Source organism: Collinsella sp. AM18-10, assembly GCF_003471585.1.
Taxonomy (GTDB): Bacteria; Actinomycetota; Coriobacteriia; order Coriobacteriales; family Coriobacteriaceae; genus Collinsella.
Genome location: NZ_QRJO01000013.1, coordinates 1 through 55,475, shown reverse-complemented (window position 1 = coordinate 55,475; position 55,475 = coordinate 1). Strand labels below are relative to the sequence as shown.

Sequence of the window (55,475 nt, the reverse complement as noted above, 5' to 3'; positions counted from 1 at the left end):
AGATATATTGCCAGACCGGAGGGCCCCCGGGGGCGGGAATCTGGGCGTACACATTTCCTACACAATTTGGGATCCGACTAACGTTTGCCAGCCGTTAACTACCGCTCGCCGAGCATCTCTTTATATAAGGCAGTCTCATGGTTAAAGCGGATACGTTCCCCTAGCTAAAGCACAGCCAGCATCGAGCAACTCATCACGCTCTTCCACCGAGAACCCCTCGGCGTAGACGCGCACCACTGGTTCGGTCCCGCTAGGACGGACCAGCAGCCACGTGTCATCCTCGAATGCTAAACGCAAGCCATCCATATGACTAACGTTTTGCGGCACCTTGCCACAAATCGACTTGGGGTTTACGCCCGGCAGCAGGGTTCGTAACGTTTCGGCATCTTCGGCCTCAAGGCGCAAATCGCGTCGACCGTAACTCGTCTTACCAAAACTGTCCTCGAGTTGGTCGACCAGAACGCCCAAAGGCGCGTCCGTCTTTGCCATAAGCTCACACAGAATCAGACAGGCGAGGATTCCATCGCGCTCGGGCATATGCGCGGCGATGCCGATACCACCGGCTTCTTCGCCGCCTATGAGGACGCCACCCTTCTTCATCTCTGCCGCTATATATTTGAAACCGACTGGTTTGACGGTCACGCGGCAGCCAAGCGCCTCGGCAATGCGACGCACGAGCGTCGAGCACGAAAGATTGACGACGACGCGCCCCTCCAAATTACGAAATTGAACCAAGTCGCCCAAAACGAGCGCCATGATCTGATGCGGATGTATATATCTGCCGCGCTCGTCAACCGCGCCGATACGGTCGGCGTCGCCGTCGGTCACCAGGCCAGCGCAAGCTCCGTCCTCGATAACCGTATGCTCGCAAGCGTCCACCCACGGCTCAACGGGGTCGGGGCAGATATCCTCTTGGTCAGGCGCCTGCCCGGCGTGAATCTCGTGCACCTCAACGCCAAGCTCGCGCAGCAAGTCGGCTAGATAGCCCTGGGCTGCGCCGCCCATGGGGTCAACAACCACGCGCAGGTGCGCGGCGCGGATGGCTTCGGCATCGACAAACGATGCCACCGCTTGCATATAGTCAGGAATGATATCCGCGGTGCGATATTGCCCCTCGATCCCCATTGGCTCGGGAGCCATGGTCTCTTCGAGCTCTTCGATGACATCCTGGTTGGCGGTCGAGCCGTCACCCATGCGAATCTTGAGACACAGATAACCCTGCGGATGATGGGACCCCGTCACCATGAGCGCGCCGCACGCCTCACCGTCATAAGCCGCCGCCCACGTAAGAGCAGGGGTCGGAACAGGTCGCGAAGCGAGCACGGCGTCTAGCCCGTGCGCTGCTAGCACACCCGCCGCAAGCTCAGCGAACTCGCGCGCCAGGGGCCGAGTGTCGAACCCTATATATACCGTTTTGCCCGGATTGGTCTTTTGCCACAACTCGCCGACGGCATCGGCGATACGGGCAACGTTATCGGCAGTGAAGTCCTCATCGACGCGAGCGCGCCAACCGTCAGTTCCAAAATGAATTATCGCGCACACGCGCAGACACCTCACAGTGTTTGGATCATGGTACGCATGAGGTATACCCGCGATACACACTCGGCAACCTGCCGGCACCAGCATTCACCATTTGGGCAAATGCTGCCGAGGACATGCAAGCAATAAAAAACCGCCCCGTATGGAGCGGTTTTGCCCTTTATATATCGAGCGCCTCGGCCATCGCTGCCGTAGTGATTGCCGTGGTTCCACAGCAACTGCCCACCATTGCGGCACCGGCATGTCTCCATTCGATGCATGCGCGCGCGAAAGCTTCGGGGTTCTCGTGCCATACGGGGCCATCCTGAGTCTGGACCGGATCGCCCACGTTGGGACGCACCGTGACGGGAGTAGTCGCCGATGCAACCATCCTGGGCACCGCCGCGTTCGCGGCCGCAAGCGAACAGCAATTAACACCAACCGAGTTTGCGCCGTGTTTTTCGGCGTACAAAACGGCTGCCTCGATATTGAGGCCATCGCCCAACAGGTCGCCTTTGTCATCAACGACAAAACTCACCAGGACAGGCATGCCGTCAGCGGCATCTCGAGCGCCGGCAAGCATGGGCTGCAAATTACGGATAGACGTCACCGTCTCGATCAGCAGACCATCAACACCAGCATTGAGTAAGGCGTGCGCCTGTTCGCGCGCAATGCCTCGGATCTCACGAAACTCGGCAGAGTCCTCGGCAAACCACTCAATACCGATCGGACCCATCGAGCCCAGCAGCAGCTGAGGGTGCGCCTGGCGGGCATCGTCGACGGCCCCGCGATTGACCTCCGCCACGGACGGCGCAATCTGGTCGTGCGTGAGGGCATAGCTTGATGCCTGAAAGGTATTGGTAATGAGTACCTGCGCGCCGGCGGCGACATACAAGCGATGGATACGAGAAACGGTCTGCGGCTCTGCCAGATTCCAAAACGCCGGTGGAATATCGGCGGCATCGTACTCACTCAACAGAACACTGCCCATGGGGCCCTGCGCCAACAAGGTCTCGCTCGACAAGCGGCGCGTAAGTTCCTCGGCACCAAAGCGGTTGTAATAACTCGTATCCATATATATCCCGCTATTCCTCGACGCTGATTCCCTGCTTTTCGAGATAGGCGAGCCAGCGGCTCATCGTGTCCTCGGATAGCGCATGCTCCATCATGCAGGCCTCGGAATCGGCTCGCTCAAATTCGACACCGAGCTCCTGAACCAAAAACGTGCGGATGAGGCGATGACGGTACCAGATAGCCGTGCCAACCTCGCGGCCACGATCGGTCAGGATTACCTTGCCATAGTGCGATTGCTCGACAAGCTCGGATGCCTTGAGCGCCGAAACCGCTTTATTGACCGATGCCTTGGAGACGCCAAGGCGCTGCGCGATGTCGACCGATCGCACGCCGTTGGTTTCCCCCTCTTCGCTTTCAATGCGAACCATGCACTCCAAGTAGTCTTCGTTCGCCACCGTCAGATGTAGTTCGCGCGAGCTATTTGTCGTATCCATGATCTTCCGTCCCTTCTGCATTCAATGGCTGATTCTACCCCATCCAAGCGTCGCGGTATGCCGTGGCATACCGTGCTAGAGTTCTTGTTGCACACGACGACCAAGATTGGAGCGGTCTTTATGGAAAACACCACCACGAACCCCGATGTTCTCGAGCGCTTTTTGCGCTACGTCCAGATCAACACGCAGTCCGAGGATGCAAACTGCGACCAGGTACCCTCGAGCGCCGTTCAGTTTGACCTTGCCAACGTGCTGGCTGAAGAGCTGCGCGAGCTTGGTGCGGAAGATGCCCACGTGACCGAGCACGCCTATGTCTGTGCGCATATCCCCGCAAGTGCGGGCGCTGAGGACAAGCCCGCCCTGGGCCTGATCGCCCATCTCGACACCACCGAAGTTGCACCGGGCGCCGGCGTGAAGCCGCACATCGTACACTACGAAGGCGGCGACCTGGTCTGCGGCACGGTTGACGGTAAGCCCGTTGCCATGAGTACCGCCAAGCTTCCCGCCCTGAATGACCTCGCGGGTGAGGACCTGGTCTGCAGCGATGGCACCACGCTGCTGGGCGCGGACGACAAGGCAGGCGTCGCCGAGATCATGTCACTTGTCGCGCGTATCGCTCAGGACCCTTCTCTGCCCCATCCCGCACTCGGCATTTGCTTCTGCCCTGACGAGGAGATCGGCCACGGAGCCGAGCTGCTGGATATCGATACCTTTGGCTGCAAGTACGCCTACACGGTCGACGGCGGCCCCATCGGCGAGCTGGAGTGGGAGTGCTTTAACGCCGCCGAGGCGACTGTCTGCTTTGAGGGCCAGTCCATCCACCCGGGCGACGCTAAGGGCCGTATGGTCAACGCAGGCAATCTGTTCTGCGACTTCAACGCGTTGCTCCCCTACGTGCAGCGCCCGGAGTATACGGAAGGCTACGAGGGCTTTTATCACCTTGAGGGTGTATCTGCAACCGTCGACCACGCCACGGCGCGCTACATCGTCCGCGACCATGACGCCGCCAAGTTCCAGCAGAAACTCGACCTTATTGATGCCGCCGCCTCGATGCTCAACCAGCGTCTGGGTGAGGAGCGCGTGACGGTCGAGATTAAGCAGCAATATCGAAATATGGCCGAGATCGTTTGTGACTTTCCCGAGCTTATTGATGTTGCCAAGGAAGCCTACCTTGCCTGCGGCGTTGAGCCCCAAGTGCTGCCGATTCGTGGCGGCACCGACGGCGCTCAGCTGTCGTTCCGCGGTCTGCCCTGCCCCAACCTTTCCACCGGCGGCTATTGCTACCACGGCGTCAACGAATTCGTCCCGGTCAGTTCGCTCGTCAAGATGACCGACGTGCTCCAGGAGCTCGTCTCCCGCTTTGCATAAGCCTGGCTGCACAAGTCCAAAAGACGAATCGCCCCGTCCTCAACCGAGAACGGGGCGATTTTTTGCCGCAATGAGAACAGGTTGACGCACGCCAGCCTCTTAACGCAAGGAGTGTCCCAAACTGCCGGCACAAAAGGAACGTCCCCAAGTGCCAAGTGCATCAAGAGTGTCCCCTTTGCCCAGTCGTTTAAGAACGTCCCCAATGACTAACGTCGCAGGTTGAGGACGGGCAGCGAGCGGGTCGCATTTGAGACAAGGTGACGTGAAACGAAAGGGCGCTGACCTTCTGGTCGCGCCCTTGAAGTTGAACGTCAGATTGTCCAAATGCGGCCCGCGCAGCGTCAAGCGGTTACGCGGGCTGGTAAGCCCGCGTAACCCTAATAGTTGGCCTCGTAACCGTTGCCGTCACCGGTGGGCTCTTCGTAGTAGTCCGAATCGCTCGAATCGCTTGAGTCATCAGAATCGTCAGAGCTGACCGATGAGGTTGCGGTACCGTTTGCGTAGTCGTCAGACGTGTTGTTGTTCAGGTCACCGATCGTAGAGCTGGAACCGTCGGAAAGACCCATGGTGTTGGGACCCTTGGGATCCTTGCCGGCGTCGACACGGGCCATCATTTCCTTGAGCTCGTCCTCGTAGACAAAGACGTAGCTCACACCGTCGATCATGGTGCTGTCGTCGGCGTACGAGGGCAGGTTGGCCGAGTAGATACCGTCGACATCCATACCGCGCATGGCATTGACCGTAGCCACGATATCCTGAACGCTCATATCGGTTACGAGCATATCGGACAGCGAATTAACCAGGCCAAAGATCTTCGTGGCATCGAAGTTATTGAGAATCTGGTTGGCAAGGGCGCCAAGCACCTGACGCTGGTGGCGCATGCGCGTGTAATCACCGTCGGCATAGGTGTAGCGGCAGCGGGCATAGGTAAGGGCGGTGGCACCGTCCATATGCTGCTGGCCAGCGGTAATCTTAATATCCAGGTGCTCGGGGTCGTCAACATCATCGGTTGCGTTAATGTCGATACCGCCAACCGAATCAATCAGCGCCTGCATACCGTCGAAGCTGACCTCGGCATAGTGGGAAATCTGAACACCGCACAGCTCGTTGACCGCCTCGACCATGGCCTCGGCGCCGCCAACGGTATGGCAGGCGTTGATCTTCATGGTCTCGCCCTTGTACTCGACCTTGGTGTCGCGCGGAACGGAAATGAGCGTCGCCTGCTTTTGCGTGGGGTCGATGCGTGCCAGGATAATCGAGTCGGCACGATACGTATCCTCGCCCGGACGGCCGTCGGTGCCAAGAAGCAGCACGTAGAACGGATCCTTTGCCTCATCGGTGTCAACCAGAACCCGACGCAGATTGTCGGTAATGACATTAGAATCGCCGAGCTTGCCCATAATGGTGGCAAACCACAGGCCGGCAGCGGTAGTGGCACTCAGCAACACGCCAAGCACGACAATGAGCGCGACGTGACGAATCGTGTGGCTACGACGACGTTGGCGAGCTCGCTCGGAATAACGAGCCACGTTATCGCGACTGTAGATCTTGGCCTGCGCACCAGTTGAGGGTCTTCGAGTGGTGGTATCCGCGAGGGGCTTTTTATTAAACATAGGCAACCTGTATTAGTAGATGACGGGATCGGGGACGGTAGCATGCTCGACATGCGCGCCAAGCGCCTGCAGCTTTTCGACAAAATGCTCGTAGCCGCGCTTGATGTGATGGATAGCCGAAACCTCGGTCGTCCCGTCGGCAATCAAGCCCGCTACGACGAGGGCCGCTCCGCCGCGCAGATCGGGCGAGGTAACCTGTGCACCCGAGAAGCCCTTGACGCCATGAATCATGGCATGATGGCTCTCGATACGAATGTCGGCACCCATGCGCACCAGCTCAGAGGCAAACATAAAGCGATTCTCGAAGATGTTTTCGGTAATAACGGAACTGCCGTCGGCAAGGGCGGAGAGCACCATAATCTGCGCCTGCATGTCGGTCGGGAAACCGGGGAACGGAAGCGTCTGGATGTCGACCGGCTTGATACGCTCGGCACGGTTCACATGGACGCCATCCTCGACGCGCTCGCAGTCGATACCCATGAACTCCATCTTCTTGAGCACCATGCCCAAGTGAATGGGGCAAAAGCCCGTGACATCGACACCGCGATCGTCGGCCATCAACGCACCGGCAACGATAAAGGTACCGGCCTCGATGCGGTCGCCTACTACGCGATGGGTAACAGGATGGAGCTCTTCCACGCCTTCGATAGTCACGACGGGAGTGCCGGCGCCAACAATCTTGGCGCCCATCTCGTTGAGCATGTTGGCGAGATCGACGATCTCGGGCTCGCGGGCGGCATTGTCGATAACCGTGGTACCCTGCGCGCGCACGGATGCCATAATGAGGTTCTCGGTCGCACCGACACTGGCGAACTCGAGCGTGACGGTGGTGCCGCGCAGGCCCTGAGGCGCGCTGGCGTTGATATAGCCGTGGGCGGTATCAAACTCGACGCCCAGGGCCTCAAGACCAAGAATGTGCATATCGATCTTGCGAGCACCCAGGTTGCAGCCGCCCGGCATGGCAATTTTGGCGCGATGGAAGCGGCCCAGCAGGGGTCCCATGACGGCGGTGGAAGCGCGCATCTTGGCAACGAGCTCGTAGGGGGCCTCCCATGAATCGACCTGAGAGGTATCAATCTCGAGCGTGTGCTCGTCGAGAACATCGATCGTAGCGCCCATGCCCTTGAGCACCTTGCCCATCACGTGGACATCGGAAATATCGGGCACGTTCTGCAGCGTCGTCTTGCCCGGCGCCAGAAGCGTTGCCGCCATGAGTTTGAGCGCGGAGTTCTTGGCACCCGAGACGGGCACGGAGCCTCCGATGGCGTGGCCACCCTCAACGCGGATAATATCCAAGGTCTACCCTTTCAAAAAGCATGCCCGGGGTGGCTGGGCCATCCCGGGCATGATGTGTTCGCAAATGGTCGAACGCTAAATCGTTTGACTATTGGGCAAGCTTGAGCTTACACCATGCGATTTCATTATAGAGGTAGGCGCGGCGTGCATCATCCTCCGACAAATTACCCAGCTTCTCTTCAAAACCTTGAATATCAGCTTTAAGCTTGTCGGCATCGACGGTCGCCAAATCGCAAGCGCGCTCGGCGAGAACGGTCACGACATCGTCCGCAACCTGGGCATAGCCGCCGGCCACGGCAAACGTGTGGTCGACAGTGCCCATGGCCTTATCGGAAACGCGAACGTAACCGCGGTCGATCGTGCAGATCTCGCTGGAGTGAGCAGGCAGGACGCCAAACTCGCCATCCGTGGACGGAATCGACACAAACGCAGCGTCGCCCTCATAGGCGCAGCTCACGGGGCACACGATGCGGATACGCATAACCTACTTCTCCCCCATCTTGCGGGCGCGCTCGCGCACGTCCTCAATCGTGGAAGCATAGCGGAAAGCCTGCTCGGGCAGGTCATCGGCCTTGCCGTCGACAATCTCGGCAAAAGAGCGGACGGTATCCTCGACGCGGACGTAGACACCGGGGTTGCCGGTGAACTTCTCGGCGACGTGGAAGGACTGCGAGAGGAACTGCTGAATCTTACGGGCACGGTTGACCGTAAGGCGCTGCTCCTCGGACAGCTCGTCCATACCCAGAATGGCGATGATGTCCTGAAGGTCGGAGTACTCCTGCAGGAGCTCCTGGACCTTGACGGCGACACGGTAGTGCTCCTCGCCAACGATCGAGGGATCGAGAGCGTCGGAGGAAGATGCGAGCGGGTCGATAGCCGGGAACAGGCCGAGCGACGAAATGCTACGCGAAAGAACCGTGGTGGCGTCGAGGTGCGTAAACGTCGTGGCAGGCGCCGGGTCGGTCAGGTCGTCTGCGGGGACGTAGACAGCCTGGACGGAGGTAATGGATCCCGTCTTGGTCGAGGTAATGCGCTCCTGGAGGTCACCCATCTCGGTAGCCAGTGTGGGCTGGTAACCAACGGCGGACGGCATACGGCCCAGCAGTGCGGAAACCTCGGAACCCGCTTGGGAGAAGCGGAAGATGTTGTCGATGAACAGCAGGACGTCCTGACCACGATCGCGGAAGTACTCAGCGGTGGTAAGGCCGGCCAGACCGATGCGCAGACGCGCTCCAGGCGGCTCGTTCATCTGACCATAAACCAAGCAGGTCTTGTCGATAACGCCAGACTCGCTCATCTCGAGGAACAGGTCGGTGCCCTCGCGGGTACGCTCGCCGACACCGGTGAACACCGAGGTGCCGCCGTGCTCCTGGGCGAGGTTGTTGATAAGCTCCTGAATCAGAACGGTCTTGCCGACGCCGGCGCCGCCGAACAGGCCCGTCTTGCCGCCACGGATGTAGGGCTCGAGCAGGTCGACGGCCTTGATGCCGGTCTCGAAGATCTCGGTCTTGGTGGTGAGCTCGTCAAAGCGGGGCGCTGCATGGTGGATGGGGTAGAACTCCTCCACCTCGGGCATGGGCTTGCCGTCGACGGGCTTGCCCATGACGTTCCAAATTCGGCCGAGCGTCTTGGGGCCAACGGGCATCTTCATGGGCTCACCGGTATCGGTGGCGATGAGGCCGCGCTGCAGGCCGTCGGTCGAGGACATGGCGACCGTGCGGACGACGCCGCCCGGAAGCTGGCTCTCGACCTCGAGGATCGTGCTCAGATGACCGATCGGGGTCTCGGCCTCGACCGTGAGCGCGTTGTAGATCGGGGGCACCGCGCCGTCAAACTTGACGTCAACGACAGGGCCGATGATTCGCACGATGCGACCATCACCGGCAGTCGTCTTCTTGGTGGCTTCCTCGACCGCAAGCTTTACGGTGTTATTAGCCATTACTGTTCCTCCAATGCTGAGGCTCCGCCGACGATCTCGTTAATCTCGGTCGTGATCGAAGCCTGGCGCACGCGACTATACGTGCGGGTAAGGGTCGAGATGATCGCGGTGGCGTTTTCCGTCGCGGAGTGCATGGCCTTGCGGCGTGCACCCTGCTCGGCAGCCGCCGAATCGATCAGGGCCTGGTAGATGACCGTCAGGATATAAGACGGCACAAGCTTGCCGAGAACATGCTCGGGAGAGGGCACGAACTCGAACGTGGACGAGATGCGCTTAGGGGCGTCGGTCTCGTTCTTACGCGGACCGTGGGCCATAGCGATCATCTCGGGGTCGAGCGGCAACAGATGCTCGACGCGAAGCTCCTGATCCACGCGGTTCTTGGCGTGGTGGTAGACAAGCTCGACACGGTCAAGCTCACCGGCACGATACGCATCGCAGATATGAGAGGAGATCATGCGGGCCTGATTGAAATCGGGCTCAGAGGAGTTGCCCTCAAAGTGCATGACAACGTTTGCGCGGTCACGGAAATACGTGGCCGGCTTACGCCCGCACGCGATGATCTCGCACTCGATGCCGTCGTTCGCCCAAGAAGCGGCGAGCTTTTCGGCCGTGCGCTCCACCGTCGTATTGAAACCGCCGGCAAGGCCGCGGTCCGAGGCAATAACGACAATCAGGCCATGCTTGACGCTCTCATGCTTCTGCAGCATGGGATCGGTGCCCGAACAGGAGGCGTCGCCGGCGACCGTCAACATGACGTCGGTCAGCGCCTCCTTATAGGGCTCGGCCTGCTTGGAGCGATCGAGGGCACGACGGATCTTGGCCGTAGAGACCATCTCCATCGTGCGCGTGATCTGCTTGGTCGTGGTAACCGAGGAGATTCGCTTCTTAATGTCGCGAAGGTTGGCCATGGGGCTTAGTTCTCCTCTGATCCAGAAACATCCGAATGGTGCTTGGCCATGAACTGCTGCTTGAAGTCGCCGATAACACGCAAGAGCTCAGCCTTGGTGTCATCATCGATCTTCTTGGCGCGAACCTTGTCGAGCAGCAAGCCAAAGCCATTGTCCATGTACTCGATGAGCTCGGCACGGAAAGGCAGCACGTCGGCGATCTCCAGGTCATCCAGGAAGCCCTCGTTGCCAGCGAACAGCGTAACGATCTGCTCGCCAACCTCAAACGGCTTGTAGCGCGGCTGCTTCAGGAGCTCGGTCATGCGAGCGCCATGGGTAAGCTGCTTCTGAGTAGCCTCGTCGAGGTCGGAGCCGAACTGCGTAAAGCCGGCGAGCTCCTGGTACGAAGCGAGGTCCAGACGGAGGTTGCCGGCGACCTGCTTCATGGCCTTGGTCTGCGCATCGCCACCGACGCGGGACACGGAGATGCCCACGTCGACTGCCGGGCGCTGACCCTGGAAGAAGAGCTCGGACTGCAGGTAGATCTGACCATCGGTAATGGAAATGACGTTGGTCGGAATGTAGGCCGAGACGTCGCCGTCCTGGGTCTCGATGATCGGCAGTGCCGTCATGGAGCCGTAACCGTTCTTCTTGGACATCTTGACGGCACGCTCGAGCAGACGAGAGTGCAGGTAGAAGATGTCGCCAGGATAGGCCTCGCGTCCGGGCGGACGATGCAGCGTCAGCGACATCTGACGGTAGGCCACAGCCTGCTTGGACAGGTCGTCGTAGATGACGAGCACGTGGCCGCCGGGGTTGGTCTCGCTGGCGGGCTTGCCGTCCTCGCCGTTGCACATGAAGAACTCGCCGATAGCGGCACCGGCCATAGGCGCGATGTACTGCATAGGGGCGGAATCGGCAGCGGTGGCCGAAACGATGATGGTGTAGTCGAGCGCACCGTGCTGAGCGAGGGTCTCGCGGATGTTGGCAACCGTGGAGGCCTTCTGGCCGATGGCGACATAGATGCAGACCATGCCCTTGCCGCGCTGGTTGAGGATAGCGTCGATGGCGATGGCGGTCTTACCGGTCTTACGGTCGCCGATGATGAGCTCACGCTGACCGCGGCCAATAGGCACCATGGAGTCGATAGCGAGCAGACCGGTCTGAACCGGCTCGCACACCGGGGTACGATCGATGACGCCGGGAGCCTTGAACTCGATGGGGCGACGGTGCGTGGCGACGATGTCGCCCAGGCCGTCGATGGGCTGGCCGAGCGGATTGACGACGCGGCCGAGCATGGCACGGCTCACGGGGATATCCATAATGCGGCCAGTGGTGCGGCACTCGTCGCCTTCCTTGATGGAGTCGACGGCACCGAACAGAACGGCGCCGACCTCGTCACGGTCAAGGTTCTGGGCAAGGCCGAAGACGGTCTCACCGGTATCGGAGCTCTTGAACTCCAGAAGCTCGCCTGCCATGGCGCTCTTGAGGCCGGAGACGCGCGCGATGCCGTCGCCTACCTCGTCGACCGTTGAAACCTCATGCGTATCGACCGTCGCGGAGAGGCTCGTGAGCTGCTCCTGCAGTTTCTTGGCGATATCCTGGGCATTGAGGGTTTCGGACATTAGGCTTCACCTCCGTACGAATTAGCAGAGTTTGCGAGGGTCTCCTGCGCGATGCGCAGCTGCGTCTTGACGGAAATGTCACGACGCTCGCCGCGGGCCTCGAGCACCAGGCCGCCCACGATAGACGGGTCAACCTGCTCGATAAGGAATACCTTGCGGCCGAAGTCCTGCTCGCATTTCTTAGTGATGGTTTGACGCAGCTCGTCGTCGAGCGGGATCGCCGTGGTGACGGTCACGCCCACTACATCCTCGTCTTCCTCGGCAACATACTTAAAGGCAGCTGCCACCTTGGGAAGAAGGTCGAGCTGGTCGCGCTTGGACATGGTGTCGAGCACGGCGATGATCTCGGGGCTGGCAGAAGCCAAGCGCTCGATCATCTCGAGGTCCTCGAACACATGGTTCTCGGCCTTAGCGGCTTCCAGAAGGGAGCGCGCGTAGGTCTCGAGCACCTTGTCCTGATAGCGGCTAGTCGGCATTCAGGCTACCTGCTTCCTGGATGTAGCGCTCGATGAGCTTCTTCTGCTCGGCATCGTCCTCGAGTGCCTCGCCCACGATCTTGGTGGCGACGGCAACGGACAGGTCGGCGATGGAGCTCGCGGCACCGGCGTAAATGGACTTGCGCTCGTCCTCGACGGTCGTATGGGCCTTGGCGATGATCTCCTCGGCCTCCTTGTGAGCAGCCTCGATGATACGGGCGCGCTCGGACTCGGCGTCCTTACGGGCCTCGAGAACGATGTCGGCAGCCTGACGACGAGCGTCGGTGACGATCGAGTCGGACTCAGCGCGCTTGGCGATAGCCTCCTGCTTGGTCTTCTCGGCCTCGTCGAGGCTCTCCTCGATCTTCTTGCCGCGCTCCTCCATGGTTTTCATGATGCCCGGCAGGGCGACCTTGGCCAGCACGATCCAGATAATCAGGAAGGCGATAAGCGCCGGGATGAACTCCGCCATCTTAGGGATGAGGATGTCCGCACCGGCAGCGCCGTCCTCGGCGAACGCGGAAACCGGCATGAGCAGCGCGGCCGCGGACGCGGAGAGTGCGATCGCGCTCTTCTGGGATGAAAGATTCATACTTGACGCTCCGTGCTATTTAACGATCAGCGCGACAACGAAGCCGATCAGAGCCAGAGCCTCGCCGAAGGCGGAGCCCATAATGAAGACGGTGAACACGCGGCCCTGGACCTCAGGCTGACGGGCCATAGCACCCGTAGCACCCAGAGCAGACAGGCCGATAGCAAGACCAGCGCCGATAACACCGAGACCGTAACCGATAACTCCCACGATTCCTCCTTTGTCGTGCGTGTCTTATTTCACGCAGGATAACCTTTTTATAACTGCCGGGCTCCATGGGTACGGGCACCGGCGGTTTAACGAATTACCTTACCTTTAAGGCGCGAACGGAAGACTACTCCTCCTCCGCGACCTCCTCTGCCTCGGAGACATACACGGCGGTAAGGACCGTGAAGACGTAAGCCTGGATGGCGCCGACCACAAGCTCGATCGCATAGATCAGGATGAGGATGGCAAGCCAGGCCAGCGAAGGCAGGGCGCCAACGGCGTGGGCCGCGGAAACCTGCTGAAGCAGCGGCTGCATGAACATGCTCGCCATGATGGCGAACGAGCCCATGACCACGTGTCCTGCGAACATGTTGCAGAACAGACGGACGGCGAGCGTGATGAGGCGCAGGAAGGTCGAGAAAAGCTCGACGACCCACACGAGCACGTTCATCGGGAAGCTCACGCCCTGCGGGGCGAGGCTCTTGATGTAGCCGATCACGCCGTGAGCCTTGCATCCGTAGTAGATGAAGTACACGAAGGCGAAAATGGCGAGTGCGGCGGTGGAGCCGATTGCGCCGGTGCCGGGCTTCATTCCCGGAATCAGGCCGATCATGTTATTGATCAGGATGAACAGGAAAAGCGAGCACAGGAACGGGAAGTGCTTCTTCCAGTTCTCACCCACGACACCCTTGCCGATATCGTTCTCGACGTACTCGATGATGTACTCGAAACCGTTGACGAAGAAGCCCTTGGGAACCAGGGTCTGCTTCTTCTTGAACACGGCCAGGACGATCAGGAGCACGATCGTGGAGACGATCAGCCAAAACGAGTACTGCGTGATGCCGCAGCTCAGATCGCCCACGACAGGGGTGGAGCTGAACTCGCTGACCAGATGATTAATCTCATCAGGCAGCTTTTCAAAAATTTCCACGACTTACCTTTCGACCTCATGAGGATCTCGCAGCGCCTTGGCGACACGAACCGCGCAGGCGGCCATAAAGGCCACGAAGCCGATCGCCTCGCCCAGGAGGAACATGCGAAATGCCTCTCCGAACAACACAAACACAACCAAGGTAAAGACGAGCAGGGCGATTGCCGAGACCGCCAGACTCACCATACCCTTGAGCATGTCCGCATTCTGTTTATCGTCAAGAACCGGCTTGAGCGTAAAGACAAAGGGAAGGAAGGCAATTGCGCCCGCGATGGCGCCTGCAACGATAGCGAGCAGATCGGCTATCTGAAACACTGGCGTCCTCACTTTCCTTTTTAACGCTTCACAGAACAGTTCCCGCCAAACATTGGTGACTATTGTACGAGCCAATCGCTAAAGTACAACCGAAAAAGCATCGGTTAATACGCACCTGTTCGTTTTCTTAAGACCTTCTTTATGCCGCAGGTACGGTAATACGTTTTTCTCGAACCCTGCAGGGCAAAACGTCCGTTAACAGGAGTGCGCGCGGTCGCCTTTTGTTCGTCCGCGCGCACCGTTTCTTCGTATTTGCAGCCGCGGCCGTTTAGCCCAGCGACTAGAGCGTGCCGTAGATGCGGTCGCCGGCGTCGCCGAGGCCGGGAACGATGTAGGCAGCCTCGTTGAGATGGTCGTCGATGGCGCAGGTATAGATATGCACATCTGGGTCCTTCTCGGTCAGCGACTTGAGGCCCTCGGGGGCCGCGACGATGCACAGCATGCGGATGTCCTTGACACCGCGCTCGCGCAGGTAGCTGATGGCCATCTCGGCCGAACCGCCCGTGGCAAGCATGGGGTCGACGACCAGGCAGATGCGCTGGTCGATATCCTTGGGCATCTTGCAGTAATACTCGTGCGGCTCGTGGGTGACCTCGTCGCGCTCCATGCCGATGTGACCCACGCGAGCGGAGGGCACCAGGTCGAGGATGCCGTCGACCATGCCAAGGCCCGCACGCAGGATGGGCACGATGGCGAGTTTCTTGCCGGCAAGCTGTTTGAACGTGGCGGTAGTGATGGGGGTCTCGACCTCGACGTCTTCCATAGGCAGGTCGCGCATGGCCTCGTAGCCGTCAAAAAGCGCGAGTTCGCGCACGAGCTGGCGGAACTGGTTGGTGCCGGTGTTTTTGTCGCGCAGGATCGACAGCTTGTGCTGGACGAGCGGGTGATCGACAAGCGTCACACGGGACGCATCGTAGGTGACGGTCATGGATTGATTGCCCCTTTCGTTGCGGCCGCAAAACGGCCTTGCTGACAAGGCGCGCAGCAATGTTGCCGCCGCACGCCATGCATTAGTTTAGCGGTTTGTTGTATCGAGCAGCCCATCGCAGCCCTACTGTGAGGTGCTGAGCGAGCGCCTGACTGCATCACGCCAGCCCGCAAGGTTTTGCTCGCGGCGCTCGGCGGACATGTGGGGAAGGAAGGTCCTAACGATCTGGGCATTTTGCTCCAGCTCTTCCAGGTCTTCCCAATAGCCGACGGCAAGACCCGCCAAGTACGCGGCACCGATTGCCGTGGTCTCCACCGTCTCGCATTGCAGCACGGGGATATCCAGCAGGTCGGCCTGGAATTGCATGATGAACTCGTTGCGCGAGGCACCGCCATCGACAGACAGGCGCTCAATCGAAAGCCCCACGTCCTGCTCCATGGCGCGCAGCACGTCGTAGCTCTGATATGCCATGGATTCGCAGGCGGCACGTACGATGGTCGCACGGCTCGAGGCGCCGGTCAGACCGCACACGATACCGCGAGCATGCGGGTCCCACCAGGGAGCACCCAAACCCGCAAAGGCGGGAACGAAGTAGCAGCCCTCGTTGTCGCTAATCGAAGCAGCGAGTTGTGCCGACTCGCTCACGCTCGAGATGATGCCCATGTTGTTGCGAAGCCAGTTCATCGTTGAGCCGGCGGCAAAAATAGAGCCCTCGAGCGCATAGCTGACTTTGCCGTCCGCAGCGATACCGATGGTGGAGACCAGGCCATTCTTGGATTCGACGATCTCGTCGCCGGTGTTCATGAGCATAAAGCAACCCGTGCCATAGGTGTTTTTGGTCTGGCCGGGACGGAAACAGCAGTGGCCGAACAGCGACGCCTGTTGGTCACCCGCCACGCCCATGATGGGCGGCATGTTGGTCATGATGTCGCTCGCGACGCGGCCGTAGTCGCCCGAGCTCCAGCGAACCTCGGGCATCATGGAACGTGGAACGTCAAAGAGTGCCAGCAGGTCGTCGTCCCAATCGAGCGTATGGATATTAAAGAGTGCCGTGCGGCTGGCATTGGTGTAGTCGGTGGCAAAGACCTGGCCGCCGGTGAGGTTGTAGATGAGCCAGGTGTCGATGGTGCCAAACATGAGGTCGCCCGCCGCCGCGCTTTCGCGTGCGCCGTCGACGTTGTCGAGAATCCACTGCACCTTGGAGGCCGAGAAATACGGGTCGAGCGTGAGTCCCGTGCGGGAGCGCACCAGCCCTTCTGCGCCCTGCTCGACAAGCTCGTCGATCAGAGGTGCGGTACGGCGGCACTGCCATACGATAGCGTTATAGATCGGCTGACCGCTCACGCGATCCCAGACCACCGTGGTCTCGCGCTGGTTGGAGATGCCGATGGCGGCAATGCGGTCGGAGTGGATACCGCTCTTAAACTGGACTTCCATCATGACGGCGATCTGGCTAGCAAGGACCGCCATGGGGTCTTGCTCCACCCAGCCGGGACGCGGAAAGCTGGTTTTGACGCTGCGACGTGCCTGCGCGACGATGCAGCCGTACTCGTCGACGATGGTCGCAAGTACCGAGGTGGTGCCGCAGTCGAGCGCCATGATGTAGGAACCGCCAAAGTCAAACGAGGCATCTTCCATGCCCAGGCTGCCCAGATTCAACGACATCGCTTAAACCTTTCTATTGCATCGGGTCGGACAGGACCCGTTCGATCTCTGATGCGGGAAGTGCGCCTTGGCGCAGGATCTGGAGCTCGCCGTGCTGAAACGACACGATGGTCGAGGCGTCGCGACACGGGGTCTCACCGGCGTCGACGGCAACATCGACCCCCTCCAGGATGCGACCCTCCACCGTGATAAAACTTGCCGGCGCGGGCGCGCCATGCGTGTTGGCGCTGGTGCAGGCAAGGGGGCTGCCACAGGCGCGAATGAGCGCCTGCACCACGGGCGAGGCCGAAGCGCGAAGTGCCACCGTGTCGTCGGCAGCGCGCATAAAGGTCGGCACGCAGGGAGCTGCCTTGACCACGATAGTCAGGGCTCCCGGCCAGCATCGTCGCGCGAGTATGCGGGCATCTTCCGGGATATCCACGCCATAGCGGTCGAGTGCTTCGACGCCATCGACCAGCCAAGCGACGGTTTGCGTGAGTTCACGTTGCTTGAGAGTGAAGATACGGCGATAGCCGGTGCCGAGCGCAGGAACTGCGGCGCCATTGACGGCAGCCTGCGGATCGCGCGGCCACGATGGGAATTCGCTTGTATCTTGGGGCACGGCGTCCGAGAAGGCGTTGACTGCCACGGCGACACCGTAGACGGTCTCGGTCGGGATCAAAGCCAGGCCGCCGCGGCCGAGCACCTCGGCCGTGCGCTCGACGGCAAGCCGATGCGGCTCGCGCGTTCCCTCGTATACCCGATAGACCGTCTGCATGTGTATGCCAGCCCCTTACGCTCTGGTGCAAGTTTGTTTACTGTGGGGCATTCTCGCACGAAACGTTCAACCTATTTGCCCAGAGCGCATGTTGGTTTGGTGAGCGGCTCTAGTAGTCGGTGAAAGTGAGGGGGTTATTGGACTGCGACGAACTTCTTTGGCCTGCCGGCGTGACGTTCTTGGGCGGCGTAACGCTCGATGCTGTCTATCGTTATCATCCGACGGCCGTCGACGAGTTCAACATCGAGCTTTCCGGCTTTGACCAGCGCGGTAATCCGCGGAGCGGAGACTTTGAGGTCCAGCGCTGCGTCTTTAAATGTTCGGCACGCCGCTTCCCGAGCGTCCTCGTGGTCGATTTCGACTGAAAGGGCCACGACCTCGGCCGAGCGTTCGTACCCTGCCGGAGTCAAACCGTTGTTGAGGTCGTCGGCCAAAAACGCCATCAGTGCCTCGGTGGCATGGGCAATCGCTTCTTCGCGCGTATCGCCATCGGCAAAGGCGCCGGGAATCTGCGGGAAGCTGGCGCAGTAACCGTCGTCTTCTTTTATGAGAACGCAGTCATAGGTAAATCGCTGCCTCATTTTGCCTCCAACTACCGTCCAGCTTGGCGACGAATACTTGCCCACGTGCCCTTCTTTGGTCGATCACCACCAGAGCCGTTCACGGTGACAACACGATCGCTAGAAACATACTTAGCATGACTACCGACTTGCGCGACCTTCACGAATCCATCGTGCTTGAGTAGGGCAATGATTTCCCGAAAGGTAAGAGGTTGCATGGACCGACCTCTTTCAGCCGTCCTAATTATAAACTAATTAATAATTTTTGTTAACCAGTTAATAAATATTACTGGCGCTGCTTGGGCTCGGTGACGATGGCTCGGACGATGCGGGGGCGATCGGTAAGGTCATGGACGATACGTACGTCCGAAAGGCCTGCCTGGCGACAGAGCTCGGCCGCGGCATCGAGGGTACCCTCGTAGAGCTCACAGGCAAACAGGCCGCCGGCGCGCAGCATGTAAGGCGCCGCGTTGAGCAGGCGGCGGAAGATATCGAGGCCGTCGGCGCCGCCCTCGAGCGCCAGGTCGGGCTCAAAGTCCTTGACCTCGTGCGGCAGCGAGCGCATGACGTCGGTCGGGATGTAAGGTGGGTTGGAGACGAGCACATCAAAGGTGCCCCACTCTTCGCGGGGAATGGAACTCACCAGGTTGGTGAGGCTAAAGGCAACCTCATCTGCCGTGAGGCCGAGGGCGTCGCGGTTTTTGGTGGCCAGATCGATGGCGCGCGACTCGATATCGGTGGCGGTGCAGGTAACGTGGCCGCGGCGCTCCCAGGCAAGGGAGAGCGAAATGCAGCCCGTGCCGCAGCCGACCTCGAGAACGCGGGCAGTGCAGGGCCCGGCTGGGGCAGGCGCAGCGGTATCCTGAGCTAAAGCCGTCTCCTGGTCGGCACCCTCGATGGCGATGTCGTATTCGTCGAGCTCGGGCTCGGCGGCTTTTGCGGCTTCGGCTTCTGCTGCTTGCGCGGCGGCTTCCTCGGCCTCGCGATCGGCAAGCTCCTCGGCATAGGCGCGGCTACCGAGCACGTCGCTACCCAGCGCAGCCTCATCGGCGGCCGTCAGGTTGGCAGCACGGCGCTCGGCGGTCGCGCGTTCGTCGGCCAGCGCCGCCTCAGCTTTGCGGGCCTGCTCGACCTCATCGTTCCAAGGCAGCTCAACACGCTGACGGGCAGCGGCCTCGGGGCTCAGTACCTCGGCATCCAGATAATTGAGGACTTCCTCGACGAGCATCTCGGTCTCGGGGCGCGGGATGAGCACGCCGGGGGCGCACGCGACGTCGATCATGCGAAACTGCGTGCTGCCCGTGATGTACTGCAGCGGCTCGCCTTTGGCGCGACGAACGACGGCCGCGTGCATGGTCTCGAGCTGGGCTGCGTTAAGCGTCTCGTCCATGCGCATATACAAGTCGATACGCGCCAGGCCCGTGGCCGCGCACAGCAGCCACTCGGCAGAAAGACGGGGATGCTCCTCGCCGCGCTCGGCCAGGTACTCCTTGGTCCACTCGAGACAACGCTTGATGGTCCAAATCTCGTTTGCCATGGGGCCCTCCCCTCTTAAGCGCCGGACGGCGCGCGAATGTCGGAGCAGATTGTAAGCGAGGCCAGCGCTTGGCAAGGGGCGATTAAAGGCGATTATCGAGAATCAGCCCAGAATTTTGCACCAGGCTCGCTCAAAGTGTTCATTCGTCGACGTCTAGATTTGCATTCGTCAAGCTTTTGGCAAGGTTGCCCGTAAGCTGACCAATATCTAACCAAATACTTGCCACATCGCTTGACGAGCGACGCGCCAAAAAGGGCCCCGCGACTTCTTGGACGATTTTTCGAGCAATATTTTCGGCGACAGACGCATGCCGATCATTGCTTTGCGCAGGTGAACGGCTCAATAACTATCAAAGCCGATTGAATAACATCTCAAGGCAATGTGCCCAACCTAGTCATTGGGGACGTTCTTAAACGACTAGTCATTCAAGAACGTCCCCAACGACTACTCATTTAAGTCTGTCCCCAATGAGTGCTCCGCCGCAGGTTGAGCATAAGTCAGCGAAAACGCCCCTAAGCGAGCAAGGTGACGTGAAATGAAAGGGCGCTGACCTTCTGGTCGCGCCCTTGAAATTGAACGTCAGATTGCCGCTTAGGGGCGTTTGCAGCGTCGAGCCGTTACGGCGTTTGGTAAAACGCCGTAACTTAAACTGCCTGTGCCAGCTTCTCGGCACGCTCGGCGGCGGCGAGCGCCTCGATGACGGTGCCGAGCTGATCGCCCAGAAGGACGCCGTTGTAGGTGGAGTTGAAACCGATGCGGTGATCGGTCACGCGGTCCTGGGGCTGGTTGTAGGTACGGATCTTCTCGGAACGGTTGCCGTGACCGATCTGGCTCTGGCGCTCGGCACCGAGCTCTGCCTGCTGCTTCTCGAGCTCCATCTCGTACAGACGGGCACGCAGCATCTGCATGCAGACCTCGCGGTTCTGGATCTGGGAACGCTGCTCCTGCGACTGCACCACGGTGTTGGTGGGCAGGTGGGTGATGCGCACGGCGGAGTAGGTAGTGTTAACGCACTGACCGCCAGGGCCGGAGGCGCAGTAGGTGTCGATGCGCAGGTCGGACTGGTTGATCTGGACGTCAATCTCCTCGGCCTCGGGAAGTACGGCGACGGTTGCCGTGGAGGTCTGGATGCGGCCCTGGGACTCGGTCTTGGGAACGCGCTGGACACGGTGCACGCCGGACTCGAACTTCATGACGGAGTAGACGCGGTCGCCCTCGACCTTGAACTCGATGGACTTAAAGCCGCCGGCCTCGCTGGGGCTGGAATCGAGCACGGTGGTCTTCCAGCCACGCGACTCGCAGAAGCGCTGATACATCTTGTACAGGTCGCCGGCGAAGATGGCCGCCTCGTCGCCACCGGCGGCGGAGCGGATCTCGACGATGGTGTTCTTGTCGTCGTTGGGGTCGCTCGGGATGAGCATGTACTTGATATCTTCCTCGAGCTGGGGAAGCTTGGCCTCGTTTTCGGAGATGTCCATCTGGAGCATCTCCTTCTCATCGGCATCGGTGGTATCGTGGAGCATTTCCTTAGCAGCCTCGATGTCGTCGAGCGCGCCGATGTACTCGCGCGAGGCAGCAATGAGGTCGGACTGGTGCGCGTACTCCTTGTTGAGACGCGTGAACTCCTTGATGTCGGAGGCGACGGCCGGGTCGGAAAGCTTCTTCTCGAGCTCCTCGTAGGCCTTAATGATCTTTTCGAGCTTGTCGCGCATGGCGGGACTCCTTTATATGCGTGAAGATGAAAATCGGCAGAGTTGATGGGGCGCATGGCGCCACTGCGGGGGTAAGCCCAGCTAGAACATGTCGATCTTCAGATACATGCGCATCCCTTCGCGTATGAGGTACATAGTTGCGGTCTAACCCATACATGATAGCGTGCGCAGACAAACCTGCATATAACCCGCACGGAATGAGCGGACGTAGCCGTTAGGGACGTTCCTTTACGACTAGTCGTTTAAGAACGTCCCCAACGGCTAACAAAGGGACTGTCGCTTTGTCACATTCTAGAGCGTTTGAAGCAGAGCGATGAAAAAGCGAACGCCCTGGAGGTAGGCACGGCGGGTAATGCGCTCGTTGGTGCCGTGGACGCCGCGGTCGCACTCGTCATCGTCGACCACAAACGCCGAAAAACGAATGCATTCAGAGCAAATGCGCTGGTAGTTGGCAGCATCGGTGGCACCAATCACGGTCGAGGGAACAATGCCGATAGGAGCTCCGCCCGCCGCTGATGATCCATTTTCCTCCGTCCCCTTTGGATCACGGAAATAGTGGGCGGCGATGGCACGGACGGCCTCGAGCCCCGGCCCGCCGACACGCGGAGACGGCGAAGGCTCGGAGCTGCCGGGGCCGAGTTCGACCTCCACGCGCCCGGCAAGGCCCGCCGCGGCAACGGCCTCGCGGCAGCGAGTAGCGACATCGGCCACGCCCGTGCCCTCGAGCATGCGGAAGTTGATATTGACCCACATGTCCTGTGGCATCACGTTGGCACCGGTGCTGCCGCCCTCGATCTGCGTGGGCGCGCAGGTAGTCGTCACCAGCGGATAGAGCTTTTTGCTGGCGAGGCAATCACGGACAATGGCGTCCCCGTTGGCGGCAATTTCATCGGCCGTGTAGAGCCCCAACTCGACAAGTTGGGCGGCAAGCGGATCGGTCACGCGCGTCGGCCACTCGATATCGCAGATTGCGGTGATGGCACGGCTGAGCACCTCGAGCGACGTGCCGCCGTAGGGGTTGGAAGAATGTCCGCCCGCGCTCTTTGTCTTGAGCACAATGTCGGCATAACCTTTCTCAGCCAGGTCGGCGTGCATGAGCCAACCCTCGCCCGCGCTGTACTCGGCAGCCGGAACGATGCGGTAGTCGCCCTCGTCGATCAGGTACTCAAGCTCAATGCCGCGCCCCTTGAGCGCACGGCCAATGGCGCCTGCTCCGTACTGCGTAGTCTCCTCGTCCTGGCCAAAGGCCAGGAGCAGCGTGCGCTCGTGCTGCCAACCGTGCGCCAGCGCATACTCGACAGCCTCGAGAATGCCTGCGACCTGGTCTTTCATGTCGATCGCGCCGCGGCCCCAGATGTAGGTGTCGTCCACGTGCCCGCTAAAGGGGGCATGTGTCCAGTCGGCCTCGGTATCCGGCACCACGGGGACCACGTCCATGTGGCCCATGAGCATGACGGGTTTGAGGGCGGGGTCGGAACCGCCAAGCGTCACCAGCAGCGAATGATCGATAAGCTCGACCTCGCCCGCCGCAAACACGCGCGGCCAGGCCTGCTGCATATACGCGCGCAGGTCGTCAAAGGGCTGCCAATCCACCGCCTCGGCATCCATGCTCGAGATGGTCGGAAACGACAGCACGCGGCCCAAGCGCTCGCACGCGCCGGCCTCGTCTATATCGGCAAAATCGTCCTCATGCGCAAAGAAGCGCCAAACCTCGGCCATGACATCCTTTCGATTGTGACGACAAAGGCCGCCCCACGGGAGCGGCCCTGCAACGTAAGCGTTTGCGGTCGGTTATTTGTCCTCGAGATAGCGAGAGAGGAACTCACGAGTGCGCTGGTGTTTGGGGTTGCCAAAGAGCTCGGCCGGCGCGGCGTCCTCGAGTACCACGCCCTTGTCCATAAAGACCACGCGGTCGGATACGGTTCGGGCAAAGGCCATCTCATGCGTGACGACGACCATGGTCATGCCGTCGGCAGCGAGCTTGCGCATGACCTCGAGCACCTCGCCCACGATCTCGGGGTCGAGTGCCGAAGTCGGCTCGTCGAACAGCATGATCTGCGGATTCATGCACAGGGCGCGCGCGATGGCCACGCGCTGCTTTTGGCCACCGGACAGGCGACCCACGGCGGCGTGCGCGAACTTTTCGAGCCCCACACTCGTCAGATGCTCCATTGCGACCTTCTCGGCCTCGGCCTTGCTCATCTTTTTGAGCGTGACGGGCGCAAGCGTGCAGTTGTCGAGCACATCCATGTTGTTGAACAGGTTAAAGCCCTGGAACACCATGCCGATGTCCTCACGCAGCTTGTTAATGTTGCAGCGCTCGGCCGTAAGGTCCTGGCCGTGGAACCAGATGTGGCCCGCGTCCGGGGTCTCGAGCAGGTTGAGGCAGCGCAGGAAGGTCGACTTGCCCGAGCCCGAGGCGCCGATGATGGTGACGACCTCGCCGGGGTTAACGGACAGGTCGATGCCCTTGAGCACCTCGAGCGAGCCGAAGCTCTTGCGCAGGCCCTCGACGCGGATGAGCGGGCCATTGGTCTGTGCGGCGGCCGTGGTGCTGGTAGTGGCGGTATCTGCCATGATGATTCTCCTCGTCTTGAGCCTAATTGGAGCTGGGCAGCGTTGCCGGGGCCTCGGCGCCGAGCTTTTTGCCAAAGGCTTCGAGCAGGCGGCTCGCCACGAGCGTCAGGATCAGGTAGACCACGAGCGCCACGCAGTAGACCTCCATCTGGCGGTAGTACACGCCGGCGACGGTGGTGGTGGCGTACATGAGGTCGAACACGCCGATGACCGAGAGCACCGACGAGTCCTTGATGTTGATGATGAGCTCGTTGGTGAGCGCCGGGATCGCGTTTTTAATACCCTGAGGGAACACGACCTTGCGCATAGCCTGCCACTGCGACAGGCCCAGCGAGCGCGCTGCCTCGGCCTGGCCGGGGTCGATGGACTCGATGCCGCCACGCAAAACTTCCATCATGTAGGCGGTGGAGTTGAGCGAGATGGTGACAAGGCCGGCGGTGAAGGTACTCCAGATCTGGTTGGCCTGGGCGGTTTCGAAGCCCATGCCGCGCAAAACGGTGAAGCCCGCGTAATAGATGAGCAGGCCCTGGACCATCATGGGCGTGCCGCGCACGATGGTGGAGTAGATGGTCGCAAAGCCGCGGCCGATGCTCTTGAAGAAGCGCGTGAGATCGTTGTCCACACGGTCGAAGGTCTGAATGCGCAGGAACACAAAGAGCAGCGCCAGGAAAAAGGCGATGACGGTGCCGAAGGTCGCAAGCGCGATGGTGATCTCGATACCGCGGATAAAGAAGTCCCCGCTCTTGTAGGTCATGTAGACCAGACTCGACAAAAAGTCGCTGGGGTTGGAGTCCGAGACAATGCTCACCCGCACCAGGTCGATAAACGACATGACGCAACGGTCGATAAAGAAGATCGCCGCAATGGCGACCACGACATAGCTGCCCTGGCGCGCGCTGCGACGAAAGCGCTCGGAAGCAAACGGCGACGTTTCGCGATAGTCATTCCAGTGCATGAGTTTGGTGACGAGCGCCGCCGCCGACACGACGAGCCAGGCCCAAAGGATTGCCCAGAGGCAGTCTTGGAACACGCCCGTAGGCGCCAAGAAGCTCAGCGGCGTGGGGTTGCGCTGGCTAAACGCCAGGCCGAGTGCCGCGATAACGCTCGTGCCCAGGTATACATAACGGTGGTCGGCCTTGATAAAGGAGGCCAGGCGATTAATGGTTTTCATGCTGCCTCCCTATGCCGGCTGACGGTCGAGGCACGCGTCCCACATTTGGTCGCGCTCCTCTTGGCTAATGCCCTTGAGCGTCTTGTCGATGAGCTTAAGCAGTTTGTCCGATCCCTTGCGGCAACCGACATTCGCCGTGACCTCCTGCTTAAAGCCCTCGCCCTCCGCAAAGCGAATGGGCACGATGCCCGGGTTTTGGGCCATATAGCCCTTCTCGTTTTCGGTGTTGTAGGTCACGGCGTCACAAGTGCCCTGCAGCAGGTTCGAGAACACCGTGGGCACCGAATCGACCGGATTTTTGTGAACGACGCCCGGGATCTCGTCGATGACGGTATCGAGCATCGTATCCTTTTGGCCGAGCACCGTGGCGCCGCTAAAGTCACTGAGCTTGGTCGCGTTTTGGTAGGGCGAGCCCTCTTTTACGAACAGGCCAAAGTAGCCGATAAAGTACGGATCGGAAAAGCCGACGGACTCCTCGCGCTCGGGCGTGGCGCTCATGCCGGCGATGATAAGGTCGATCTGGCCGTTGTTGAGCGAATCAATGAGGCCCGAGAAGCTCTGCTTGACGGCAACGGGCTCGCCGCCGAGGGCCTTGCAGACAATCTTGGCGATCTGCACGTCGTAGCCGTCGGCGTAAGCGCCCTGCACGTTGTCGATGGGGATGGTGTACTCGCTGGCCTCGGAGACCTGCCAGTTGTATGGGGCGTAGGCCGCCTCCATGCCAATACGGATCTTGTCCTTGCCGATCACGGAATCGGATAGGTCGTCGCGACCGCCGCCCGTGGTGGTCTGGACCACCTTGAGCGTGGACGGGCGCTGGCAGCCGGCAAGCGCGCCGGCGACGACAGAAGCGCTCGCAGCGAGAGCGCTACCCAAAAAGATGCGACGGCTGCATACCGGCTGTGGATGCGCGTCGCGCTGTTGTCGAGATTGCATCTGGTGCCTTCCCAATTTCGTTTTGCTGACAATAAGACAGGATATACGCCCGCAACCAGCAGCGCGGCATGTGCGCGAAAAATTAATAGACACACGAGGACGATTGGCGCAAAGCAGCCTGCCCCATGTACCACTTGGCATGAAAAAGGCAAGGCATAGACCTTCTGGTCATGCCCTGCCTTTTGAATGACAAATTGTCGCCCTGGGCGACGCGCAACGTCGACCGATCCGCCGTTCGTTAGAACGGCGGAACCTCTAGAGCAAGGTTACGCTAAAGCTACGTTTATCGGTAGCGCCGGGGGCCAGCGTAATGGTGTTGACCTTGTGCTCAAAGACATCGTCCTCGGTGTCCATGGTGGTATGACCGGTCCAGGGCTCGAGCGCCACAAACGGAGCGTCGTTGGCGGCAGACCACACGCCAATGTACTTAAAGCCCTCAAAGTCGATCTTGACGCCGTGGCCCGACTTGCGACCGCGCAGCGTGAGCGTTGAGCCCGGAGTATCGGTGAACATGATGGCGTCGTTATCGAAGCTGCGGTGCGTGATGGGCAGCACGTCCGAGTTATCGGGCGCCTTGTAGCTGCCCTCGAACGTCATGAGGCCATCGGGCGTGATGATGGGGGCCTCGTTGGTCCAAGCCTCGGTAAATGCCAGCTCGTAATCCTCGAACGTCTCGTCCTCGGCACCGGGGGCGGGCACGTTAAATGCAGGGTGGCCGCCCACCGAGAACGGCAGGTCCACGTCGCCGGTGTTGGTGACGGCAAAGGTCTGCGTGAGCGTGGCGTCGCCGGTTAGGGCATAGGTCATGTTGAGCTTAAAGTGGAAGGGGAAAGCCTTGAGCGACTCGGGCGTGTCGGTGATCTCGTAGGTGACAGACGAGCCGTCCTCGGAGACCTCGACCAGCTTGTGCTCGACAATGCGCGCGAGTCCGTGGCGCGGCATCTCGCAGGTGCCGGCCGCAGACGCTGCCGTGTTGTTGCGCAGCGATCCCACGATGGGGAACAGAATCGGCGCATGCTTGCCCCAAAAGGCAGGGTCACCCTGCCACAGATACTCGTTGCCGTCGAGGGCAAGGCTCGTGAGCTGGGCACCCATGGAATCGATGGCCGCGGTGAGGCCACCGCGCTTGATGGTAGTGACGGTGGACATGCTACTTCCTCCAAAAGTAAACAACAGTATCGAGGGCTATTGTCCCACTCTTGGCGGCGGGGTTGAGCGTCAGGCGCAGTTATTGAGCAATAGCGTAAAGGTCAAACCCGCCCTGCGGCGTGCTATCGACCGTATCGGGCGCCCGTGAATTAAAACTCACCGGAACCATGCGCTTTGAGGCGCGGTAACGCGTGCCGTCGGTGGCGACGGGCGGCTCATCAACCGTGAGCTCGTAGTCGCCGGGCTTGAGCTCGATACCGTCACCTTCGGAATTGACGTATTGATACTCGTCGATTGCTTGTCCCCTGAGCGTGCGGCCCACGATATGGACGAGCATTTGGCTATCGCCGCGCGCGGTATCCCACGTCGCGCCGTCCTTAACCTCGACCGACACATGCACCGAGCGCGTGCGGCTGAGCGATTGCTCGACGGACATCTCGACCTTGGCGGCGTCTTTGCGCTGTTGTTCAACATGGCTCCAGACGTTTCCAATTGCCGAGCAAGCGATGACGCCGGCCATGAAGGCGATGAGGATGGGGCCGAGTGGTGAGCGGCGGGCCGCGTCTTCCTCGCGAGCCAGGTTGGGGCGATGCGTGGGGGCGGGCGCCTGGGCACCCTGCGCGGGCACGTCGAGTATGCTGAAGGATGCCGTGCTGCCGGGGTCGATGTTATGGCGCGGCTGCGGGGTCTTGGCCGGCGAGATGGACATGTCCGCCGGCTCACCGAGTGTGGCCGTGGCATCGGCCTTAGCCTCATCGGCCTCGGCTTGGGCCCAAGCCTGCTCAAAGGTCAGGGGCTCGGCGGCATCGGAGGCGGCTTCAGGCTCGACAGCGGTATCGTTGCCGGTCTCGTCCTCGTCGCTCGACACGTCACGCGGCGCGGGCTCGTCCCACTCCTCGTCCGGAGCCTCGCCCTCGCTATACCACCATTCAAAGTTATCGATATCCATACGGGGCGCCCCTTAAGCCTCGCAAATTAACACTTGCCAGCCTTATACCCCCAGATGGCACGGCGGCTCGCATGGAATGTAACAAAGGGACTATCCCTTTGTCACATTTTGCGTTTAGCCGTGGGCGATCTTGTTTCTCAGCAAGAAGTCGACCGCCCCTACGATTCTGATGCCGTCGATGTCTGTTGGATGCTCACCATCCCTGACGATCAGGATCTTCTCGTACGAATCAGGGATTTTTCCCAGCGTGTTTAGTTTGAGCGGTCGCAGCTCGCGCTCTCTGGTCGCCTCGGCATCGATCCGTTCGGTAACCTGGATATATTTACGGTCCGATCCCTCGCCGATTGCGACAAAGTCAATTTCCCCCGCGCGCAGATGGCCGCAAAACACTTCGTATCCTTCAAAGACAAGCTGGTTGTAGATAACGTTCTCGAGCATCCTTCCGCTATCGCTGCCTCTATATCCGTCAAGATAGCTGCGGATTCCCGTATCGGCTATGTAATATTTACCGCCTGTCTTGAGAAGCTCCCGCCCCTTGACGTCATACCTTTTTACCTTGGTAAACAGGTACGTCTCTTCCAGAGCGTCAATATACGCCGACACCGTCGATGCGTTGGTCTTACCGCCCGCCGATTCGTTGAGCGTCCCTACGATTTTGTTGACCGAGGTTCGATTGGAGATGTTGTCTGCCAGATACGCACAAAGCCGCTCGAGAACGTCGCGCTTGGTGATAGCTCCGCGACCTCTACGCGTCGCGCGCAATAGGATATCGCGCGCGACAATCGTCTGATAGAGGCTGCGGATGTAGTCGCGGCACGCCTCGCGTCTCGGCTCGTCATGAGCCAGAAACGGCATGCCGCCATAGGTTATGTACTGCTCGAGCACGGTGTTTGAATTAAGGCGATCGCCCGTCTTGGAAACGAGCTCGGCCCTCTCGCTAAGCCCTTCGGCGACGACCGCATCAATCGAGCGAAAATCAAGATACTCGCCAAACGTGAGCGGCTGCATCTTGACCTCGATATACCGGCCCGAGATAAGCGTTGCAAGCTCGCTCGATAGCAAAAAGGCATTGGAGCCCGTGACATAGATATCGCACGGCAAATCGATTCGGAGCGAGTTAACCGCCTTTTCCCAGCCCTCGACATTCTGGAGCTCGTCAAAGAACAGATAGGGGCGATCGACACCGTCAACGCGCTCCCGAACCATGCGATAAAACGTCAGGTAATCTGTAATCCCCGCATACTCTAGAGATTCCATCTTAAAGGTCAGCAAACGCTCGGCCGGCACCCCCTGTTGCGCCAGGTGCTCCCTCATCATGTCCAATAACGTGGATTTGCCGCAACGGCGTATACCCGTCACGATTTTGATGAGGTCGGTATCCTGAAAAGCAATGAGTCGATCAAGATAGCGGCTTCGGCGAACGATGTTCATAGAGTCTCCCTAGCGCCCGTCCAGACATGAAAACTTATAAACTTGCATTATTTGCAAGTTTATAAGATGCCACCTTAGAAACTTGCAAATAATGCAAGTTTATAAGAAATGGGCGTGGATGTGACAAAGGGACTGTCCCCTTGTCACATCTGAAGGGCGACGGGGATTTGGATGCAGCAGAAGTCCTCTTGGTGGGACTCGTCATAGCTCGTGGTATCGAGGTAGCAAAAGTCGAAGGCGTTGCCAACGGGCTGGAGCGCGTGCTCGTCCATGCAGGCCACAATGGCGCGGATGCCTTCGGGCTCGTACGGCATGCCCCAGCGGCTGATGCACAGGTATGTGCCCTCGGGCAGCACTTCGATGCCGATCTCTGCCAGCTCGGCAGCGTCGCTCGGCAGCAGCTCCTCGGCACCGCGCGGCAGCACGGCAAAGGAGCCAGCGCCGGCGATGGGATCGTCGGAATGCAGCGCCTCGCGACGCAGCATGGCGCCCCAACCGCGCATGGGGCGCGTGCCCGTCAACGTGCGCATGCGCAGGATTGCCCGCATGAGCGTGGGGTGCAGCATCGAGCGGCCACGCTCGATATCGGCCGGGAACTCCTCAAAGACCACGAAGCGGCGCTCGAACTGCTTGAGCTCCGGCTTGTCCTCGCGCTCGCGCCAGTAAACCGCCTCGTCGTAAAAGCTCAGGCGCTCCTGCACACTCGCGCGCTCGGCTCTGAGCCCGGCAATCTGCTCATCGAGCGCCTGCACCCGCGAGCGCAGGTGGTCGGTCATCTCACCAATGTCGAACGTTGAGGTCAGACGGTCAATCTCGTCGAGCTCGAGCCCCAGGTCGCGCAGCATGCAAATCAGACGCATGAGCGGGATCTGCGTGGGCGAATAGAAACGGTAACCCTTTTCGTTAACCACCGCGGGCTTAAACAGGCCGATCTTGTCGTAGTAGATGAGCGTTTGGCGCGAAACGTTAAACAAACTCGCCATCTCGCTAATCGCATACATGCCCGTCTGCATAGGTCCTCCCGACACATCCTTTTTGCGCACAAAGCCCGCCGCCCACAGGGGCAGCGGGCTCAAACACTACTCGTATCCTACCCTAAAGACGCCTATGACCAGCGCTTATAGTTTGCACATGACACGCCGACGGCCTCGAGCGCCTTGGCGGCGATGTGATGCACCGCGTCGTCGAGCGTGGCGGGGCCGTTGTAAAACGTGAGCATGGGCGGCATGAACATGACGCCCGATACGCGCGCCAGGCGCGCCATGTTGTCGACGTGAATGGCGCTGAAGGGCGTCTCGCGCACCATGAGCACCAGGCGGCGTTGCTCTTTCATCTGTACGTCGGCCGCGCGCAGCAACAGGTTTTCGCTGTAGCCGCTCGCGATGCCGGCGAGGGTCTTCATGGAGCAGGGCGCCACGATCATGCCGTCGACCGGATAGGTGCCGCTTGCGATGGCGGCGCCGATGTTCTTGTTGTCGTAGACCACATCGGCGTGCGCGGCAAACTCGTCGAGCGTCATGCCGAGTTCCTGCTCGATGGTGATCTCTCCCCCGCGGGTGACGACAAGTGCCGACTCGGCACCGGCCTGACGCAGGCACTTGAGGCACTCAAGGCCCAGCGCGGCACCGCTGGCGCCCGAAACGCCAACGACGATGCGACGGGGACGGACAGAAGACTCAGGCATGACAACTCCTTGACTACTTGGTAGGGCTACTTACTAGAAAGCAATCTCCTTGGCCCACTTGTCCTTGTCGATCTCCATGAACTGCGAGCGGATGAAGTTCTTCTTGAGGTCGAACGGAACCGTGCAGTCGAAGATGGCCTTGCAGGCGATGCCGTGCTCGCGGATCGTGGGGTCGAACGCGGGGTCGTTGGACGGATCGAGCACGTGGCAGTGGCAACCGGGGATGGTGATGAGGTCCACGTCGGCCTGGAAGCGCGTGGTCATGGCCCACATCACGTCGCTCATATCGAAGATATCGACATCCTCGTCAACAAGGATGACGTGCTTGAGCTCGGAGAATGCCGAGAAGGCGAGCATGGCGGCGTTGCGCTGACGGCCCTCGTCATTTTTGCTCGACTTCTTGAACTGCATGATGGCAACGAACTTGCCGCCGCCGCAGGGGGCAGCGTGGACGTTGAGCAGGCGGCCCGGGATGGCGGTCTCGACCATCTTGTAGATGGATGCCTCGGTGGGGATGCCGGCCATGGACACGTGCTCGTGCGAGGGACCGATGCAGCTCTCCATGATGGGATTGACGCGCGTGGTGACGGCGGTGATCTTGATCACCGGGCAGACCTTGGCGCCACCGGTGTAGCCGGGGAACTCGGGCATGGCGTAGCCGTGGCCGTTGACGTCCTCGTTGATGGTCTCGTCGTGCATGAGGTAGCCCTCGAGCACATACTCGGCATTGGCGATGCACTTCTGCGGAACGGTGACGCAGTCGGCAAGCTCGACGGCGTGGCCGCGCAGGGCGCCGGCGATCTGCAGCTCGTTAAAGCCGAGCGGCGTGGTGGGCGCCTCGAAGCCACAGCACATGTACACGGCGGGGTCCAGGCCGATGGAGATGGAGATGGGCATGTCCTCGCCGCGCTGGCAGTACTCGTCAAAGAATGCGCCCAGGTGACGGCTGCCCGGGGTGATCCACATGGCAAGCTTGTCCTTGTCGACGCAGGAGAAGCGGTGGATGGTCACGTCGGACTGGGAGCCGTCGGGGCTCGTGCCATAAGCGAGGCCCATGGTGATGTAGGGGCCGCCGTCGACGGGCGTGTTGGTGGGAGCGGGAACGATCTTGCGCAGGTCAAAGCCCTCGTCGGTCGCCTTGTACACGACCTCTTGGCAGTCGACGTGCGCACCCTCGGCGATCTGCTCGGGCGCGATCAGGTTCTCGAAGCGCTTGCCGATCTCGAGGCCCAGGTGCTCCTCGTCGAGGTCGAGCAGGGCGGCAACGCGCTTGCGGCTGGCAAGCATGCCGATGCAGACCTTGGCATCGTCAAAGCCCTTGACGTTGTTGAAGACCATCGCCGGGCCCTCTTTGGTCGGACGCATAACGGTGCCGCCGGCACCGACGCGACGATAGACGCCCGAGACCTCGGCGTCCGCGTCGACCTGGGTGTCGGTCTCGAGCAGCTGGCCCGGCATCTCGCGCAAAAAGTCGAGCGCGGAGCGCAGATCGTGGATCTGGGAAGCATCGGTAGTGGACATAGCGTGCTCCTTTCGGGAGAGTGTCCGGCGGCGGGAGTGCCGCCGGCTTGGTAACGTAATGGGGCCGCAGCGCTCATAGATGGGGCGCTCGGGCACTCGCAGTTCAAGCACTCGGCTAATTACAGCCAAGCACTCGACTGCTTACATCAGGCCAAAGAGGTGGAACCAGGCGGCCTCGACCAGCACGACGATAAAGACGACCGCAGTGAGGGGAATGCCCATGCGCATAGCCTCTTTGGAGGTGTAGCCGCCAGCGTCCTTGCCCTCGCCGATAAGGATCGGCAGGTTATGGAACGGCAGGATGTAGTGGATGTTGATGGACGTGAAGACGATGAGCGCCACGGCGAGCGGGCTCACGCTGGAGCCGGCCGCAAAGCTGATGAACGCCGGCACGCACACGCCGAGCACGGCCATGACCGAGCCCATGAACATGTGGATGATCATGGAAAGCGCGGCGACAAGCAGGGCGAACAGGAAGATGTTCTCGGGCACGGAGCTGGGAAGCACAACATCGGCGATCCAGGCGTTCATACCGGTGGCACCGCCCACGGAGCCCACGGCCATGGCGGCCGTCAGGAACATGAGGGACTTGATGTCGACGGCATTCCAGCTGGCGGGGGTGAGGACCTCGCCGATGATGGGCATGGCGAGGCAGACGCCGATGGCCAGGGTGACCCAGCCGATGTAATCGCCCGAGACGGTGAGCCACAGCGCGATGGCGATGATAAGCCACACGATGGTGCGGATCTCCTTGACGGAGAGCTTGCCGAGCGCAGCCTGCTTGGCCACGATCTGCTCGCGATCGTAGACGAGCTCCTTGCTGGGCTTAAAGAGGAAGAGGCCCAGGAACAGGGTGCACAGCAGCGCGACCAGCATGGGCACGCTCATGTACAGGAACCAGTCGACAAAGGACGGGCTCATGCCGCCGGCCTCGGCGCTGTACTGCGCGACGAGCGGGTTGAGCGTGGAGTCGCCCGTCAGGAAGAACATGGAGCCCGGGGCAGCAGCGGCAAACACGAGGAAGCCGAGCTTGCCGCGGTCGTCGTCACCGTAGCCGGCGGACTCGGCAATGACCGAGACGACGGCGAGGATGAGGAAGGCGCGGGGGAACGGATGCGGGATCAGCAGCGACAGCACAAAGGTGAGCGCGAAGATTGAGATGATGAGCGACTTGGCATCGCGCACGAACTTGAGCATAAACGCATAGGCGATGCGCTCGCCCAGGCCCGACTCCTTGACCGCGCTGGCGATGAGGTAGGCACCAATGACGAGCCACATGGTGGCTTTGGTCCACGAGCTAAACGTGGAGGCGACTGTCGCCGAGATGCTCGCGGCGCCCGTGTCGTCCACGCACACCTTGAACAGAACGAGCAGCGCGCAGTAGAGCAGGCCCACAAAGCCCGGCTGCGCCACGCCACATGCCCAGAACACCACCGTGGCGAGCGTCAGTGCCAGACAGGTCTGAGCGCCGACCGTGAGCTCGACCGTCGAGCTCAGCTCCGCCAAAGGAAGAAACTTCACCAGCAAAAAGACAACGATACCCAGCACAAAGCCAATTTCGCGCTTGGTGATCTTAAACGCCTTCTTTTCCGCTTCCATCTCCCCACCTTTCTTGTTGGGGGCGCTCCGGATTCGCGGCCACGTTGCCACTTAAAAAGGGGCGCCCGTTATCGGACACCCCTTACGTTGCGCTGTGTTGTGGCAATACAGTCAAGCGGGATTTTTGGATGAGAAGCGATCCTCTGGGCAAAAACCGTCACAACATTCGACGCTTTTCCTCGATTTCGAGATTTTCATCGAATGTTGTGACGGTTTGGATGTGGCAAAGGGACTGTCTTTTGTTTCACATAGCGAGATCCGTACGGATGGATGGGTCGCTGAGGGCCTCGCGGAGCCAGGGGGCCAGCTGCTCGGGGTGACCCTGCAGGTAGCCTTTAAGCTCGGACGGGGCCACGCGGCGCACTTCCGAGATCTCCTCTTGGTTGATATGCAGCTCGCCCGGCTCAACATGGGCAAGGTAGACCTCGCACCATTCGCACTCGCAGCGGCCGTCGCCGTGGTCCTCGCGGTAGGTCACGTGACCGAGGTGTTTGAGCTGGTCGGGTGCGCGCGTGATGCCGAGCTCTTCGTTGATGCGGCGCGCCGTCGCGGCGACAACGTCCTCCCCGGGGAGCGGATGGCCGGCACAGCTATCGGCCAGCACCCCGCCCCACAGGCGTTTGAGCGGACTGCGACGACAGAGCAGCAGGCGTGCGTCTTCGCCCTGGCCCTCGACCAGAAGCGTCAGAAATGCCTGATGCAGAATGCCCTCACCGGCATGGGCATCGATGCGGTCGACGGGGCTAAGCGTCTCGCCGGTCGCGGCATTGACCGCCACGACCTCGGCGCCCGCGCCGCCCTCATCCCAGCCGGCGCGCAGAATGCGGGCTGCGGCCTCCTCGAGCGCGGCGATGAGCTCCTTGGTGGTGTCGAGCACGCGCTGCAGGTCGCCCCCGCTCGCCTGTTCAACATGAAAGCCCGTGCTCGCAACGACCGGCACGCCAAAGCGCGTGGCCAGCGCCGCCGCGATATCGTGCGCCGGAATTTCGTCTCGATGGCACGGAACAGCCAGGATGCTCACTGTCGCCGTGCGGCCGGGCTCGGGGCGCGGAATGGCCTGCGCCGTGGCGCCCAGGTGCGCGAACTCCGGCGAGCAGGCGTACACCGCCATGCCTCGCGGTGTCACCGTCAGCTGGGCCTCGAGCGCAAACTTGCCCTCGCCCACTGCAACCTTTGTCGTGTGCATACCCATGGGATCTCCTGTCGCCCGCGATGTACCTGAGACCATCTTCGCCTGTATTGCGACTATACAGGCAAGCGCAGCCTGCGACAAAGGGGGCAGGCACCTGACACATTCTGTTAGAGTTGCAGGGATTGAATCCCGCTTATTCATGCGACATTGGAGTGACAACCTTGACCGCCGCCACCACGCCTAAAAGTAAGTCAACCGCCGCCGCGCTCTCCCCCGCGCGCACCAAGCTCTGCCTGGCGCTGCTCGTGCTGCTGGGCTTCTCGCTCGGCTGCTCGGAGTTCGTGGTCATCGGCATCGAAAGTGACTTGGCGACGGAACTCGGCATATCGCTTGCCACTGCGGGCCAGCTCATCAGCGTTTTTGCATTGGTCTACGCTATCGCGACGCCGGTGCTTGCGCTCAGCACGGGGCGCTTCCATCGTTACCAGCTGCTCGTGTGCTACAGCATTATCTTTGTGCTCGGCAATCTGGTCATGGCGTTGGCGCCCAACTTCCAGGTACTGTTTATCTCGCGCATTGTCCTGGGATCCGTCTCGGGCGCACTGCTCGCCGTGGGCGTGACGTACATCCCCGAGCTGCTGTCCCCGCAGCAAACTTCGCTTGCCATCTCGGTGGTATATGGTGCGTTTTCCGTAGCAATGGTCTTTGTCACTTCGATCGGCAAGTTTGTGGCCGACACGCTCGACTGGCACGTTGCCATGTACGGCACGCTGGCCTTTGCCGTTCTGATCTGCGCCGCGCTCGTGGTGTTTATGCCGCGCGCCGGACAGACCGACGAACCCGCCACCTTCCGCGAACAGGCGGGTCTGCTGCGCGAACCGAGTATCATCACCGGCATGCTCATCTTCTTGTTTGGCGTGGGATCGGTCTATGTGTTTTACGGCTATGTGACGCCCTATCTGGAGCAGGTGCTGGGCATGGGCACGGTCGAAGCCAGCACCACGCTCATGGCCTACGGCGCGTTCTGCCTGATCTCGAACATCCTGGGCGGATGGATTGATGCGCGCTTTGGCATGAAGGCGCTGCTCGTGACGTTTGTGCTGCAGGCTGTGGCGTTACTCGGGTTGTTTGCTGTGGGCGGCACCATGCCGCTCGCGCTGGTCTTTGTCTTTAGCTTGGCGATGCTCATGTACCTGTTCTCGGTGTCGTGCATCACACACTTTATGGACGTGGCGCGCAGCCGCCATCCCAAGTCGATGGTGCTCGCGAGTTCGGTTGAGCCCATGGCGTTTAACGTCGGTATCTCGTTTGGCACCGCAGTGGGCGGCGCCGTGGTAAACGGAATTGGCATTGCGTACGTGGGTGCCGTGGGCGCTGCGTTCTCGCTCGTAGCCTGGGCGCTTGCGCTAGTGACGATCAAGCTCGCCCGCTGGGAGCGCCGTCGTCAATCAGCACAGCCCCGGATGCAGGCATAGGGACGAACACAGCCCAAGGTGGCGAGCAACCAGTGAAAACCGTCCCATACTAGTAGTGTTTATCCGCCTGCAAGCTCCGGCAGTGCAATTTCGTGTATTTCAGATACACGCTTTTCTACGATTTCGTGTATTTTAAGTACACGAAATCGTACTAAACTATGTATCTGAAGTACACGAAATCGGAAAGGTGGCCCCATGCGCAGATCAATCGAATCCGTTATCGAATCATGGGCGACAAAGGACGCCTCACGCCCCCTCCTCATCCGTGGTGCGCGACGCGTAGGCAAAACGTACGCTGCCGAGGAAATCGGCAGGCGAATCGCCGGCGATGCGTTTGTCAAACTCGACTTTCAGACCGATCTTGAACTGATTGCTCCGCTGTTCGACTGTCCCACCGACGACGTTGACACCATCGTGGCGCGAATTTCAGACTATAAACGCACCCCCATTCGCAAGGAAACCGCCTTCATCCTGTTTGACGAGGTGCAGCTCTGCGAACGGGCGCTCAACTCGCTTCGCTTTTTCTCGGGTTCGGGCTGGCGCATATGCGCGACCGGCAGCCAACTCGGTGTCGCCACGCGCAAGCGCAAGTTGCCTTTTCCCAGCGGCGTTCGTCAAGAGACCATGCATCCCATGTCGTTCGAGGAGTTTCTCTGGGCGCTCGATGAGGAGCAGATGGCCGATGCTGTTCGTACCCACGCCGGCACGCTCGATGCTTACGCCGCGCACCAAGCCGCGCTCAGCCTGTTTCATCGATACCAGGTCGTGGGCGGCATGCCCGCCGCCGTCAACGCATATCGCAAGACGTTATCCATCGAAGACGCGCGCGTCGAGCAGCGCGAAATCGACGAGACCTACACCGCCGATATGACCGACCCCGAAAACGGGATCAGTGGCGTGGCGGCGCGCAAGGTATGGCGCTCCATTCCGTCCCAGTTGCTGAGATCGTCCACAAAGAAATTCAAGTACTCCGAGGTCGAACGCGGAGGCCGTCGCGCCAAGCTTATCGAGCCGCTCGACTGGCTCGAAGGCGCCGCCATCATATCGGTCAACAACCTGACCGAAGGCATCGAACCTCCCCTCGTTCCCTTCGACGACGAAGACGGAAGTTTCTTTAAGGTCTATCTTCTCGATACGGGCCTCATGTTCTACAAACTCGGTATCAACCCGCGGCTCTGGCTCGACCTCAAAGAGGATTCCGCCATAGCACTGTCTTCCGACTTTCGAGGTGCCCTGGCCGAAAACTCGGTCATGCAGGCATTTTCGAGCAATGGTTTGCGGACGTACTATTGGGTGCCGCCGTCGTCTTGGAAGACGAGCGGTGAGCTCGATTTTCTACTTCAGACCGACCGTATGGAAATTGTGCCCGTCGAGGTAAAGTCCGCACGCAACGTGCGCGCAAGAACCCTCGGGTCGTTTATGGACAAAGCCCGGTCGCCATATGCCTACATTTTGTCCGAGAACAATTTTGCCCGCAGCGAAACTGATGACGGGCGCGAGCTGCGCCACCTCCCCTTGTACGCAGCGGGTTTTATCGGAGCAAACTGTCTCAAGGGCAGCCTGTAAGCCCCGCGCGACCGCCCAGAAAGGAAACCGCTCATGCAACGCATTCTTTTTATCTGCTGTGGAAATATCTGTCGCTCGACGATGGCTGAGTCCGTGTTTACCGAGCTAGCGCGCCGCGCTGGACGCGCGGGCGAGTTTGTCATCGATTCTGCAGCAACCTCAACCGAAGAGATCGGCAACCCGCCGCATCATGGCACGGTCGCCAAGCTGCGCGAAGTCAGGATTCCCGTCGTCGCACATCGCGCACGTCAGGTGCGGCGCGCGGAGTATGGCAACTGGGATCGCATTGTCTATATGGATGCTGAGAACGCGCGCGGTCTGCGTCGCATCTTTGACGACGACCCCGACGGCAAGATTACGCGCTTGCTCGATTGGACCGAGCGCCCCGGCGACGTGGCCGATCCCTGGTACACCGGCAACTTCGATGCCACCTACCGCGACGTGCTCGCCGGTTGCACCGCTATGCTCGAGCAGCTGTAATCGATGAAATGCAGAGTTTTTAGAGCCACAAATCGGATGAAATGCAGAAATTTGACCTTACTCGCACGCAGAACAACGACGATAACGCCTAAGCACGGGCATAAACGAGATCGGGATTCCCATATACAAATCGAGCGTGGATTTTCTCCCACTTTGAGCGCGAAATTGCGTCCAAAACGGGAAAAATCCACGCTCATTATCTCGGCGGGAGAAAATCCTCGCTCGACTACTCGTCGACGATCTCGGCGAGCCAGACGTTCAATGTATCGACCTCGGGGCAGCAGAACTTTGCCGTGCCGGGCTCGTTGCCGGGCACGGTTCCGCCGTAACGCAAGATGTCAATGTAAGGAAAGCCCACATGGCAGGCCATAGCGCACATCTTGCCGCGGTCTCGGTCAAAGTCAAAGACATCGCCTGGCTTGTGACCATGATGGCAGCGGCACGTTCCCAACTGGTCCACGCAGCTAATGCGGATACGCGGACGCTTGCCACGCGGCGCGCCGAGCGGCTTGCTCTCGCCTGCAGGCTTGGCGCCGCCCTCGTCAGCGTTACTCATGGTCAATCACATCCAGGCAGGCCTCGATGGGAAGGCCAGCCGACTTGTCCTCTTGGTCGGCATTGCGCTCGATAAGCTCGGCCACCACACGCATGGCATCGGCCGTGGCACACTGGAGGCTCCAACCGTTCATCACGCGGCCCATGAGCACGGCCGAGAACGTATCGCCCGTACCCGGGAAGTACACCGGGATCAGCTCAAACGGAATCTCAAAGTATTCCCCCGCCACATGGTCGTAGCCGATGACGGCACTCGCCCCATCTACCTTCGCACTCGTAATGACAACCGACTTGGTGCCCAACGCGAGCATGGCGTCCACGAGCGTGCGGGCCTCATCGGCCGTAATCTCTTCGGCGATAGGCGTATCGGTGAGCAGGCACGCCTCGGTATAGTTGGGCACCGCGTAGTCGGCGCACTCGACCAAGCTGCGCATGAGTCCGATGGTCGACTCGGGCACGCCGGCATAGAGCTTGCCGTTATCGCCCATGATGGGATCGACGAACACCCTGGTGCCCTTTTGAGCGCGGCGGTGGCAAAAGTCCGAGATGATGCGCGTCTCCTCCTCGGTCACGATAAAGCCGGTCGAGATAGCATCAAATTCAAAGCCGAGCTCCTCCCAGATAGCGAGGCTCTGGCGCACGTACTCCGTGGTGTCGTGAATGTAGAACTTGGGATAGTTGAGCGTATCGGAAACGAGCGCCGTCGGCAGGTTGTGGATGCGATAGCCCATGTGCGACAGTACCGGCAGCATGGCCGAGAGCGCGACCTTGCCGTAGCCGCACATATCGTTGATCAGCAGCAGCTGAGTGTTCTTCATGAGTGTCCCCCTTGGGTCGGGCGCGGCGCGATGTCGCCATAATGCGACTAAGTGTAGCGCAGTGCAATCTAAGTCTTGCCTTCGGATGTAAGACCAAGTTTGGGCGTAATTTTGTTCTTAGAGTTTTTCTGACGCTTCTTATTGCAGAAACTTGGCCTTAGAAGGCGCTATAAAATTCTAAGAACAAGTTTTGGCTCAAATTTGTTCTTAGGACACTAACGATGCTCGCACCCATCACACCCGGACGACAGGGAAACGTCAGGCACAACCTTTCAGGAGCCCTCGCCTATGATTCGTTTAGACCCGCCAATATGGATTCATTCTTTCCAATCAATTTATCCGCTGATTCCATGCGGCTTGTCTCCGATTGCCGCGCCATACTCGGCGAGGTTGAGGGCATGTCTCGCTTTGTTCCGAACATCGACATGTACCTTTCTATGTACGTTCGCAAGGAAGCGCTCTTGTCCTCTCAAATCGAGGGTACGCAATGTACGTTCGATGATGTTCTTGACCCGTCAAACGAATCCAATGCGAGCCGGGACCTAACCGACGTCGTCAACTACACTCGAGCGGTGCAGCAGGCGACCACGCTCATGGAGGAACTGCCACTCTGTATGAGGCTGCTCAAATCCGTCCATGCCACATTGCTTGGAAATGGCAGAGGCTCCGACAAGACGCCGGGCCAGTTCAGGACGACTCAGAACTGGGTCGGACCAAACGGCTGCACGCTCAATGAGGCCCCGTATGTCCCTCCCAACACGGAGGATATGAAGGAGGCACTTGGCGACCTCGAGCTTTTCATCAACGAGCGTGACGACATCGATCCAGTCATCAAGGCCGCTTTGGTGCACTACCAGTTTGAAACCGCGCACCCGTTCCTCGACGGCAACGGACGCCTCGGGCGTCTGCTCATCCTCCTTTCGCTCATACATGATGGGGCGCTCACCAAGCCGGTCATCTACCCCTCGTATGAACTCAAACGACACAGGAGCGAATACTACGATTGGCTTATGCGCGTAAGGCAGAGAGGCGATTTTGAGGGATGGGTTTCGTTTTTCAGTACCTGCTTGCTTGCAAGCGCACGCGAGGCGCGGGATTCGATGCGGAAGCTTGTCGACCTCCATTCGGAAACCGAAAGGCTGATTCGCGAAAAGGCGGGAAGGGCTACGACGAACGCCCTTATGCTACTCGACCTTCTCGAGGGCAATCCGATCGTCGACACCGCCTTTGTGTCTGAACGAATGCAGATTAGCAGATCGAGCGCAAACAACCTTATATCCCAATTTACCGATTGGGGCATTCTTGTCCAACGTGATACGAGCAGGAAACGATACCGCACGTTTTCATATGAGCCATATCTCGCCATCCTCCGAACCGGCGACGAGCCGCTCTAAGTCTCGGAAAGCCAAGGGGCGAGACCGGCAGCTGCCAGTCTCGCCCCCTTAATGAACCTATCGAAAACTCCGGGATACGCCGTGGCCCGCTGAATCTACGCTGCGAAGACTGTCCAAGATTCCCCTGGCACCGGCACCCCAGCACTGCCACAAAATCGATTCGGTACCTTGACAATCAGTTAGGTACCTCTAGAATCACTTAGGTACAAAACAATTTCTCTACCTAACTAAAGAAAGGAGCAACACCATGTGCGACGAATGCATCGACCTCTGCCCCCATACGCCGGGCGGCGACCCCATCGAGCCTGCAGATTCGCCCGAGGCGCAATCGCAATCGGATGCACTTGCCAAGCGCATCCTTAACGGGCTTGGCTTCTGCGGCCATTACATGCACTTTCATGGCGGAGGCGTATCCGGCAAGGCGCCCATCATCTGCCTGCTGGCCAAGCAACCCGGCGGCGAGATGTCGCAGCAGGAGCTCGGCATGCACTTTGACCTCAAGCCGGGATCGCTTTCCGAGATCCTGTCCAAGCTCGAGCTCAACGGCCTCATCGAGCGCAGCCGTAACCCCAAGGATCGACGGCAACTCACCATTCGCCTGACCGAAACCGGCCGGGAAAACGCCCGCATCGACCAGGCGGCCCGCATCCGCTTTAGAGAACGGGCCTTTAGCGCGCTCACCCACGACGAGCGCGAGGACCTCGCCGAAATGCTCGATAAAATCCGCGTAACCTGGGAGGAACTGGATGATTAAAACCCTCATGGGCAGCATCCGCGACTATATGAAAGTCACCGTTGCCACGCCGTTGCTCGTGCTTGGCGAGGTGCTCTGCGAGATGCTGATTCCATTTATCACCGCCAACCTGATCGACGCCATCAAAGACGGCGCCACCGTAGCCGAGATGCTTCCCACCGCAGGCTTTTTGGTGCTCATCGCGCTGACGTCGCTTGCTTTTGGCGCCGCGGCCGGCGTCACCTGCAGCCATGCAAGCTGCGGCTTCGCCAAGAACCTGCGTCACGACCTGTTCTACAAGATCCAGACGTTCAGCTTTGCCAACATCGATGAGTTCTCGAGTTCATCGCTCGTCACGCGCCTGACCACCGACATCAACAACGTTCAGCAGGCCTTTATGATGATCATCCGTATCGCCGTGCGCGCGCCGCTGGTATTGGTCTTCGCCTTTACCATGGCGTTTATCATGGGCGGCAGCGTCGCCATGGTCTACCTGGTCATCATTCCGCTGCTGGGCTTTGGACTGTTCTTTATCATCTTTAAGGTGCGCCCCATCTTCTCGCGCGTGTTCCACAAGTACGATGCCCTTAACGAGTCCGTCGAGGAAAACGTCACCGGCATGCGCGTGGTTAAGAGCTACGTGCGCGAAGACTTTGAGAAGGAGAAGTTCGCGACCGCCGCACGCGACGTCCAGATGGACTTCACCCGCGCCGAGAAGCTGCTCGCCTTTAACAACCCCATGATGAACATCTGCGTCAACGGCGCGTTTGTCGTCATCATCTACCTGGGCTCCAAGCTCATCATCACAAGCCAGGGCACGCTGTTCGACGTGGGCCAGCTCTCCTCGACCTTTACCTATGGTTTCCAGATTCTCATGAGCCTGATGCAGCTGTCGATGATCTTTGTCATGGTGACCATGGCCGACGAATCGGCACACCGCATTGCCGAGGTGCTGGCCGCCGAGCCCACGATCGCCAATCCCGCCGAACCCGTGCTCGAGGTTGCCGACGGTTCCATCGACTTTGACCACGTGAGCTTTAAGTATTCCGCGCATGCGAAACGCCAGGCGCTCGACGATATCGACCTGCACATTACGAGCGGCGAGACCATCGGCATCATCGGCGGCACCGGCTCGGCCAAGTCCACGCTCGTCAACCTCATCGCCCGCCTGTACGACGCCACCGAAGGCACCGTGCGCGTGGGCGGCATGGACGTGCGCGACTACGACCTGGACGCACTGCGCCACCAGGTCGCCATGGTGCTGCAGAAAAACGTGCTGTTTAGCGGCACCATCGCCGAGAATCTGCGTTGGGGCGACCCGAACGCCACCGACGAGGAAGTCCGCGAGGCGGCACATCTGGCCTGCGCCGATGAGTTTGTCGACAGCTTCCCCAAGGGCTACGACACCTGGATCGAACAGGGCGGCTCTAATGTTTCGGGCGGTCAGAAGCAGCGCCTGTGCATTGCACGCGCCCTGTTGCGTCGCCCCAAGATCTTGATCCTGGACGACTCCACCAGCGCCGTCGACACCAAGACTGACGCCAAGATTCGCGCAGGCCTGGCAAGCTATCTGCCCAACACGACCAAGCTCATCATCGCCCAGCGCATCAGCTCCGTGCAGGACGCAGACCGCATCATTGTCATGGAGGGCGGCCGCATCGCACAGATCGGCAACCACGAAGAGCTGCTCAAGACGAGCGAGATCTACCGCGAGACCTTTACCTCGCAAAACAAGATGTCTGCCGAAGGTACGCAAGACGCCGACGACGTCTCTGGCGACGCGAACACGGCGGCAGACAACACCGACATGACCGCAACGCAAGCTCAGACCCAGGAAGGAGGCGAGGCCCATGAGTAAGGCAACGACCGCCGAGCGCGCGCTCAACCGCAAGGGCGGCACCATGTCGCGCCTCATCAAGACGCTCTTTGGCTTCTATCCCGTGCTTTTGCCCCTTGTCGTCGCCGGCGTGGTGCTCTGCGCCATCATCAACTCCATCGGCGCGACCTTCCTGCAGAGCGCCCTGCAGATTATTAGCGAATCGTGGCAGTCGGGCGATTGGGAAGCCGCACAGCCCAAGATTCTGCAGCTCGTGACCACCCTCGCCTGCATCTACGGCGTCGGTGTCCTGTCCTCGCTCTTCTGGAACCGCGCCATGGCTATCGTCACGCAGGGCTCGCTCGAGAAGCTGCGCGAGATGATGTTCAACCGCATGCAGGACCTACCGATCCGCTACTTCGACACGCACCAGCGCGGCGATATCATGAGCCACTACACCAACGACATCGATACGCTGCGCCAGATGATCAGTCAGTCGCTGCCCAACCTGCTCATGACGATCATCATCATTGTCACGGTGTTCTTTATCATGCTGTACTACAGCGTGTGGATGTGCCTGGTCATCATCGCCGGCGTCGCCTTTATGACCTTTATGACCAAGCTGCTCGGCTCCAATTCCGCGCGTTTCTTCATTGCGCAGCAGACCGAGCTCGGCGTGGTCGAGGGCCATATCGAGGAGGTCATGAACGGCCAGAAGGTCGTCAAGGCGTTCTGCCACGAGTCTGCCGCCGAGGCCGATTTTGACGAGCGCAACGAGAAGCTCTTCGAGGTCTCGCAAAAGGCCAACATGTACGCCAACATCCTCATGCCCATCCTTATGAACCTGGGCAACCTGCTCTACGTGCTGGTGGCCCTTGCCGGCGGCATTTTCCTGGCACTGGGCGTGCCCAACCTGAGCATCTCGGGCATGGCGCTGTCCATCGCCGTCGTGGTGCCGTTCCTCAACATGACCAAGCAGTTCTGCGGACAGATCGGCCAGATCTCGCAGCAGATCAACGCCGTGGTCATGGGCCTCGCCGGCGCCGACCGCATCTTTGAGCTCATCGACGAGAAGCCCGAGGCCGACGAAGGCTACGTGACGCTCGTCAACGCACAGGTGAACCCCGAGACTTGGGAGTTCGAGGAGGCTGACCACCACACCGGCATGTGGGCATGGAAACATCCGCACCGCGCAACCGGCGAGATCGAGTACGTACCGCTGCGCGGCGACCTGGTCATGGACAACGTCGACTTTGGCTACACGCCCGACCACGAGGTGCTGCACGGCGTGTCCGTGTTTGCCAAGCCGGGCCAGAAGGTCGCGTTTGTCGGCGCCACCGGTGCCGGCAAGACGACCATCACCAACCTCATCAACCGCTTCTACGACATCGCCGACGGCAAGATCCGCTACGACGGCATCAACGTCAACAAGATCCGCAAGGCCGACCTGCGCCGAAGCCTGGGCGTCGTGCTGCAGGACGTGAACCTGTTCACCGGCACCGTGATGGATAACATCCGCTACGGCAACCTGGATGCGACCGACGAGGAGTGCATCGCGGCGGCCAAGCTCGCGGGCGCGGACGACTTTATCACCCGCCTGCCCGACGGCTATGACACCATGCTCACCGGCAACGGCGCCCAGCTGTCGCAGGGCCAGCGCCAGCTGATCTCGATCGCCCGCGCTGCCGTCGCCGATCCGCCGGCAATGATTCTGGACGAGGCAACGAGCTCCATCGACACCCGCACCGAGGCTATCGTGCAGGCGGGCATGGATAAACTCATGGAGGGCCGCACGACGTTTGTCATCGCGCACCGCCTGTCCACCGTGCGCAACTCCGACGCGATCATCTGCCTGGACCACGGCCGCATCATCGAGCGCGGCAACCACGACGAGCTGATCGCCAAGCGCGGGTATTACTACCAGCTGTACACGGGTGCGTTTGAGCTGGAGTAGGAACGGTTACTGACGGAGGGTTCCCCGGGGACGGGCGGGGTATTTCCTCCGCGCTCAAACATTCTCGCTGCGCTGCGAAACTGCGCGCGGAGGAAATACCCCGCCCGTCCCCGGGGCGCCCTCCTGCGCGCAGTCAGCCCGTCGTTTAGAACGGAATAAAAGTTAGTGAGGCCCTGGCCGTTTGGCCAGGGCCTCGTTTTGTTAGTCTTTTTGGGACGGGGCTTTTTGACTACTTTGAGGGTGCGCAGGCAGGGCGGCGAAAGTAGCTAAAAAAGCCCCGTCCCAAAAAGACTACCCGCGCCAAATGAGCTAGTTGAGGAGTTGGGCCATGGCGTTGACGAATTTTTGTACTTGGAGGGTGGGCTCGAGCGGGTAGTGCAAGAAGACCGGCACCTCGCGGCCGCATAGGAACGGCACGCCCACAAAGGCCGGGTGCACACCCGACCATGCGCCGCAGGTGAGCACCGCGTCGCCCTTTTCCTCGGCTTCGTTAAAGAGCGCAAAGTCGAAGCTATCCACGTCGATCACGTCCACGCCGCCGTCGGCCAAAAGGTCAATGCGCAGGCTGTCCATGGCGTCGTTGCCGTGGCGCAGTACGCGCAGACGCATACCCTCCAAGTCGGCGATCGAAATACGGTTCTTGCGTGCCAGCGGGCTCGTGCGCGGCAGGTCGATATAAAACGGCACGTTGACAATGCGGAGCTTTTGGCAGGCATCACCCCAGCGCGGGGTCGAAAAACTCGACTGCACCACATCCACCTCGCGCCCCAGACCTCGCATGACGGTCTCGCGCTCATCGTAAAGGTCCCCCACCGGCACAATCTCAAAACGCAAGCGCGGCTCCATGTCGTGCACCTGCGGCCACAGCGCGAGCGTGTGGCGCCCCGGGCACATCATCGATACGCCCAGGCGCACCGCACCGCCATCGCCCGCCGCTCGCCGGGCGCGGCGCAACGCATCCTCGGATTGGCGCATAATCGAGCGCGCGTCGTCCACCAACAGCGCGCCCGCCGGCGTCACCTTGACGCCCGAGTGCGAGCGCTCGAACAACGTGATGCCAAACTCGGCCTCGAACCCCGACACCTGTTTGACGAGCGCCGGGGTCGACACGCGCAGCTTTGCCGCGGCACGCGAGAAACTTCCCAGCTCCGCGGCGGCCGAAATAGCGTCAAGTCGTCGATCGTACACGTCAATCTCCCGTTTTCGCACGCGCGGGCCCACAGCGCCGCAGGGGGTCGTTTTCGCAGGTCACACGCTCAATTGCGAACAAACCTCAATGCACAGTGTAAACCTACGGTTAACGCCATTCTAACAAATATGCAATTCACCTGCGCGAACGCTAAGCATACGATAACCAGCGAAAACCACGTGGGTCGGTTAATGGGAGCGACCCACAGGGAGGCACAAGAAGGGAAGTTCCTATGAGCAATTGGCTTAAGCTCGAGGGCGATGTCTGCGCCGTGACTGGCGCGCTCGGCGGTATGGGCGCCGAGATTTGCCGCGAGTTCGCCCGCAACGGCGCCAACGTCGTCTTGCTCGACCTAGACGAGGAGAAGGTCAAGGCAGCAGCCGCCGACCTCGCCGCCGAGTTTGGTATCCACGCCGAGGGCTACAAGATGAACGCCACCGACGAGGCCGAGGTTCAGGCTGCCGTCGACGCCACCATCGCCAACTTCGGCCGCGTCGACGTTCTCGTCAACACCGCCGGCATCCTGCGCTTCGCCGCCATGGAGGACCTGCCGCTAAGCGACTGGGAGCAGGTGCTCAACGTCAACCTCACCGGCTACTTCATCACCTCGCAGCGCTTTGGTCGCGAGATGATCAAGGCCGGCCAGGGCCGCCTAGTGCACATCTCGACCGTTGCCAGCCACTCCCCCGAGACGTTCTCGGGCGTGTACAGCTCCACCAAGGCGGGCGTCAACATGATGTCCAAGATGCTCGCCGCCGAGTGGGGCCCCTACGGCGTCCGCTCCAACTGCGTCGAGCCCTGCTTTGTCAAGACACCCATGTCGGCAAGCTTTTACGCCGATCCCGAGGTCGAGAAGAGCCGCAGCCGCCTCATCGCCACGCGCCGCATCGGCGAGGTCAGCGATATCGCCAACGCCGTCATGTTCCTGGCGTCCAAGCGCTCGGACTTTACCACCGGCGACGCCATCAAGGTCGACGGCGGCTTCTCCAACATGATGGGCGACCTCACCGCCAAGCCCGGCGGCCGCCGCGCCTTTGCCGACAACTACCTCAAGAACAAGGGCGTCGAGCTCTGGTCCGATGAGTCCGGCGTCGCAAAGCCGACTGACCAGTAAACCAGCCCGGTAGAAAGGGGCGCGGGGCAAGCACCTCAGCGGCGTTTGCCCCTCCCCTCCCCCGTATCGATTAGAAAGAGTCCAATGGCTTCCAACAACTCCAACAAGGGTCGCGCCGTCGTGCTTTCCGCCGCGTGCGTCACCATGTTCTTCATCAGCTCCATCGCGCTGTACTCCGTCGTGTCCAAGAATCTGCTCGCCGTCTACCCCGAGTGGTCCAGCGCACTTACCTGGGCTTTCCCGGTCTTCCAGACCATCATGGCCGTGACGGGCATCTTCGCCGGCCGCATCTCCGATAAGATCGGCCCCCGCAACGTCGTAATCGCCGCCGCCGTGTGCTACGGCGTGGGCTGGTTCATGTCCGGCACCGTCACCGAGCCGTGGCAGTTCTACCTGTGGTTCTCGCTCGTCGCCGCCATCGGCAACGGCCTGGGCTACAACCCCGCGCTCACCACCGGCCAAAAGTGGTTCATCGACAAGAAGGGCCTGGCCTCCGGCATCACCCTGGCCGCTTCGACCGCCGGCCCCGCCGTGCTGTCCCCGGTGCTCGCCTCGCTGCTCATCCCGAGCCTCGGCATCTTTGGCGCCCTTAAGGCACTCGGCGTTATCTTCTTTGTGACGATCGCCGCCTCCGCCCTGTTCCTGAAGGCCCCCGAGGCCGGCTGGCTGCCCGAGGGCTTCGAGGCCCCCAAGGGTGGCGCACATGCCGGCACCTTCGGCGACCTCACCCCGGGCGAGATGGTCAAGACCCCGCGCTTCTGGGTCCTCATCGTCACCTTCGCTTTTGCCGCCACCGCGGGCACCCTGCTCGTGGGCAAGGTTGCCTCCATCGCCGCCGTCCAGCTCTTCGCCGACCCCACGAGTGCCGCGGCCGTCGCCCTCGGCGGCGTGGTGGTCTCCGTCAACACCTGCGCCAACCTGGTCGGCCGTCTGTCCTTTGGCCAGATCATCGACAAGATCGGTGCCTACAAGTCGCTGCTCATCAGCCTTGTCGTGACCATCGTCGCCCTCGTCATCATGTCGATGAGCTTTACGCAGAGCATGTTCTTTGTGGCGCTCGCCCTGCTCGGCTTTAGCTTTGGCGCCCTGCTCGTCATCTACCCGCCGCTCACCGGTGGCGCCTTTGGCACCAGCAACATCGGCGTCAACTACGGCATCATGTTTTTGGGCTACGCCGCCTCCACCTGGATCAGCCAGCCCATCACTGCCGTGCTGTATCACGCCGAGGCCGGCAGCGCCGCCTACCAGCAGTCTTTCTACGGCGCCACTGTGATCGCCGCCATCGCCGTCGTGCTCACCGTCTACATGATGGTCTCCGACAGCAAGAAGAAGTCCGCCTAGTTTTGCTTGACGCGGCAAGGGCCGTCCTCTTGCCGCATTCCACCGGTCACCAGTATTAAGGAGTCGAAATGTCTGAGCTCAACCCCGTCCGCATTGCCGTTATCGGCGCCGGCGCCATGGGCCGCAACCACATCCGCTTTGTCACCGAGGAGCCCGAGGCCGAGCTCGTCGCCATCGCCGACGCCTTTGAGGGCGCCCGCGCCACGGCCGAGGCCGCCGGCGTGCCGTTTTACACCGATCCCGCCCAGATGATGGACGAGGTCAAGCCCGAAGCCGTCATCATCGCCACGCCCAACGACCTGCATCTGGGCGTTGCCCGCGAGGCCGTGAAGCGCAACATCGTGCCGCTGGTCGAAAAGCCGATCTCCAACGACCTCGAGGATGCCCAGGCCTTCGCCGCCGAGGCCGAGACCGCCGGCGTGCCCGTGCTCGTGGGTCAGCACCGTCGTCACAACCCCTTCGTCAACAAGGCCAAGGAAATCATCGAGTCCGGCGAGCTGGGCAAGCTCACCGTGTCGAGCTTCCACTACATGATCTACAAGAACGACGAGTACTTCGATGTCGAGTGGCGCCGCAAAAAGGGTGCCGGCCCGATCCTGGTTAACCTGGTTCACGACGTCGACCTGCTCCGCTATCTGCTGGGCGAGCCCGTTGCCGTCCAGGGTATGCAGTCCAGCGCCGCCCGCGGTTTTGAGACCGAGGACTCCGCCGTGGTCAACGTCCGTTTTGCCGATGGCGCGCTCGCAAGCATGACCATCTCCGATGCCACCGCCAGCCCCTGGAACTGGGAGGCGACTGCTCGCGAGGACCCGCAGTACCGCCCCTTCGACGCCGACGCCTACTTCATTGGCGGCACCAAGGGCGCCCTTTCGCTGCCCCGCCTGCACCAGTTCTCCTACGACGGTGCCTCCAACTGGCACAAGCCGCTGCAGATGGAGATTCCGGCTGTCGACCCGGCACTGCCGCACAAGATGCAGCTCAAGCACTTTGTGAAGGTTGTCCGCCGCGAGGTCGAGCCCGTCGTGACCCCCGCCGACAACGTCAAGACGCTCACGCTGCTTAACGCCATCAAGGAGGCCGCCGAGACCGGTCAGCTCGTCGAGCTGTAATGCCTTAAGAGCGGCCGCGGCAGAAACCCCATGCCGAGTCCCTCGGTCCGCCACAAATAAGCCCCTCTTCTTTGCCCCGCGAGCAGCCTCCTGCCCGCGGAGCATTTTGCTACTTCGCTGACGATTTTTCTGAGGCGGGGGGCCTTTTTGCGCCTCAGCTTGGTTCGTTCGCCACGAAATGTGCCTATCTACTACGTTTAACCGATCGCCCTCAACCATGCCAAATTTCGCGGAATAAAAACCGCAGGTAGACGAGTTGCGCATTTTCGGAAAACCGGGGGATGGTCGACCCACACGGTTCAAACGTAGTAGATAGGCCGCTTTCGTGGTTCCGCGCCAAAACAGTCTTTTTTGGGCGAAGTGGCAGGTGGTATCCTTGGTAGCCCTGTGCTGCAAACGCACCTTAAACGCAAGGAGTCCCATGGATCTTATCGCCCAGCTCGCGCGCGAGCTCAACCTTAAGGCCGCCAACATTGAGGCGGCCGTCAAGCTCATCGACGAGGGCAACACCATCCCCTTTATCTCGCGCTACCGCAAGGAAGCAACGGGCGGCATGGACGACGTCGCCCTGCGCGCACTCGACGAGCGCCTGTCTTACCTGCGCAATCTTGAACAGCGCAAAGAGGACGTCATCCTGCTCATCGACGCCCAGGGCAAGCTCACGCCCGAGCTCGAGGCGCAGATTCGCGAGGCCACGCAGCTCCAGCGTGTCGAGGACCTCTATAAGCCCTACCGTAAAAAGCGCATGACCCGCGCGCAGAAGGCCCGCGAGGCAGGTCTGGAGCCGCTTGCCAACATGGTCATCATGCAGGCCTCGGCCAAGGGCAGCGCGCTCGACGCCGCCGCGGCATACGTCAACGAGGAGGCCGGCTTCGACACGCCCGAGAAGGCGCTCGCTGGCGCCGCTGACATCGTGGCCGAGACGGTAGCCGAGGACCCCGAGAACGTCGCCGACGTGCGCGCCTTTACGCAAAACACCGCCGACATCGTCGTCGAGGCAACCGACCCCGCCGAGAAGACCCCCTACGAGCCCTACTACAGCTATGACGAGCCGTTGCGCCGTATACCCAACCACCGCGTGCTGGCTATCGACCGCGGTGAGCGCGAGGGCAAGCTCCGCGTGCGCGTGAATGTCGACGGCGTTGCCGCCACGGCGCGCCTCAGCAGCCGTTGGCCCCGACGCCAGGGCGTGTTTGCTCCCATCTTCGATGCCGCCATCGCCGACGGCTACAAACGCCTCATGGCTCCCTCGCTGGAGCGCGAGGCCCGCGCCAAACTCACCGTTCGCGCCCAGACCGAGGCCATCAACGTCTTTGCCAAGAATCTCGAGGGCCTGCTCTCGGCGCGCCCCGTGCGCGGCGCCCGCGTACTCGCGCTCGACCCGGGCTACCGCACCGGCTGCAAGGTCGCCGTCATGGACGAGACCGGCAAGCTGCTCGACCACGGCGTGGTCTACCCCACCAAGCCGCGCCACGACGTCGCCGGCACCAAGCGCGAGCTCGCCCGCCTCGTCAAAAAGGACGGCGTCAACACCATCGTCATCGGCAACGGCACCGCCAGCCGCGAGACCGAGGAAGTCGTCTCGGAGTTCATTGCCGAGCAGGCGTCCAGCCTTCGCTACACCATCGTTAACGAGGCCGGCGCGTCGGTGTACTCCGCCTCCGAGCTCGCCAGCCAGGAATATCCTGACCTGGACGTCACCGTACGTGGCGCCATGAGCTTGGGCCGTCGCCTGCAGGACCCGCTGGCAGAGCTCGTCAAGATTCCGCCCCAGTCCATCGGCGTGGGCCAGTACCAACACGACCTTGACCAGGCCGAGCTCTCGCGCACCCTGGGCCACGTGGTGGAGGACGTCGTCAACCGCGTGGGCGTCGACGTCAACACCGCGAGCGCAAGCCTGCTGGGATACGTATCGGGCATCACGCCGAGCGTGGCAAAGAACATCGTGGCGTACCGCGAGGAAAACGGCGCCTTTACCGATCGCCGCCAGCTTAAGAAGGTCCCCAAACTTGGACCCAAGGCATATCTCAACGCCGCGGGCTTTTTGCGCATCAGCGGCGGTAAGAACCCGCTCGACGCGACAAGCGTCCACCCCGAGAGCTACGAGGTGGCCACGGCCGTCCTGGAGCGGGCCGGCGTTGCGGCAAGCGAGCTCAGCCGCGGCGGCGTGCCCGACATCGAGCGCCGTCTGGGCAGCATTTCGGCACTGGCAAGCGACCTGGACTGTGGCACCCTGACGCTCATCGACATTGTCAACGAGCTCAAGAAGCCCGGTCGCGACCCGCGCGACGACGCGCCCGAGGTGGTCTTTAGCCGCTCGGCACTTTCTATTGACGACCTGGAGCCCGGCATGGAGCTCAAGGGCACGGTGCGCAACGTCGTCGACTTTGGCGCCTTCGTCGACGTGGGCGTGCACCAGGACGGCCTCGTGCACATCTCCAAGCTGGCCAGCCGCTTCGTCAAGCACCCCAGCGACGTGGTGCGCGTCGGCGACACGGTGAAGGTATGGGTAGAAAAGGTCGATCGCGACCGCAAAAAGATCTCCCTCACCATGGTGCGGGGCAAATAAGCCGCTGCAGGCGCTCGGCGGGCCCCATTCCGCCGAGCGCCTCTCCTTCTAAAACGATTTGGCGATATCCCGAAGTGCGAGACGCCGTTTCCGCTAATCATCACCTGCAATTTTTGAGATATTCGGCCTCGCTGGGCCGCGATAACACTTCTTCAAAGTGCAAGCTCAACAAATAGGCATCAGATATTCCACAAACGTCCCATATCTGCACCCGCAGAGGTGCGGTACGGGACGTTTTTCAGCCATATTGGCAATCTTGACGGCACTCTGAGGCCGAATATCTCGATTTCTGTTGGTGGGACACTTATGGGCACGAGCCGCAAAGACCTCGTTTGCCCGGTAGAGCTGTTCAACCACGTCAAGCATGAGATCTTGCATGCGCGGAACAAAGGGATAATCGAAGGGTCTTGGGCGACTTGCGCGTCGCCCCGAACACATAGCCGGCAGGGTCCTTTGCCTTGGCGATGACTGCCAACTCGGGGCCGGATCGTTTTCGATACTTGATAGATATGGATTAGAAGATCATTAGATTACAGGTTGATCCATAATGCGGTACCGCGTTGTCCACGCGATGCCGTCGGAGCCCACGCCGCCGTCCGAGGTGACGCCGGCCGCGTAACACGAATCGTCATCCGGCGAACGAAGCCGCCAGTGGCACGCGGCGTTGCCATCCGAGCCCAGCCCCATTACTGCCCGAGACAGTTGGCGGGGTAGCACTGTCGACCCCCATCGGAATAAAGGTAGCGATTCAGCTCAGGACCTACCGACGGGTTCGTGTCGGCAGCCCCGGCCTTTCCTTTGCCTAGCGCGACCCTCGCGAAGCGCGTGAGCGATAGGGAAAGGAAAGGCCGGGGCGAACAACCCGCGGCGCAGCCAGTGTTCGCGTTACGGCAAGATATGGAAGCCCAAAGCGGCGATATCCTTGGCAAAGCCGCGCACGGTGTCGAGCGAGACCTCGTACGGATCACGGCCGATGTTCTTGCGCTTGGCCAGGATGCTGTTGGGCACCGTGATGATCTGGCAACCGCAGGCCTCGGCCTGGTAAATGTTGATGAGCTCGCGTGTGGATGCCCACAGGACCTCGCAGCTGGGCTTGGCGGCGGCCTTCTTGACCGACTCCGTCATAAACGGAATGGGGTCGACGCCGGTGTCGGCGATGCGGCCGGCAAAGAGCGAGATGATGGACGGCGTCTCGGCGTCAACGGCCTCGACCATCTCATCGACCTGCTCGGGCGTAAAAATGGTGGTGACGTTGACCTTGATGCCATCGGCCGAAAGCTTGCGCACCAGCTCGGCGGTGGACTCGCCCTTGGTAGTCACGCACGGAATCTTGACGTAGACGTTCTCGGCCCAGGTAGCGATCTCGCGGGCCTCGACCTCCATGGTCTCGACGTCGTCGGCAAAGACCTCAAACGAGACGGACACATCGGTGATGTGGGCCAGGACCTCCTTGGCAAACGCGCGGTAATCCGTCACGCCGCCCTTCTTCATAAGGGACGGGTTGGTCGTGAAACCCTGAACGTTGCCGTTCTCGTACATGTCGAGCATGCCCTCGAGGTTTGCACCGTCAGCGAACACCTTGATTGCCATCTGCCTGATTCCTTTCGTTAGCATACGGCCGATAAACTGCTAAACACTTTACCTACGTTTATCAAGGCGTGAGCTGCGGGTTTTCATCTTCTCGGCGAACGGTTTTGCAGTTTTACCATTTTTATATCGACACCCCAGCGGCAAAACGTTTGGCTCTGTTAGACCAGGATTGACATTCCGCCCCATCAT

The 55,475-nt window shown here is 60.7% G+C and carries 49 protein-coding genes; 12 read left to right on the top strand and 37 right to left on the bottom strand.

Annotated elements, in window-relative coordinates:
* Positions 1-141: 141 nt before the first annotated feature.
* The 3 genes from DW211_RS08020 to DW211_RS08010 form a co-directional block, all read right to left on the bottom strand.
* Positions 142-1,542 carry a phosphoglucomutase/phosphomannomutase family protein gene (locus DW211_RS08020; protein WP_117630036.1) on the bottom strand — a complete coding sequence of 467 codons (1,401 nt, stop codon included), beginning with the start codon at positions 1,540-1,542 and terminating at the stop codon, positions 142-144.
* Between the two features lie 157 nt (positions 1,543-1,699).
* Complete coding sequence (locus DW211_RS08015) at positions 1,700-2,593, bottom strand: homocysteine S-methyltransferase family protein (RefSeq protein ID WP_118260189.1); 894 nt, start codon at positions 2,591-2,593, stop codon at positions 1,700-1,702.
* A gap of 10 nt (positions 2,594-2,603) precedes the next feature.
* Positions 2,604-3,026 carry a metal-dependent transcriptional regulator gene (locus DW211_RS08010; RefSeq protein WP_040359600.1) on the bottom strand — a complete coding sequence of 141 codons (423 nt, stop codon included), beginning with the start codon at positions 3,024-3,026 and terminating at the stop codon, positions 2,604-2,606.
* A 120-nt stretch (positions 3,027-3,146) separates the two neighbouring features.
* Between DW211_RS08010 and pepT the strand changes: the two genes are divergently transcribed.
* Positions 3,147-4,394, top strand: a complete 1,248-nt coding sequence (gene pepT / locus DW211_RS08005; protein ID WP_118260187.1) for a peptidase T — start codon at positions 3,147-3,149, stop codon at positions 4,392-4,394.
* 377 nt (positions 4,395-4,771) lie between these two features.
* On the opposite strand, the gene DW211_RS08000 is transcribed toward pepT, so the two are convergent.
* The 30 genes from DW211_RS08000 to DW211_RS07855 form a co-directional block, all read right to left on the bottom strand.
* Complete coding sequence (locus DW211_RS08000) at positions 4,772-6,007, bottom strand: LCP family protein (RefSeq protein ID WP_118260186.1); 1,236 nt, start codon at positions 6,005-6,007, stop codon at positions 4,772-4,774.
* A 12-nt stretch (positions 6,008-6,019) separates the two neighbouring features.
* A complete protein-coding gene (gene murA / locus DW211_RS07995; RefSeq protein WP_118260184.1) occupies positions 6,020-7,303 on the bottom strand; it encodes a UDP-N-acetylglucosamine 1-carboxyvinyltransferase in 1,284 nt (427 codons plus the stop codon).
* 88 nt (positions 7,304-7,391) lie between these two features.
* A complete protein-coding gene (gene atpC, locus DW211_RS07990) occupies positions 7,392-7,784 on the bottom strand; it encodes an ATP synthase F1 subunit epsilon (RefSeq protein WP_006235718.1) in 393 nt (130 codons plus the stop codon).
* A gap of 3 nt (positions 7,785-7,787) precedes the next feature.
* Positions 7,788-9,242 carry a F0F1 ATP synthase subunit beta gene (atpD, locus tag DW211_RS07985; RefSeq protein WP_006235717.1) on the bottom strand — a complete coding sequence of 485 codons (1,455 nt, stop codon included), beginning with the start codon at positions 9,240-9,242 and terminating at the stop codon, positions 7,788-7,790.
* On the bottom strand, positions 9,242-10,150 hold the full coding sequence (gene atpG / locus DW211_RS07980) for an ATP synthase F1 subunit gamma (protein ID WP_006235716.1): 909 nt from the start codon (positions 10,148-10,150) through the stop codon (positions 9,242-9,244). Before atpG ends, atpD begins: the two co-directional genes overlap by 1 nt.
* 5 nt (positions 10,151-10,155) lie before the next feature.
* Entirely contained in the window at positions 10,156-11,754 is a 1,599-nt protein-coding gene (gene atpA / locus DW211_RS07975) for a F0F1 ATP synthase subunit alpha (protein ID WP_118260183.1), read from the bottom strand.
* Positions 11,754-12,230, bottom strand: a complete 477-nt coding sequence (locus DW211_RS07970) for a FoF1 ATP synthase subunit delta (RefSeq protein ID WP_006235713.1) — start codon at positions 12,228-12,230, stop codon at positions 11,754-11,756. The genes atpA and DW211_RS07970 overlap by 1 nt, the downstream gene beginning before the upstream one ends.
* A complete protein-coding gene (gene atpF / locus DW211_RS07965) occupies positions 12,220-12,822 on the bottom strand; it encodes a F0F1 ATP synthase subunit B (protein WP_006235712.1) in 603 nt (200 codons plus the stop codon). Before atpF ends, DW211_RS07970 begins: the two co-directional genes overlap by 11 nt.
* Positions 12,823-12,837: 15 nt before the next feature.
* On the bottom strand, positions 12,838-13,032 hold the full coding sequence (locus tag DW211_RS07960) for an ATP synthase subunit C (protein ID WP_022094262.1): 195 nt from the start codon (positions 13,030-13,032) through the stop codon (positions 12,838-12,840).
* A 124-nt stretch (positions 13,033-13,156) separates the two neighbouring features.
* The gene (gene atpB, locus DW211_RS07955) at positions 13,157-13,960 is read right to left on the bottom strand and encodes a F0F1 ATP synthase subunit A (protein ID WP_022094263.1); all 804 of its coding nucleotides are present in this window, start codon (positions 13,958-13,960) and stop codon (positions 13,157-13,159) included.
* A gap of 3 nt (positions 13,961-13,963) precedes the next feature.
* The gene (locus DW211_RS07950; RefSeq protein ID WP_035138788.1) at positions 13,964-14,275 is read right to left on the bottom strand and encodes a hypothetical protein; all 312 of its coding nucleotides are present in this window, start codon (positions 14,273-14,275) and stop codon (positions 13,964-13,966) included.
* A gap of 280 nt (positions 14,276-14,555) precedes the next feature.
* On the bottom strand, positions 14,556-15,203 hold the full coding sequence (gene upp / locus DW211_RS07945) for a uracil phosphoribosyltransferase (protein ID WP_040359658.1): 648 nt from the start codon (positions 15,201-15,203) through the stop codon (positions 14,556-14,558).
* A 123-nt stretch (positions 15,204-15,326) separates the two neighbouring features.
* The gene (glpK, locus tag DW211_RS07940) at positions 15,327-16,868 is read right to left on the bottom strand and encodes a glycerol kinase GlpK (RefSeq protein WP_089573103.1); all 1,542 of its coding nucleotides are present in this window, start codon (positions 16,866-16,868) and stop codon (positions 15,327-15,329) included.
* A 13-nt stretch (positions 16,869-16,881) separates the two neighbouring features.
* Positions 16,882-17,625, bottom strand: a complete 744-nt coding sequence (locus DW211_RS07935; protein WP_089573104.1) for an L-threonylcarbamoyladenylate synthase — start codon at positions 17,623-17,625, stop codon at positions 16,882-16,884.
* A gap of 134 nt (positions 17,626-17,759) precedes the next feature.
* On the bottom strand, positions 17,760-18,251 hold the full coding sequence (locus tag DW211_RS07930; RefSeq protein ID WP_147357252.1) for a type II toxin-antitoxin system HicB family antitoxin: 492 nt from the start codon (positions 18,249-18,251) through the stop codon (positions 17,760-17,762).
* Entirely contained in the window at positions 18,218-18,403 is a 186-nt protein-coding gene (locus DW211_RS10450) for a type II toxin-antitoxin system HicA family toxin (protein WP_117779405.1), read from the bottom strand. The genes DW211_RS07930 and DW211_RS10450 overlap by 34 nt, the downstream gene beginning before the upstream one ends.
* 68 nt (positions 18,404-18,471) lie before the next feature.
* Entirely contained in the window at positions 18,472-19,722 is a 1,251-nt protein-coding gene (locus DW211_RS07920; RefSeq protein WP_118260180.1) for a HemK/PrmC family methyltransferase, read from the bottom strand.
* Between the two features lie 644 nt (positions 19,723-20,366).
* Entirely contained in the window at positions 20,367-21,434 is a 1,068-nt protein-coding gene (prfA, locus tag DW211_RS07915) for a peptide chain release factor 1 (RefSeq protein WP_055252487.1), read from the bottom strand.
* A gap of 291 nt (positions 21,435-21,725) precedes the next feature.
* Positions 21,726-23,153, bottom strand: coding sequence for a M20/M25/M40 family metallo-hydrolase (locus DW211_RS07910; protein WP_118260178.1), 1,428 nt, complete (start codon positions 23,151-23,153; stop codon positions 21,726-21,728).
* Positions 23,154-23,225: 72 nt separating this feature from the next.
* Positions 23,226-24,011, bottom strand: coding sequence for an amino acid ABC transporter ATP-binding protein (locus tag DW211_RS07905; protein ID WP_118260176.1), 786 nt, complete (start codon positions 24,009-24,011; stop codon positions 23,226-23,228).
* Between the two features lie 22 nt (positions 24,012-24,033).
* Positions 24,034-25,182 (bottom strand): amino acid ABC transporter permease, encoded by a 1,149-nt coding sequence (locus tag DW211_RS07900; protein WP_118094298.1) that lies wholly within the window; start codon positions 25,180-25,182, stop codon positions 24,034-24,036.
* Between the two features lie 9 nt (positions 25,183-25,191).
* Entirely contained in the window at positions 25,192-26,118 is a 927-nt protein-coding gene (locus DW211_RS07895) for a transporter substrate-binding domain-containing protein (protein ID WP_118260175.1), read from the bottom strand.
* Between the two features lie 255 nt (positions 26,119-26,373).
* The gene (locus DW211_RS07890; RefSeq protein WP_118260173.1) at positions 26,374-27,267 is read right to left on the bottom strand and encodes an aldose 1-epimerase family protein; all 894 of its coding nucleotides are present in this window, start codon (positions 27,265-27,267) and stop codon (positions 26,374-26,376) included.
* A 79-nt stretch (positions 27,268-27,346) separates the two neighbouring features.
* Positions 27,347-28,216: a hypothetical protein gene (locus DW211_RS07885; protein WP_118260171.1), complete on the bottom strand. Its 870-nt coding sequence runs from the start codon at positions 28,214-28,216 to the stop codon at positions 27,347-27,349.
* A 114-nt stretch (positions 28,217-28,330) separates the two neighbouring features.
* A complete protein-coding gene (locus DW211_RS07880) occupies positions 28,331-29,647 on the bottom strand; it encodes an ATP-binding protein (RefSeq protein ID WP_233540979.1) in 1,317 nt (438 codons plus the stop codon).
* 143 nt (positions 29,648-29,790) lie between these two features.
* Positions 29,791-30,660: a MerR family transcriptional regulator gene (locus DW211_RS07875; RefSeq protein WP_118260169.1), complete on the bottom strand. Its 870-nt coding sequence runs from the start codon at positions 30,658-30,660 to the stop codon at positions 29,791-29,793.
* A gap of 92 nt (positions 30,661-30,752) precedes the next feature.
* A complete protein-coding gene (locus DW211_RS07870; protein WP_118260167.1) occupies positions 30,753-31,331 on the bottom strand; it encodes a UbiX family flavin prenyltransferase in 579 nt (192 codons plus the stop codon).
* A gap of 33 nt (positions 31,332-31,364) precedes the next feature.
* Positions 31,365-32,852 (bottom strand): UbiD family decarboxylase, encoded by a 1,488-nt coding sequence (locus DW211_RS07865; protein WP_118260166.1) that lies wholly within the window; start codon positions 32,850-32,852, stop codon positions 31,365-31,367.
* Between the two features lie 141 nt (positions 32,853-32,993).
* Entirely contained in the window at positions 32,994-34,451 is a 1,458-nt protein-coding gene (locus DW211_RS07860; protein WP_199576737.1) for an SLC13 family permease, read from the bottom strand.
* 244 nt (positions 34,452-34,695) lie between these two features.
* Positions 34,696-35,643 carry an isopentenyl-diphosphate delta-isomerase gene (locus DW211_RS07855; RefSeq protein ID WP_158550981.1) on the bottom strand — a complete coding sequence of 316 codons (948 nt, stop codon included), beginning with the start codon at positions 35,641-35,643 and terminating at the stop codon, positions 34,696-34,698.
* 152 nt (positions 35,644-35,795) lie between these two features.
* On the opposite strand from DW211_RS07855, the gene DW211_RS07850 reads away from it, so the two are divergent.
* The 3 genes from DW211_RS07850 to DW211_RS07840 all read left to right on the top strand — a co-directional run bounded on the left by DW211_RS07850 (position 35,796) and on the right by DW211_RS07840 (position 39,104).
* Positions 35,796-37,058 carry an MFS transporter gene (locus DW211_RS07850; RefSeq protein WP_233540978.1) on the top strand — a complete coding sequence of 421 codons (1,263 nt, stop codon included), beginning with the start codon at positions 35,796-35,798 and terminating at the stop codon, positions 37,056-37,058.
* Between the two features lie 195 nt (positions 37,059-37,253).
* Positions 37,254-38,624, top strand: coding sequence for an ATP-binding protein (locus tag DW211_RS07845; protein ID WP_117635560.1), 1,371 nt, complete (start codon positions 37,254-37,256; stop codon positions 38,622-38,624).
* 33 nt (positions 38,625-38,657) lie between these two features.
* Positions 38,658-39,104: a low molecular weight protein-tyrosine-phosphatase gene (locus DW211_RS07840; protein ID WP_117635561.1), complete on the top strand. Its 447-nt coding sequence runs from the start codon at positions 38,658-38,660 to the stop codon at positions 39,102-39,104.
* A gap of 226 nt (positions 39,105-39,330) precedes the next feature.
* On the opposite strand, the gene DW211_RS07835 is transcribed toward DW211_RS07840, so the two are convergent.
* On the bottom strand, positions 39,331-39,660 hold the full coding sequence (locus DW211_RS07835) for a TIGR04076 family protein (RefSeq protein WP_199408661.1): 330 nt from the start codon (positions 39,658-39,660) through the stop codon (positions 39,331-39,333).
* The gene (locus DW211_RS07830; protein ID WP_117635562.1) at positions 39,653-40,477 is read right to left on the bottom strand and encodes a PfkB family carbohydrate kinase; all 825 of its coding nucleotides are present in this window, start codon (positions 40,475-40,477) and stop codon (positions 39,653-39,655) included. The genes DW211_RS07835 and DW211_RS07830 overlap by 8 nt, the downstream gene beginning before the upstream one ends.
* 221 nt (positions 40,478-40,698) lie before the next feature.
* Between DW211_RS07830 and DW211_RS07825 the strand changes: the two genes are divergently transcribed.
* The 4 genes from DW211_RS07825 (at position 40,699) to DW211_RS07810 (ending at position 46,374) form a co-directional block, all read left to right on the top strand.
* Positions 40,699-41,871 (top strand): Fic family protein, encoded by a 1,173-nt coding sequence (locus DW211_RS07825; RefSeq protein ID WP_117582978.1) that lies wholly within the window; start codon positions 40,699-40,701, stop codon positions 41,869-41,871.
* 247 nt (positions 41,872-42,118) lie between these two features.
* Complete coding sequence (locus tag DW211_RS07820; protein ID WP_117582977.1) at positions 42,119-42,625, top strand: MarR family winged helix-turn-helix transcriptional regulator; 507 nt, start codon at positions 42,119-42,121, stop codon at positions 42,623-42,625.
* The gene (locus tag DW211_RS07815) at positions 42,618-44,462 is read left to right on the top strand and encodes an ABC transporter ATP-binding protein (protein ID WP_233540977.1); all 1,845 of its coding nucleotides are present in this window, start codon (positions 42,618-42,620) and stop codon (positions 44,460-44,462) included. Before DW211_RS07820 ends, DW211_RS07815 begins: the two co-directional genes overlap by 8 nt.
* Positions 44,455-46,374: an ABC transporter ATP-binding protein gene (locus tag DW211_RS07810; RefSeq protein ID WP_117716362.1), complete on the top strand. Its 1,920-nt coding sequence runs from the start codon at positions 44,455-44,457 to the stop codon at positions 46,372-46,374. The genes DW211_RS07815 and DW211_RS07810 overlap by 8 nt, the downstream gene beginning before the upstream one ends.
* A 309-nt stretch (positions 46,375-46,683) precedes the next feature.
* On the opposite strand, the gene DW211_RS07805 is transcribed toward DW211_RS07810, so the two are convergent.
* Positions 46,684-47,562 (bottom strand): LysR family transcriptional regulator, encoded by an 879-nt coding sequence (locus tag DW211_RS07805; protein ID WP_233503035.1) that lies wholly within the window; start codon positions 47,560-47,562, stop codon positions 46,684-46,686.
* 233 nt (positions 47,563-47,795) lie between these two features.
* Here DW211_RS07805 and DW211_RS07800 point away from each other — a divergent pair, with 233 nt between their 5' ends.
* The 4 genes from DW211_RS07800 to DW211_RS07785 all read left to right on the top strand — a co-directional run bounded on the left by DW211_RS07800 (position 47,796) and on the right by DW211_RS07785 (position 53,696).
* A complete protein-coding gene (locus tag DW211_RS07800; protein ID WP_118260164.1) occupies positions 47,796-48,677 on the top strand; it encodes an SDR family NAD(P)-dependent oxidoreductase in 882 nt (293 codons plus the stop codon).
* A gap of 84 nt (positions 48,678-48,761) precedes the next feature.
* Positions 48,762-50,018 (top strand): MFS transporter, encoded by a 1,257-nt coding sequence (locus tag DW211_RS07795; RefSeq protein WP_118260162.1) that lies wholly within the window; start codon positions 48,762-48,764, stop codon positions 50,016-50,018.
* 68 nt (positions 50,019-50,086) lie between these two features.
* Positions 50,087-51,127, top strand: a complete 1,041-nt coding sequence (locus DW211_RS07790; RefSeq protein WP_006235665.1) for a Gfo/Idh/MocA family protein — start codon at positions 50,087-50,089, stop codon at positions 51,125-51,127.
* 421 nt (positions 51,128-51,548) lie between these two features.
* The gene (locus DW211_RS07785) at positions 51,549-53,696 is read left to right on the top strand and encodes a Tex family protein (protein WP_118260160.1); all 2,148 of its coding nucleotides are present in this window, start codon (positions 51,549-51,551) and stop codon (positions 53,694-53,696) included.
* A gap of 885 nt (positions 53,697-54,581) precedes the next feature.
* On the opposite strand, the gene DW211_RS07780 is transcribed toward DW211_RS07785, so the two are convergent.
* On the bottom strand, positions 54,582-55,286 hold the full coding sequence (locus tag DW211_RS07780; RefSeq protein ID WP_233540976.1) for a transaldolase: 705 nt from the start codon (positions 55,284-55,286) through the stop codon (positions 54,582-54,584).
* Between the last annotated feature and the right edge of the window lie 189 nt (positions 55,287-55,475).

Excerpts from the sequence above, each read along its gene's own strand:
- DW211_RS07815 (WP_233540977.1), top strand. The coding sequence starts at position 42,618 with ATGATTAAAACCCTCATGGGCAGCATCCGCGACTATATGAAAGTCACC.
- DW211_RS07880 (WP_233540979.1), bottom strand. The coding sequence starts at position 29,647 with ATGAACATCGTTCGCCGAAGCCGCTATCTTGATCGACTCATTGCTTTT.
- DW211_RS07865 (WP_118260166.1), bottom strand. The coding sequence starts at position 32,852 with ATGTCCACTACCGATGCTTCCCAGATCCACGATCTGCGCTCCGCGCTC.
- DW211_RS07835 (WP_199408661.1), bottom strand. The coding sequence starts at position 39,660 with ATGAGTAACGCTGACGAGGGCGGCGCCAAGCCTGCAGGCGAGAGCAAG.
- DW211_RS07905 (WP_118260176.1), bottom strand. The coding sequence starts at position 24,011 with ATGGCAGATACCGCCACTACCAGCACCACGGCCGCCGCACAGACCAAT.
- atpG (WP_006235716.1), bottom strand. The coding sequence starts at position 10,150 with ATGGCCAACCTTCGCGACATTAAGAAGCGAATCTCCTCGGTTACCACG.
- DW211_RS07820 (WP_117582977.1), top strand. The coding sequence starts at position 42,119 with ATGTGCGACGAATGCATCGACCTCTGCCCCCATACGCCGGGCGGCGAC.
- DW211_RS07970 (WP_006235713.1), bottom strand. The coding sequence starts at position 12,230 with ATGCCGACTAGCCGCTATCAGGACAAGGTGCTCGAGACCTACGCGCGC.
- DW211_RS07785 (WP_118260160.1), top strand. The coding sequence starts at position 51,549 with ATGGATCTTATCGCCCAGCTCGCGCGCGAGCTCAACCTTAAGGCCGCC.
- DW211_RS07855 (WP_158550981.1), bottom strand. The coding sequence starts at position 35,643 with ATGGGTATGCACACGACAAAGGTTGCAGTGGGCGAGGGCAAGTTTGCG.
- DW211_RS07900 (WP_118094298.1), bottom strand. The coding sequence starts at position 25,182 with ATGAAAACCATTAATCGCCTGGCCTCCTTTATCAAGGCCGACCACCGT.
- DW211_RS07920 (WP_118260180.1), bottom strand. The coding sequence starts at position 19,722 with ATGGCAAACGAGATTTGGACCATCAAGCGTTGTCTCGAGTGGACCAAG.
- DW211_RS07800 (WP_118260164.1), top strand. The coding sequence starts at position 47,796 with ATGAGCAATTGGCTTAAGCTCGAGGGCGATGTCTGCGCCGTGACTGGC.
- DW211_RS07895 (WP_118260175.1), bottom strand. The coding sequence starts at position 26,118 with ATGCAATCTCGACAACAGCGCGACGCGCATCCACAGCCGGTATGCAGC.
- DW211_RS07870 (WP_118260167.1), bottom strand. The coding sequence starts at position 31,331 with ATGCCTGAGTCTTCTGTCCGTCCCCGTCGCATCGTCGTTGGCGTTTCG.
- DW211_RS07830 (WP_117635562.1), bottom strand. The coding sequence starts at position 40,477 with ATGAAGAACACTCAGCTGCTGCTGATCAACGATATGTGCGGCTACGGC.
- DW211_RS07840 (WP_117635561.1), top strand. The coding sequence starts at position 38,658 with ATGCAACGCATTCTTTTTATCTGCTGTGGAAATATCTGTCGCTCGACG.
- DW211_RS07875 (WP_118260169.1), bottom strand. The coding sequence starts at position 30,660 with ATGCAGACGGGCATGTATGCGATTAGCGAGATGGCGAGTTTGTTTAAC.
- DW211_RS07885 (WP_118260171.1), bottom strand. The coding sequence starts at position 28,216 with ATGGATATCGATAACTTTGAATGGTGGTATAGCGAGGGCGAGGCTCCG.
- atpC (WP_006235718.1), bottom strand. The coding sequence starts at position 7,784 with ATGCGTATCCGCATCGTGTGCCCCGTGAGCTGCGCCTATGAGGGCGAC.
- atpF (WP_006235712.1), bottom strand. The coding sequence starts at position 12,822 with ATGAATCTTTCATCCCAGAAGAGCGCGATCGCACTCTCCGCGTCCGCG.
- DW211_RS07790 (WP_006235665.1), top strand. The coding sequence starts at position 50,087 with ATGTCTGAGCTCAACCCCGTCCGCATTGCCGTTATCGGCGCCGGCGCC.
- DW211_RS07890 (WP_118260173.1), bottom strand. The coding sequence starts at position 27,267 with ATGTCCACCGTCACTACCATCAAGCGCGGTGGCCTCACCGCGGCCATC.
- prfA (WP_055252487.1), bottom strand. The coding sequence starts at position 21,434 with ATGCGCGACAAGCTCGAAAAGATCATTAAGGCCTACGAGGAGCTCGAG.
- upp (WP_040359658.1), bottom strand. The coding sequence starts at position 15,203 with ATGACCGTCACCTACGATGCGTCCCGTGTGACGCTTGTCGATCACCCG.
- DW211_RS07935 (WP_089573104.1), bottom strand. The coding sequence starts at position 17,625 with ATGCAGACGGTCTATCGGGTATACGAGGGAACGCGCGAGCCGCATCGG.
- pepT (WP_118260187.1), top strand. The coding sequence starts at position 3,147 with ATGGAAAACACCACCACGAACCCCGATGTTCTCGAGCGCTTTTTGCGC.
- DW211_RS08015 (WP_118260189.1), bottom strand. The coding sequence starts at position 2,593 with ATGGATACGAGTTATTACAACCGCTTTGGTGCCGAGGAACTTACGCGC.
- DW211_RS07795 (WP_118260162.1), top strand. The coding sequence starts at position 48,762 with ATGGCTTCCAACAACTCCAACAAGGGTCGCGCCGTCGTGCTTTCCGCC.
- glpK (WP_089573103.1), bottom strand. The coding sequence starts at position 16,868 with ATGTCGTTGAATCTGGGCAGCCTGGGCATGGAAGATGCCTCGTTTGAC.
- DW211_RS07860 (WP_199576737.1), bottom strand. The coding sequence starts at position 34,451 with ATGGAAGCGGAAAAGAAGGCGTTTAAGATCACCAAGCGCGAAATTGGC.
- DW211_RS07910 (WP_118260178.1), bottom strand. The coding sequence starts at position 23,153 with ATGGCCGAGGTTTGGCGCTTCTTTGCGCATGAGGACGATTTTGCCGAT.
- DW211_RS07810 (WP_117716362.1), top strand. The coding sequence starts at position 44,455 with ATGAGTAAGGCAACGACCGCCGAGCGCGCGCTCAACCGCAAGGGCGGC.
- DW211_RS07825 (WP_117582978.1), top strand. The coding sequence starts at position 40,699 with ATGCTCGCACCCATCACACCCGGACGACAGGGAAACGTCAGGCACAAC.
- atpD (WP_006235717.1), bottom strand. The coding sequence starts at position 9,242 with ATGGCTAATAACACCGTAAAGCTTGCGGTCGAGGAAGCCACCAAGAAG.
- atpA (WP_118260183.1), bottom strand. The coding sequence starts at position 11,754 with ATGTCCGAAACCCTCAATGCCCAGGATATCGCCAAGAAACTGCAGGAG.
- DW211_RS08000 (WP_118260186.1), bottom strand. The coding sequence starts at position 6,007 with ATGTTTAATAAAAAGCCCCTCGCGGATACCACCACTCGAAGACCCTCA.
- DW211_RS08010 (WP_040359600.1), bottom strand. The coding sequence starts at position 3,026 with ATGGATACGACAAATAGCTCGCGCGAACTACATCTGACGGTGGCGAAC.
- DW211_RS10450 (WP_117779405.1), bottom strand. The coding sequence starts at position 18,403 with ATGCAACCTCTTACCTTTCGGGAAATCATTGCCCTACTCAAGCACGAT.
- DW211_RS07780 (WP_233540976.1), bottom strand. The coding sequence starts at position 55,286 with ATGGCAATCAAGGTGTTCGCTGACGGTGCAAACCTCGAGGGCATGCTC.
- DW211_RS07845 (WP_117635560.1), top strand. The coding sequence starts at position 37,254 with ATGCGCAGATCAATCGAATCCGTTATCGAATCATGGGCGACAAAGGAC.